Source organism: Gammaproteobacteria bacterium (genome assembly GCA_016199745.1).
Taxonomy (GTDB): Bacteria; Pseudomonadota; Gammaproteobacteria; order Acidiferrobacterales; family Sulfurifustaceae; genus JACQFZ01.
In genome coordinates this window covers 56,868-114,538 of sequence record JACQFZ010000070.1, presented here as the reverse complement: position 1 = coordinate 114,538, position 57,671 = coordinate 56,868, and the positions used below count along the sequence as shown (strand labels likewise).

Below are 57,671 nucleotides of genomic sequence, written 5' to 3'. Positions count from 1 at the left end.
ATCTCACGCAACCATCGATGCGAACGGTGGGCTATCGACAGATATGGAATTACTTGACGGGGTTGGTTGACTATAATGAAATGGTCGAGCAAGCGATCGCCGCAACCCGTCAATTAGCAAAGCGTCAGTTAACATGGTTGCGCTCTTACACAGACGTACAACGCGTAGATTGCAGTGGCGACTTGCCGACGCGAGCAGTTGTGGAGATCGCACAGCGTGTCTCGTCGAGACAAGGAAGTCAGATATAATTGGTTATGGACTCCGGAATGGTCCAGCCACAACTAAAAGCCGAAAGGCGACGATGATAAAAACAGGAGCACTTTGATGAGCCAGCAAAAAGGGCAAGCTTTGCAAGACCCTTTCCTTAATACTTTGCGCAAAGAACACGTTCCAGTATCGATCTTTCTGGTAAACGGGATCAAGTTGCAAGGGCAAATCGAGTCATTCGATCAATTCGTCGTGCTGCTAAAGAACTCTGTTAGTCAGATGATTTATAAGCACGCCATTTCCACGGTGGTCCCCAACCGCCCGGTTAAAGTCCATTTTGAAGGCGCTGAAGCCTCCGATCCCAAAGGCCCCGGAAACGAATAGTCCCCCGGCTTCGCAGCGCTCCTCGCGTCGACAACGCGAGCGAGCGTTGCTTGTCCACGTCCGCTTTCCGAATCGTAAAGATGAGGAGGAGGTCGAGGAGCTGCGTCGGTTGGCCGAGTCGGCCGGCGCGGACGTTTGCGGCGTCATTCTTGGCGCGCGTGAGCGGCCTGACGCTGCCAGTTACATCGGCAAGGGTAAGGCTGAAGAAGTGCGCGACGCCGCCGCCCGCGAATGTGCTGATGTGGTCGTCGTCAATCATGAGTTGTCGCCGGCGCAGGAACGCAACTTGGAAAAAGTGGTGGCCTGCCGCGTGGTCGATCGCACAGGGTTGATTCTCGACATCTTTGCGCAACGCGCGCGCTCGCACGAAGGTAAGCTGCAAGTAGAGTTGGCTCAGCTCGAACATCTGGCAAGTCGCTTGGTGCGAGGCTGGACGCACTTGGAGCGGCAGAAGGGCGGTATCGGTTTGCGTGGCCCGGGTGAAACGCAGCTTGAAGTCGATCGGCGTTTGATTCGCGATCGTATAAAAAAGCTCAACCAACGCCTGGAACAGGTAGCGACACAGCGCCGCAGCCGCCGTCGCGCACGGCACAAAGTGCCGATTCCGACGGTATCGATGGTCGGTTACACCAATGCCGGCAAATCCTCGTTGTTCAATCGACTGACCGGCGCCGGCGTATATGCCGCCGACCAACTGTTCGCGACGCTCGATCCGACCATGCGGCGGTTGGAGCTTCCTGGCAATACACCGGTGATCGTGGCAGATACCGTCGGCTTTATCAGTGCGTTACCGCATTCTCTCGTTGAAGCTTTCAAGTCGACGCTGGAAGAGGTCGCGCAAGCAGATTTGTTGTTGCATGTCATCGATAGTAACAATCCGGAAAGGCAGCAACACATCGAGCAGGTGGATGAAGTGCTGCGCGAAATCGGCGCCGAAGAGGTTCCGCAAATCCACGTCTACAACAAAATCGACTTGACTGGGTTGTCACCGCGGATAGACCGTGATGCTAGTGGTCGAGTCAACAAGGTATGGGTGTCGGCAACGACGGGCGATGGTGTTGCACTTTTAATCGATGCGGTAGCGGACCATTATCGTCGTCAGCGCCATGTGTTAACCCTTGAGTTGCCGGCAATAGCCGGTCGATTGCGCGCCGCTATCCATGAGCGGTTCGACGTGGCGCGCGAGACGCCGCTTGAGTCCGGCGGCTGGTCGATGGAGCTTGCGCTCGATCTCGCGCAGATGGCTTGGTTACAGCAACAAACCGATTTTCACAGCGAGTATTTAGTGGCCGATTCCCCGACAATTCTTGCTCCCACCGGCAGCCTCTCCTAGAATGCGGCCTTTGCCGTTAACGGCCAGCGATTAATTGTAGGAGCAACACCTCGTGGCGTGGAATGTTCCGGGTGGGTCCGGCGATAAAGATCCTTGGGGTCAGCGTAAGCGGACCAATGCCAGCAGCTCCGATCTTGATCGGATGGTCAGCAATATCCAGCAAAAACTTGCGGGTTTGTTTGGCGCCAACGGTAATGGCCGCGGTTTCGGCATTGGGTTGGTCGTGGCAATTGCTATCGGTTTGTGGCTAGCTAGCGGGTATTACGTCATACAAGAAGGTGAGCGCGGCGTCGAGTTGCGCTTCGGCCGGCAGGTCGCTGTTACCGAAAGAGGGTTGAGCTGGCACTGGCCGTTCCCGATTGAAAGTGTGGAAAAGGTCGACATCGGCAATGTCCAGCAGATGGCGATCGGTTACCGTACCAACGAACGCACCGGCACTAAATCCAAAGAAGCAAGAGAAGCGTTGATGTTGACCGGCGATGAAAACATCGTCGACGTCGAATTCAACGTCCAGTATCAAATCAAAGATCCCGCCGCTTATCTTTTTAATGTGCAAGAGCCCGAAGCAACGTTGCGGCAAGCAACCGAATCCGCGGTGCGGGAAGTCATCGGTCGCAGCAAACTAGACTTCGTATTGACCGAAGGGCGCCAGGAGATCGACACGAGCGCGCGTGAGTTACTGCAAAAAATCATCGATCGCTATCACCTCGGGGTAACGATCGTTGCCGTCAATATGTTGCCGGCACAGCCGCCGAACGAAGTGCGGGCGGCGTTCGATGACGTCAATAAAGCACGCGAAGATTTAGAACGGCAGAAGAACGAAGCCGAAGGTTATGCGAACGACGTTATTCCACGAGCGCGCGGCGCTGCGGCGCGCGTCGAGCAAGAAGCCGAGGCCTACAAGACCGCGTCGATTGCGCACGCCGAAGGCGATGCCCACCGGTTCAATCAGGTCGTCAAAGAATATTTGCGGGCGCCGGCGGTGACGCGTGAGCGTTTATATATCGAAACCATGGAGCAAGTGTTATCGAACACGACCAAGGTTTTCGTCGACCAAAAGAACGGCAACAACTTGTTGTACTTACCGCTCGACAAATTAATACCGCCGCACGAAACCGCCGCGGCGACCAATCCGACGCCGCCAATGTCCGACTTGGACAGCTTGGCGCCGCCACGCGAGCCGTTAGGCCGCGGCCGTACCGACACACGGCGTCGTAGTGGCGCCGGTAGCGGAGGTCAACCATGAGTCAGGGTAAAATTTTGGCGTTGGTCGCCTTGCTGTTGGTAATTACATTGACCGCCGCGTCGGCGATATATACGGTCGACGAACGGCAGCGGGTGATCGTCGTGCGTCTGGGCCAAGTGTTGCGCCATGACGATGTGCCCGGCTTGCACTTCAAAATGCCGTTTCTCGATAAGACGCGTTATTTCGATTCGCGCATCTTGACGCTCGATTTCGATCCGCAGCAGGTTTTGACGATCGAGAAGAAGTACGTGTTGGTCGACTCGTTCGTCAAATGGCGTATCGTCGATCCGCTCAAATTTTACGTAACGGCGGAAGGGTCGGAAGCCGGCGCGCGGTCGCGGTTGCGGCCGATTATGGAGAGCGGATTGATCGACGAGTTCGGTAAACGCACCTTGCAGGGGGCGGTTTCCGCCGATCGGTCCGGCATCATGGAAGATCTGCGGCAGAAGGCGGATAAAGCCGCGCGTGACCTTGGACTCGAAGTGGTCGATGTGCGCGTACAGCGGGTCGATCTTCCCGAGAAGGTGAGCGTCTCGGTTTACGAACGCATGCGCGCCGAGCGCGCCCGCATCGCCTTCGAATATCGAGCGAAGGGTGCGGAGGAGGCTGAGAAAATTCGCGCCGATGCCGAGCGCCAGCGCGAGGTACTGTTGGCCGATGCCTATCGAAACGCAGAAACGATGCGTGGCGAGGGCGAGGGCCGTGCTACCACGATATATGCCGATGCCTACGGACGGTCACCGGAATTCTTTTCGCTTTATCGCAGCCTGAATGCCTACAAGGAAAGTTTTAGAAAGAAGGACGATGTGTTGATCGTCGACCCCAGCTCAGACTTCTTCCGCTACATGAAGAAGCCAACGCGATAGTTCGACTCTAAGGCGATTCCGTTCGAATGTTGCACGATCTCGCAGTTGCATTGGCATTGGTGCTGGTGCTTGAAGGGCTGCTGCCGTTCGCCAGCCCGCCGATGTTGCGGCAGGCGCTCGACGCCATGAGCCAGCTGACGGATTCCCAGTTGCGCCTAATGGGTTTTGTGAGCATGCTGCTCGGTGTGCTATTGCTGTTCCTCGTCAACCCTTAACGCCATGGCCCCCAAAGACCGCTGGTTATTGCCCGAAGGTATCGAAGAGACGTTGCCGCTTGAGGCGCGTCGGCTCGAAGCCATGCGCCGTGTCATCCTCGATTTGTTCGACCGTTGGGGCTATGCGCTGGTGATGCCGCCGCTGATTGAATATCTCGAGTCGCTTCTGACTGGGGTTGGCGGCGACATGGATCTGCAAACTTTTAAGGTGACGGATCAGCTAACCGGCCGTCTGATGGGCATTCGTCCCGATATGACGCCGCAAGCGGCACGCATCGACGCGCACTACCTGAAACGTTCGCATGCGGTTCGTCTGTGCTACCTCGGCCCGGTGTTGCGCACGCGGCCGAACGAACTGGCCGGTTCGCGCGAGCCGTTGCAGCTCGGGGCCGAGCTGTTCGGCCACAGTGGGCCGGCGAGCGATGCCGAAGTGATTAGCCTGATGGCGGCGACATTGACGTTAGCGGGTATCGAGCGGCCGCATATCGATTTGGCCCACGTCGGCGTATTCGGCGGATTGGCGGCAGCGGCGGGTCTGGATGCAGAGCGAAAGGGCGAGTTGCTCGACGCCTTGGAGCGTAAGGCGCGCAGCGAAGTCGAGACATTGTTGGCGGGTTGGTCGGTCGCGACCGACGATCGTCGGCGGTTATTGGCGTTGCTCGAGCTGAACGGCGATGTCGACGTGCTGGCCCGCGCTCGTGCGCTCTATGCGCCGATCGCGCCGGTGCTCGCGGCGATCGAAAATCTAGAGGCAGTCGCACAGCAAGTGCACCGGTTGGCGCATGGGTTGGAATTGCACTTCGACCTGGCCGAGCTCGGTGGTTATCACTATTACACCGGCACGATGTTCGCCGCCTTCGTTCCCGGGCAAGGGCAAGCGATCGCTAAAGGCGGTCGCTACGACGGTATCGGTCGGGCATTCGGCCGCGACCGCGCCGCTACCGGCTTTAGCGCCGACTTGCGCAAGTTGCTGAAGATTGGCCGTGTACCGGATATATCGGTAACGGGCATACTAGCGCCGGCGACGGACGATGCTGCCTTGATTGCCGAGATTGCTCGGTTGCGGGCGGCTGGCGAGCGCGTTGTCCAACAATTGCCGGGCGATACCGGCACCGGCAGTGACCACGGATGTGAACGTCGATTGGCGCCGAAGAACGGCCAATGGCGCATTGAACCCATTAAATCTTGATCGTCCGCTCGGGCGATTTCCCCCAAAGGTAGCTATGGCTAAGAACGTTGTGATCGTCGGCACTCAGTGGGGTGACGAAGGCAAAGGCAAGATCGTCGATTTATTGACCGACCGGGTACACGCGGTCGCGCGTTTTCAGGGCGGACACAACGCCGGCCATACGCTCGTTATCGGCGGCAAGAAGACGGTATTGCATCTGATTCCATCGGGCATCCTGCGCGACAACGTCATGTGCTTGATCGGCAACGGCGTGGCATTGTCACCGGCGGCACTATTTACCGAAATCGAAGAGCTCGAAGGCAACGGCGTCGCCGTCACACCGCGGCTGCGCATTAGCGAATCGTGCCCCTTGATCCTGCCGTATCACGCCGCGCTCGACGTCGCCCGCGAACGCGCCCTCGGCGGTCGCGCCATCGGCACCACCGGCCGCGGCATCGGCCCGACGTACGAAGACAAAGTCGGGCGGCGCGCAGTGCGCGTGCTCGACTTGCTCGATCCGGCGGTGTTGCGAAGCAAGCTCGAGAGCGTGATGGATTTTCACAACTTTGTGCTCGAACACTACTTGAAAGCCGATCGGGTCGATGTCGAACGCACGTATGACGAAGCGTTGGCCTATGCCGAACGCATGCGCCCCTTGATCGCCGACGTTCCCGAGCTGCTCGACGGTTATGCGCGCACCGGCAAGTCGGTGTTGTTCGAAGGCGCGCAAGGCACGTTCCTTGATATTGACCACGGCACCTATCCGTTCGTCACGTCGTCGAACACTTGCGCCGCTAACGCCGCCCTCGGCACCGGCGTCGGCCCGAGCGGCGTCGGCTTCGTGCTCGGCATCACCAAGGCTTACACGACCCGCGTCGGTGCCGGCCCGTTCCCGACCGAGCTCAACGACGAATGCGGTGAATTTCTATCGCGCCGCGGCCACGAGTTCGGTGCCACCACCGGTCGGCGGCGTCGCTGCGGTTGGTTCGATGCGGTGGCGGTACGGCGGGCAGTGCAGCTGAACGGCGTCGACGGCCTGTGCATCACCAAGCTCGACGTGCTCGATGGTCTCGACACGGTCCGCATCTGCGTCGCCTATCAATACCGCGGTGAACGGCGCCACACGCCGCCGAGCGGGGCGGATGCGATGTCACAGTGCGTGCCGATCTACGAAGATCTACCGGGCTGGAAAGAATCGACGCTCGGCGTGACGCGCAAAGACCGGTTGCCGGCGAACGCGCAGCGCTATCTCGCGCGGGTGGAGGAATTGAGTAGAGCGCCGATCGATCTGATTTCGACCGGCGCCGATCGCGACGAGACCATCGTCTTGCGGCATCCGTTCGAGTAAGGTCGTCGCTAAGAGTCGCTCCACTTGGCGGTGTAAGAACTGTCATTGTTTTTGTCCCACTGCCGTACGCCCATGGAGTCCACTCGTAATTTGCCGTTGCTGGCCTGAACACCAGAAACCGTGGGCGTCGCGATGGCAGTGAAACCGCAGGAAAATGTCGTGCAGCCGGACGCGTTTGTCAGACCGTCGATAGTGCCGGCGGTTAATGACAGGGTGTAGTAACCGTTACCACTTGATGTAGAAGTCAGACCGAGGATCGAATCCGCGTTATCGGCGGCAGTACCGCAGCTGCGTGTGCCGTTCGGTGTTTTGGCGTAGTAGCTGCACTGCGAATAGTATTTTTCTTGCAAGCCGGCGACCTGCGCCAGAATTAATTGCGCGTCCGATCTACGCGACTTCTTCATTTGATTCTGGTAGCTCGGAAAGGCAATGGCGGCCAGGATGCCGATGATTACCACGGTGATCATCAACTCAATTAGCGTAAATCCGTGCTGCCCACCGTGTTGATTCTCCGTTGATCGAACGGTTCGATGCATGGCGTTTCGTTCCTCACTCGTTGCAATAATCCGTGTTGTTATCGCTACTCTTCGTACCAGAACGTCTTAAACCTCGGCAATTGACTATTGATGTTCGGGCGCGCCGCGCCGCCGCTAGTACCGACGAGGCTGGTTACGCCGCCCTCGCGGATGACGATTACGGTTTCCGATGGGATACCGCCGCCAAGATTGTAGGACCGTTCGCTGGTCGATATGGTGCCGTCGGCATTAAAGTCGACGGCTGCCGTCGCATTTAAATAGTTTAGGCCATAAATTTTGGCGAGTCCTTCGCTCGAGGAGCAGGTCAGGGTCGCATTAACGTCGTTTGCCGGCGTATAAGTCGTGGCGAATAGAACACCGTCGAAGATCACGGGTTTCGCCAAGCCTTTTTCGCCGACCCACGGCCAAGTGGCGGGTGCACCGTTAGGCGCCGATCCCGATTCTTTGAGATCGATATACCAACCTTTCCCGGCCTTGATAGAGGTCAGCGCGGCCGTATAGCCAGCGTTGGCCGCGTCCTGTAGAACGTTGCTTGTGGCGTCATATAGGTTGGAATCCTTCAGCGGCGAGCTCGGCAGGCTAGGGCTTGCGACCGCATATGAGTCGATTTTGTAGTCGCGGAAAGCGTAGATGCGGTTTTTCACGGGTGTCGATCCTGCGGTTAGCAGATCGACCGGATCCTCGCGGTCGCCACTGGTGATTGCCACTAAATCATATTTCGCCTCGGCGATGTCCTCATATTGGTTGTCGTTCACCTGGGTGACATCCGGCGGATAAAAGAATTTGCGCCGATCATAATCATTGATGCCAGTACAGTTCGAACGAGTCGGGCTGGGGGTGGAGGCCGACGGCGTGCAACCGACGTCGGCAAATACGAAGCCGGTGGTGTTGCCGTTGCTGTTCGATTTCAACGTCGAGCCGAGATCGATACGCCACAGTTGGCCGCCTGTGTCACCGACGTAGATGCGGTCGATTTCGCCATCGTGGTTCGAATCCATCAACGCTAGATCCGATGCGATACTGAATTTCATAGCGCTTAAGGTTTTCGTCGGCGTATTACCGGCAGAGTCGTTACCATCGCTGGCCCACCACAGCCGCGCGCCCGTTAGCGGATCGACAATATAGATGGCGTTGCCGATTTTGCTGGTTGCCGTGACCGCCGCCTGTACCGGCATCACGTCATCTTCCAACGGATCATAACCGCCGCCAAAAATCAAAACGGTTTCCGCCGAGTTGTCGTCGGTATCGCAATCCGCGCCGCTGCAACCGTAACGAATACGGGCGACGGCTGGCTTCGACCAGGTTTGCGCCAACTTAAGGTAGCTACTATCGACACCACCCCGTATCACCCACATAAGCTTCGGCGTGATACCGGTAACCGAACTCCGATCCGTCAGCGTGGCCGACGGGGTCACGTCAAACGCATAGATGTTTTTGCCACCGCGTCGCATGCCGATATACATATAAACTTTGTCGTCCGGTGGTTCGATTTTGCCATCGTTGTCAGCGTCGGTGATCAAGAATGTTGCGGTGCCGTCGACACCATAAAGATGGTCGCCGACAGCGTCTTGAGAGGTGGTGTATTCGATCGATGACAACAGCTCGCTCGGAATGAATGCCCATTCTTCCTGGCCGTTGTAATCGTTGACCATACGTACGGCGCCGTCATTGGATGAGTAAAAGAGTTTGATAATGGGATCCGCGCTGGTGCCGCCGTAGGTAATGGCGACGGGTCGGCTGTGCAAAGGATCGGAGTGTACCCAGCGCGTGTCGGTAATTAAGCTATCGGCATCGCTGTCATACGAATCGGTACCCAAGATCCAGTTGAGGAGGTTGGTAACGTTTGTGGTATCGGTCGCATTGGTTGACGCCGAGCTGCCACTCGTATCAGCGATGCCGAGAATGGTGGGATTATTAATGGCGGTATCGTAGATCGTATTGCCGGTGGTATTGCCGATCCGCACCAGCGTCGCCGGACTTGTCGACGACAGACCCGAATAACTCCCCAGATAGGTATAAACCTTGCGTGACGCTGGCGCCGGGATTTGACTGCCGGCACCGCCGAGCGCGACCGTGCCGCCATCGGCGCTGGTGGTCCAATAACTGGTTGATGTGTCCTTAATACGTTGCGTGACGGAATCGATGGCCGGCGTGCCATCCTTGTCGACCACTTCGCCGAACGTACATGTGGCATTCGTGGTGTCGGCGCAGAGCTTGAACTTCTTAACGTTGCCGTCCCAGAACTGCGTGTTCGACGGCTTAAACAGCGCGAAGTAAACCTCGTCGCGGTTGAACAATTTGTTGAACGCATTGACCGACAGTGCCGGTGCGGCGAACGAACTATTGGTCGTCTGGATTTCCACCAAGGCCGCTTGTAAGGCGCTCGTGAGGGTCGGGCTGTTGGTGGCCGTGTAATAACGGCCGTGGCCGTTATTGGCGGTGTCCTGCAGGAGTTGCGAACCGTCGATGTCTTTTTGCCCGTCGCTGGTCGATGAGTCCGAGCTCAAGGAAAAACCGACGGTATAAGTGATGACGCGTTGGCTGTTGGCGAGGTCGGTGTTACTGATCAAGTCGTTGTTATACATCCAGCGCGCGAGCTCATCCATTTTGCTCGAGTTGCCGTAGGTGTAGGCCGCGTTGAACGAACCGATACTGCTGAGGCTGCTAATTAGCGTATCGGCATCGGTGTCATCGGACCCTGACATCCACGGATTGCCGCCCGTAATCAGAATGATGTAGGCCTGCTGACAGGTATAGAGGAACGGCGTTTTGTACGTGCCGTCGGCATCTTTTGCGCCGGTATCGGCTGCCGGTGTCGGTGACGGTGTTGGATATCCGTACCTCGGCAACTCGCCGGCTAAATATAACTTTGCTTCATAAAACGTTTCCGCTAGCGGTCGGCCGATAGTCGTCAGTGTGGCATCGTCGCATGCGGTGGGCACAGGAGCATTGGCCGGATTACATACATCCGTCGTTTTCCAACCGTCCGCCGGAATGCTATTGGGATAGGGGCGCGGAGCGATGGCGTCGATCGCTGTTTTAATGCTGGTCGCAGTACTACCGATGGCCTTGGCGACATAACCGCCGTGCGGCGTGGTGCTGTTGCTGTTAAACAGCATCAGCCCAAAGTTAACGCCGGGGTTGGAATCGATAATGTCTTTGGCAACACCCTGGGCGACGCTGAGCTGTGTCGCCGACGTCGTGGTGGTGTTAGTCAGATAGTTGAGGTAGTTGCCGGTATATACGGTGATTGTGGTGAAGCCGCCGGTGTATCTTGGGCTGCTCGATACATAAATGTGGGTGTTCTTTTTAAGATATTTGTAGCTCGCGTTTGCCTCGGTGGCGGCGTTGCCGGTATTGTCGTCCTCGTTGCATTCCAATACCGCGGTACGCGTGTCGGTGCTGCTGATCGTCGACCAATCGGCGGTACCACCGGCGCTGATCGCGCCACCTATGGTCGCTGTTTTTCCGGTCAGCGGCGTGGTCACATTGTTATACCAAGGAAGACCGGCGGAATAGCATTTGTTGTTGGCCTTCTCGAAATATTGGTTGGCATAAGTCGTAGCCGACGATGGTGTTGTTTGCGCACCTTGTATCCAATAAATCCTATCGCTTACAAAGGTAGTGCCGGCACCTTCGTAGGTGTATGTCGTAGCCGCGCTGTAAACGGCAGGGGTGGAAATGTAGGTGCCGGCCGCTCTCGATGAATTGCCCAAGATGATCAGCACGTTTGGCGCATCGTTGCGCGACACCGACGGCGGCTCCAGATAAATATCGGTGTCTAACGAAAAGCCGGATGCCGCGTATCCAGCGAGCGCGGCAGTACCCAGAGCAATGAGCGTACGTTTGAGGATCATTTCGATACCCCTTATTCGGATTTATTAACGATCTGGCTGACGCCCTGATGTAAGGTAGTCTTGGCACTGGTCGTGCTAACCGCGCCGACGCTGCTCTGATCGAAATTGGCGGAGTCGAAATTGACGGCGCTATAGCCGCTGCCGCGGGTCGGCGCGGCAAACGACAAGAATTCGGTCGTAACGGCGGCGCTGGTCTGAGCGCCGCCGCTACCAAAAGTAAAGTTGTTATTTACGGCTTGGTAAAGGTCGAAGCTACCGGCGGTGTTAATGGCCTTATTTAAGCCCGATTCCGCCGCCTCGAAGGCGCGTTGCGTGTCTTGAATGCTGCGCGCCATTACCGCTTGAACCGAGCTGGTGCCCATCGCCGATATGCCTAAGACGGTCAGTACGAGCAGTAGGATCAGCGCCATCGCCAAGGCAACGCCGCGCTGGCGCTTATCAATAGAACAGTGATAACGGGTGATTGGAACAGTGATGCGAGTGGTGCGTGGCGTGGTCATTGGCGGTTCCGCAACGTTACGGTGTTTCGGAAAATGCGGCGTTCGTATTTATCGTTTTGCGCCGCACTGAAGTTAGTTTCATTAGCGCCATCGCCGTCGACGTCATAGCCCGTCGTCGTATCTAAGAAGGCACCGTGTGTGGTATTGCCGCTGTCGGTGTTGGCCAGGGTGCGAGCGAGCAAACCGACACGGACGCTAACGACGTTGTCCCAGTTGCCGACAGCGCTCGCCTTGCGATAAACATCGGGGACCTTGTCGCCGTTGGTCGTATCTTCGCCATACAGCAGCTCGAGATCTTCGATGCCGGCCGCCAATTCCTCGGTCTGGGCGCCGGCGGAGTTGACGGTTTGGCGGTATAACGACCAACCGGCGGTGGTGCTTGGGGCGATGTAATACATGGCGTAGTAATACTTGGAAATTTTGGCATCGCCCTCAAAGATCTTGCCCAAATCCTTAGTGGAGTTGCCCGGCGTTGAGCCGCCGGTGTTATGGACGATGGTGCCGCCATTCGGATCGCTAGGGCCGGTAATTTGAAAAATCGCACCGGCGCTGCAGTCGTGGATAAACACGATATCGCCTACCGCAAGGCCGCTACCGCCAGGGGTATGAAGTGCCGCTGAGGTGTTCGGCATAAACGGTGAATCGATGGTTGTCGATATGCCTGGGTCGAGATACCGAACCGTGAACGCATCTGTGCCAGTACGCATAGTGGTCGGCGGGGCGACCGCCGGGCTCGCTGTCGGATACCAGTTACTCTTGCTTTCGGATCCTTGGATCGGATCGCTAGTATCGTAGCTGCCGCCAGCGGCGGATTGGTTCAACGTATTGGTAATGGCCGTTATGTCGTCGGCGCAACCGTAATAACCGGCCATCCGTAGATCGCGCACCATTTTCTGCATGGCGAAGCGAGCATTTTCTTGCAACCGTGCGAGACTGTCCTGCACGACATAATTCTTTTTGCTGTCGACAAAAAGACTGGTGGCAGCGCCCAACACGATTAAGCCGATTACCATCGCTACCATTAGTTCGACGAGACTGAAGCCGGCTGTTGGAACCTTGGCGCGTTTCATAATTCGATCACCCACGACTGGCTCATCGACAGCTCGCGTTCCATCCAGCGAATGACGATGGTGTACTCGTTACCGCTTTTGCTGATCGTCGATTTATCGCTCGCCGCCGGCAGTATGCGCGCTTGTTCTTCGTACCATTTACCAAGGTCATAAAGCGCGAGGTTACTGGTGCTGCATGTCACGTCGACGTCAGCGCAATTACAAGCGCCGTCGTTGCCACTGCAACCGCTATAGCTGGTGATTTTCGTAGTAGCGGCGGTTGTCGTCGCTACGGTGTAAGACCCGCTGCTAGCGGCAGCCGGATTGGCACGCATACGATCAATAATTTCGTAAGCGAATATCGATGCCTGGGTTCGCAGGTAAGCGTCGGTATTCGATTGCATGCCTTGCACCTGCATCATCGCCAGGCCGAGCAAACCAATCGACAACACGAGTACCGACACCAGCACTTCGATCAAGCTGGTCCCGGTGTTGTAGTTGCGAAGGGTGGACATGGTCAGCAGGTTCCTGACGTCAGCGCGTGTTGCCCCGAGGTGCTGACGGTAACGACTTTCTTTTTGCTTACCGCCGAATTGCAGACGGTGTAGGTCGCCGACGCGGTTGCCTGGCCTTGGCGGTCGTAAACAATGGAGTTGCTGGAAGTGGTAATGGCGGTGCTTGATCCCAAGCTATCGTAACGGCGGATCAAGACATCGCCGGTGCTCCAGCTGTTGCTGTTGTCGAGATCGGCAAACACGATCCAGCCGTTGTCCCAGGTGCCGGTGGTTACGCAAGTTGTGCCGCCGCCCGATTTACAAACGACGGCGTTAAATCCGCGCTTTAGTGCTTCCGAGCGGGCAAGCGATAAGCTGCTGACAAAGTCGTTGGTCGTGCTGGCGAGCCGATTGGCATTGATGATGGAGCGCATGCTGGGTATGGCGACGGTGCCTAAAATAACGGCGATGGCGAGCGTCATCATCAGCTCTACCAATGTAAAGCCGCGTACCCGGCGAATAGTCGATACTCGCGAGTGACGGCGTAAGAAGGTTTTTTGCCCAAGCCCCATTCGTTCCTGCCTAGCTGACTGACGTCAATCTGTTGTGTTTGCCATACCAAGCTGCAAGTCCCGTTCCACCTCGATTACCCGAAGTGAACGGTTAAGCGGAATTAAGTAGCACCGTTTATTTTGTTTACAACGCGCCGGGGATTCGTGAGATATGTGGAAGGACGCCGTGTCGGCAAACCGACATCAGCGCGTCGAAAAGCCGACGGTTCGACGCGCTGATTGTCGTTGCGCGGAGGCCGAGCGCCGAATTTGGGCGACGCTAGTGTCCCGGTAAGCGGGGAGTACCGGACGAGATCGAGCCGAATCGATAGATCGAGAAACGACGATGCGTGTTACGGGAACGCACGAAAGACTCGCCGCGCCGAAAAGCGTGCAGACTTTTTCGTCTACGCTCGCTTCTATTTAGGGTCGCGCGCGGTGATAATCTGGTACCGAGGAGAGGACTTGAACCTCCACGGGGTTTCCCCCACTAGAACCTGAATCTAGTGCGTCTACCAATTCCGCCACCTCGGCAAGAAACGTCGCGAGAAAAGCGACGGTTTCGAGCGGAGGCGCACTGTACCGAGAGCCTAAATTCATGTCAACGCAAGACCGGTCGCCCAAGGGCGACCCCATGGCAGAACGCGAAGCCGCCAAATACGAATTTCCCGTGCCTAGCCGCGAGGCAATATTGGCGCTATTGAACGAGCGCGGCGAACCACTGTCGTTTGAAGAAATTGCCGCGGCACTGAACGTCGAGGGCGAGCGCGACGGCGAGGCATTCGAGCGGCGGTTGCGGGCGATGGAGCGCGACGGCCAGCTGTTCAAGAATCGCCGCCGGCTCTATGGGCTGCCGGACAAAATGGACCTGGTACGCGGGCGTGTCATCGGCCATGCCGACGGCTTCGGCTTTCTGGTGCCGGACGACGGCGGCGACGATCTGTTCCTGGCGCCGCGCGAGATGCGCAAGGCGCTGCACGGCGATCGCGTGTTGGCATGTGTGACCGGTCTCGACCAGCGCGGCCGGCGCACCGGCTCGATCGTCGAGATGCTCGAGCGCACGCACAAGACCATCGTCGGCCGCTACGTCGCCAAAGATCGTACCGGCTTCGTTGCGCCGTCTGACAAGCGCATCGCCCAAGACATCGTCATCCCGACCGGCTCGGAGGCAAACGCCAAAGACGGCCAGATCGTAGTCGCCGAAATCGTGCAGCAACCGACGTTGCGCAGCGGCCCGGTGGGACGCGTGGTCGAGGTGTTGGGCGATCACATGGCGCCGGGCATGGAGATCGAAGTCTCGATCCGTGCGCACAACATTCCACACGAGTGGCCGGACGCGGTGCTCGACGAGGCCGGGCATTTCGGTACTGAGGTGCCGGCCAATGCGATCGCCGACCGCGCCGATCTGCGCCACGTGCCGCTCGTAACCATCGACGGCGAAGACGCGCGCGATTTCGACGACGCGGTGTACTGCGAGCCCGACGGCAAAGGCTGGCGCTTGATTGTCGCGATCGCCGACGTCGCCCATTACGTGCGCCCCGACAGCGCCCTCGACCGCGAGGCTTATGCTCGCGGCAACTCGGTGTATTTCCCGCAGCGCGTCATCCCGATGTTGCCGGAGGTGTTGTCGAATGTATTGTGCTCGATCAACCCGAAGGTCGACCGGCTGTGCATGGCGTGCGAAATGCACATCGGCCCGCGCGGCGAGATTCGCAAGCACCGATTCATGGAAGCCGTCATGCGCTCGGCGGCGCGGCTGACCTACACCAAGGTCGCCGCCATCCTGGTGGACCGCGATCCGACATTGCGGCGCGAGTACGAGGCGCTGGTCGCGCCGCTGGAGCAGCTGTACGCGCTATATAAGGTGTTGCACGCCGCGCGCCAGCAGCGCGGGGCGGTGGACTTCGAAATCCCGGAGACCCGCATCGTCTTCGACGAGCAACGCAAGATCAGCAATATCGTACCGCTGCATCGCAACGACGCGCACAAGCTCATCGAAGAATGCATGCTGGCGGCGAACGTCAGCGCCGCCGAACTATTGAAGAAGCACAAGATACCGGCGCCGTATCGTATCCACGAAGGACCGACCGAAGAGAAGCTGACCGACCTGCGCGCCTTCCTGTTCGAGCTCGGTCTCAATTTGGGCGGCGGTGACGCGCCGAAGGCGCAGCACTACGCCAAGTTGCTGGCGTCGGTGCAGCAGCGGCCCGATGCGCGGCTCATTCAAACCGTGTTGCTGCGCAGCTTGAGCCAGGCGCACTACAGTCCGGACAACGTCGGCCACTTCGCGCTCGGTTTCGAGAACTACGCGCACTTTACTTCGCCGATCCGGCGCTATCCCGATCTCCTGGTGCACCGCGCGATCAAGGACATTCTCCGCCGCCAGTCGCATCCGGTGTCGATCGACCTTGCGCGCCAGCAGGGCGATCACTGCTCGATGACCGAACGCCGCGCCGATGACGCGACGCGCGAGGTCAACAAATGGCTCAAGACCGAATTCATGATGGACCGCATCGGCGAGGAGTTCGACGGTATCATCTCCGGCGTCACCGGCTTCGGCATCTTCGTCGAGCTCAACGAGGTCTATGTTGACGGATTGGTGCATGTGACGGCGTTGGGCAACGATTATTTCCATTTCGATGCCCCCAAACATCGGTTGGTGGGCGAACGTACGCATCAGACGTTTCGCTTGGGCGATCCGCTTCGCGTGCGCGTCGTCCGCGTCGATCTGGACGAGATGCGCATCGACTTCGAGCTCGTCGGCAAATCGGCCGCACCGACGAAAGAAAAAGAAAGCGGTGGTCGTGCTAATAATCGGCGGACCGCTAAACGCGCTGGCAAGAAGAGTCGTACATCGCGCCGCAAGCGCGCCTAACCTATGACAGAAGAAATTATTGGCGGTCTGCACGCCGTACTGACCGCGATCAAAGAGAATCCTGAACGCATCGCCGGTCTTTGGATCAGTTCCGATCGCGCCGATCAACGCATTGGTGAAGTATTGGCGGCGGCACAAACGGCGAATATCAAATTCCAACGCGTTCCGCGCGCCAAGCTTGATGACCTTGCCGGCGAGCTTCGGCATCAGGGTGTGGTAGCCCGGTTGCGGGTGGCGCCGGTCGGCAATGAAGCGGATTTGGCCGTGTTCCTGAAGGCGTTGCCGGATCAGCCGCTGTTGCTGGTGTTGGATGGGGTACAAGATCCGCACAATCTTGGCGCTTGTTTGCGGGTGGCGGATGCCGCCGGCGTGCATGCGATCATTTTGCCGCGCGACAAGTCGGCGCCGTTGAGCGCCGTTGCCCGGCGGGCCGCCTGTGGGGCTGCCGAAACGGTTACCTTATTCGAAGTGGTCAATCTGGCGCGGTCGCTACGCCTTATTAAGGATGCCGGGGTCTGGTTGGTAGGAGCCAGCCACGACGCGCCAGAGACGCTCTACGGCACCGATCTGAAGGGACCAATGGCGTTTGTTCTGGGTGGGGAAGGCCAGGGGTTACGGCGCCTGACGCGTGAGCACTGCGACATACTGGTCCGGATCCCGATGGCCGGTACGGTACCGAGCCTTAACGTATCAGTCGCTACCGGTATCTGCCTGTTCGAGGCCATGCGGCAACGGGGTGGTGGTAGCTGAAGAGAGTATGCGGGTTTAATCACGCCTTTTGCCCGCGGCCTCACCACATATTGTGTTGAGATCAGCGCTGGATGTGATTAGAATGCCCGCCCTTATCCGCCCCGTTTCGTCTTTGGGAGCGGCCGTTTCACTCCTTGCCTTACCGCCTATGCCATGCGCTGGTGTCGGAAGGCTACATCCGTGAGGAGTAGTACATGCGTCATTACGAAGTCGTGTTTCTGGTTCATCCGGACCAGAGCGAGCAAGTGCCTGCCATGATCGAGCGTTATCGTACGCTCATCGAAAACGGCAAAGGTGCGATCCACCGTCTCGAAGACTGGGGCCGCCGTCAGCTCTCGTATCCCATCGCCAAGGTTCACAAGGCCCATTACGTCCTGTTCAACATCGAATGCTCGCTGGAAACCCTGCGCGAGCTCGAATCCGCTTTCAAATTCAACGACGCCGTGCTGCGCTCGTTGATCATCAAGCGCGATGCGGCCGTTACCGCGCCGTCGCCGCTGGTGAAGGAGAAGGAAAAGGAAGAGGGCGCCAAGACCAGCGCGCCGTCCGAAATCGCACCGTCAGACGACGTAGGCAGCGAAGAGCGCCCGTCGGATACCGTTTAAGGAGCCGCCATGTCGCGCTTTTTCCGTCGTAAGAAATATTGCCGGTTCACCGCCGAGAAAATCACCGAGGTCGATTACAAAGACCTCGCCATGCTGAAGTCGTTCGTGACCGAGACCGGCCGCATCATTCCGAGCCGCAACACCGGCACCAAAGCGCGCTATCAGCGTCAATTGAGCACCGCCATGAAGTATGCACGTTACCTGGCGCTCATTCCGTACTGCGATAGCCACTAGGCGCTAGGGGAAATCCAATGGAAGTTATTTTGCTCGAAAAAATCCGTAACCTCGGGGTCCTTGGCGACCAGGTGAAAGTGAAGTCCGGCTTCGCCCGCAATTTCCTGATTCCGTACGGCAAAGCGGTCGTCGCCACCAACGAGAACAAGGCGCAGTTCGAAGCGCGCCGCGCCGAGCTCGAAGCGGCGCAGGCCGATGTGTTCGGCAAGGCGAAGGCGCGGGCGCAGCAGCTCGATGGCTTCACCGTGCAGATTGTGCGCAAGGTTGCCGACGACAGCAGCATGTACGGTTCGGTGACGAACCGTGACATCGCCGACGCCGTGACCGCCGCCGGCTTTGAGTTGGCGCGCGCCGAAGTGTTGTTACCGCAAGGCCCGCTAAAGACGATCGGTGATCATGAAATCGCCATCGCTCTGCACGCCGAAGCCGGCGCCAAGATCATCGTTTCGGTGGTCGGCGAATCGTAAGATAGAGGTCCTCCTCCATCGGCCGGCCGTAAGGTCGGTCGATGGGGCGAATCATTTTTTTAGCGGGAGGAGCCGATGCCGGTTGACGCTCTCAAAGTACCGCCCCAGTCTATTGATGCCGAGCAGTCTGTGCTCGGTGCTTTGCTCCTTGATAATCAACGTTGGGATTCGATCGCTGATCGCATCAGCGGTGACGATTTTTATCGACGCGAGCATCGCCTCATCTTCAGCGCCATTTCCGCGCTGTCGGAAGAAAGCAGCCCGGCCGATGTCATCACAGTTTCCGAGCGGATGGAACAAACCGGTGAGCTCGAGAGCGCCGGTGGCCTTGCCTATCTCGGTTCGCTCGCCAACAACACGCCGAGTGCGGCCAACATCGTCGCTTATGCCGACATCGTCCGTGAGCGGTCGATTTTGCGGCAGCTGCTCAACGCCGCGCGTGACATCAGCGACACCGCCTACAGTCCCGACGGCCGCACCGCCAGTGAAGTGCTCGATCTCGCCGAGAAGCGCATTTTCGATATCAACGAGCAGAGCGCCAAACGGCGTGGCGGTTTCGAGCGCATCTCGTCGATTCTGACCAAAACCGTCGACCGCATCGACGAGCTATATCGCCGGCAAGGTTCGATCACCGGTGTCTCCACCGGCTTCACCGATCTCGACGATAAAACCTCCGGCCTGCAACCGTCCGACCTCATTATCATCGCCGGTCGCCCGTCGATGGGTAAAACCACGCTTGCCATCAACATGGCCGAGAATGCCGCCGTCGGTCACGGTGTGCCGGTGGCGATCTTCAGTATGGAAATGCCGGGCACGCAGCTCGCTATGCGTATGATGGCGTCGCTCGGCCGCATCAACTCGCACCGACTGCGCACCGGTAAGCTCGAAGACGAAGATTGGCCGCGGCTGACGTCGGCGGTGACATTGCTGAGTGACGCCAAAATTTTTATCGACGATACGCCGGCGCTGACGCCGATGGAGCTGCGCGCCCGTGCGCGCCGCATCAAGCGCGAACATGGCTTGGGGATGATCATCGTCGACTACTTGCAGCTCATGCAGGGCGGTGAGGGCGTCGCCGAAAATCGTGCGACCGAAATCTCGGCGATCACGCGCTCGCTCAAAAGTCTGGCAAAGGAACTCGAGGTGCCGCTGATCGCGATGTCGCAGCTGAATCGTAGCTTGGAGCAGCGTACCGACAAGCGACCGGTGATGTCGGACTTGCGCGAATCCGGTGCGATCGAGCAGGACGCCGACGTCATCCTATTTATTTATCGTGACGAGGTTTACAACGACGAGAGCCCGCAAAAGGGCACCGCCGAAATTATCATCGGCAAGCAACGTAACGGCCCGATCGGCAAGATCACGCTGACCTTCCTCGGCGAATATACCAAGTTCGAAAACTACGCCAGCGGCAGATTCCAGGATTACGAATGACCCGACCGGCGCGCGCGCTGCTCGACGCGCAGGCGCTTCTCCACAATCTGGCGCAAGTCCGCAGCCGTGCGCCAAGCTCCAAAGTCATGGCGATCGTCAAGGCGAATGCATACGGTCACGGATTGGTATGGGCCGCGCAAACGCTGCGCGACGCCGATGCATTGGGTGTCGCCTCGATCGACGAAGCGTTACAGCTTCGCCAAGCCGGTATACGCCAGCCGATCACCTTGCTCGAAGGATTTTTCCAGATCGATGAGTTGCCGCTGATCGCGCAACACGATCTCGCGCCGGTTATTCATCATCCGACTCAGCTGCAAGCGCTGGAAGCGGCAAACGGTATCGCCCCGTTGACCGTGTGGCTCAAGATCAATACCGGCATGAACCGCATCGGTTTCGACGTTGTCGCCGCGGCCGATGCGTTAGCGCGGTTGCAACGTTGCCGCCAGGTGCGTGAAGTGCGGGTGATGTCGCACTTCGCCAATGCCGACGACACGCTCGATGTTACGACGCAGGAACAGCTCAAGCGGTTCTTGGCGTTCGTAAACGGCACGGACCTCGCCGGCAGCATCGCCAACTCCGCCGGTATCGCCGGTTGGCCGGCCAGCCATCTCGATTGGGTGCGCCCGGGCATCATGCTCTACGGCGGCTCGCCGCTCGCACAAAAATCAGCACAAGATCTAAACCTACAGCCGGTAATGACACTGACAACGGCGCTGATCGCGGTCAGTTCTCGTAACGCCGGCGACGGTATCGGTTACGGTGGTGGTTATCGTTGTCCCGAAAACATGCCGGTTGGTGTTGCCGCTATCGGTTACGGCGACGGCTATCCACGGCGGGCCGCCAACGGCACGACAGTGCTAGTGAACGGCAAGCGCGCATCCCTGATTGGCCGAGTATCGATGGACATGATCACCATCGATCTCCGCACACAGCCAGACGCGCGCGTCGGCGATCCCGTCGTGCTCTGGGGTGTCGGTCTCGCCGCCGACGAAGTCGCTGCGAGTGCCGGTACGATCAGTTACGAGTTGTTCTGCCAAGTCACACCACGCATACCGCGCGTGCCGCTGTAACGTCGATGTGCCAAGGACGATAAAATAAAGAGCAATGGCAAAGGCGAAGACGGTTTTTACCTGCAATGAATGCGGGGCGACCGCGCCGCAATGGGCTGGGCAATGCACGGCTTGCGGTGCCTGGAACCGCATGACAGAGACCTTACTCGAGCCGTCGCCGACGCGTGGGCGACGTGGCGTCGCTGGTCCTGTCATCGGTACGCAATCGCTCGACTCGATCGTTCCCGAGCGTATTACCCGTCTCGCTACCGGCCTTAGCGAGCTCGACCGCGTGCTCGGCGGCGGACTGGTGCCGGGTTCGGTGGTGTTGATCGGCGGCGATCCGGGTATCGGTAAGTCGACGTTGTTGACCCAAGCGCTCGCCGAAATCGGCCGCCGCGCGCGCGTGCTCTATGTCAGCGGCGAAGAATCGGCCGATCAAATCGCGTTACGCGCACAGCGATTGAACGTCATCGGATCGGGCGCCGAAACCACGACCGGTCATGTACGGCTGCTCACCGAGAATCGCGTCGAAGATGTCATCGCCGTTGCCCGCGCCGAGCAACCGCAAGTCATCGTGCTCGATTCCATTCAAACGGTTTATACCGACGCGCTGCAGTCGGCGCCGGGCAGTGTCGCCCAGGTGCGCGAATCGGCGGCGCAGCTCGTGCGCTACGCCAAGAGTACCGGCACGGCGTTGTTCCTCGTCGGCCACGTGACTAAAGAAGGCACCTTGGCCGGTCCACGCGTGCTCGAGCACATGGTCGACGCGGTGTTGTACTTCGAAGGCGATAGCAGCAGCCAGTTTCGTATCGTCCGCGCCATTAAGAATCGCTTCGGCGCGGTCAACGAAATCGGTGTGTTCGTCATGACCGACGGCGGATTGCGTGAAGTCGGTAATCCGTCGGCAATGTTTTTGAGCCGGCAGAACGACGCGGTCCCTGGCAGCGTCGTGCTGGCGACGCAAGAGGGCACGCGGCCGCTATTGGTTGAAGTGCAGGCGTTAGTCGACGCCAGTCATCTGGCGAATCCGCGCCGCGTGTGCGTCGGCCTCGATGGCAATCGGTTGGCAATGTTGCTGGCGGTACTGCACCGCCATGGCGGTATCGCTATGTACGATCAAGACGTATTCGTCAATGTCGTCGGCGGTGTGCGCGTCCAGGAAACTGCCGCCGATCTTGCCATCATCGCCGCTGCTTGTTCGAGCCTGCGCAACCGTCCGCTCGGTAATGACCTGGTCGTGTTCGGTGAGATCGGCTTGGCCGGCGAGGTCCGGCCGGTGGCGCGCGGACAGGAACGCATCCGCGAAGCGGCCAAGCTCGGCTTTCAGCGCGTCATGATTCCGGCAGCCAACCTGCCGAAGAAAAACGAGACCGATGTAACGTTGATTCCCGTGCGCCGGCTCGACGAAGCGCTCGAGCTATTGGCGTAAAAAGCACCTTCTGCCTGTGGTTAGCACCTTATGCGCTGACGGGCGCCAGCATTGAACTTGCCATAGTCGGCGCTCGGATCGATACGCCAGAAACAGGTACCGCTGATGGCTGCCGGTGCTGACGCATAATGGTCGAACTGCATCGTATAGGGCGCGACCTGAAGACAGGGCACGCAGACTGCCGATGTAGGGGTTCGGGGAGTAAACGAACATTCCACCAACATAGTGTAAAAAACCGCAGAAAATTAATCATTGCTTGGTCCGCTGCGGGTTTATTTAGTCACTACGAGACTGCTCAGAAATCGGCAAAAAGCTGCCTATGTCGGTTCGTTGTACGGCTGCTCCCCGGACCCCAATTTCATCAAGTATAGAGAGGACTTGTTGCGGCTCACGCGCAAACGCGAAGTTACGATTTAGTGTTGCAAGCAACGCGTCGCCATCGACCGACATGGACAACCCATGTCGGTCGCATAGCACGTAAGCGCTCAATCTAGCGGGTTGACGCCCTTCCAGTAGGGCAGTGACAAACCTGCACCGCCGTATTGGAGCGATCCGGCACATTCGTTCATATGGATTGGCTTGATTTCCGTCGCAAGTCTCGGTGCAATAGAGTGCCGCGCGGTAATGCGTGACATGTTGCGGTTATACCTTGCCGAGACCAACAACCACCACAGGGAGCTTATAACGTGTTTGACGAAGAAAAACTGCGTCGTGTCGACCACCAGCAAACCGAAGATCGTTATCTACAAATTCGTGAACTGGTGTACGAGACAATTAAGAAGAAGTTTTCCGTTACTGCAGCCGGCATTACGTTTCACGACTGTATGACCGCAGACAGGTGGAAAACCATGACCGGGTCAAATTTGCGGGAAAAGCGAGCTCCTTGGTATTGGGCGGAGCAGTTTACACTCTATCAAAATCAACCGAACCGGTTCGAGATTGCATTATCCCAGAGTGGTCAACTAGGCGCCTTGTGTTATGGCCGCACGTCACGAGCGGGTAGGCACACTAGGCTAGACTTAATAGAGTCATCGCCGATCAAACCGTCGGTGCTCGGTATGCGCGCTGTGCCGATAATAGTACAGGCAGGCGTAACGTTTGCAGAATTGGTTGGCGCATCGGAGATCTGGATCTTAGATCCAGACGCAGACTTGGTGGATTTGTACAGCCAGGAACAGTTCAGTAGTCCACAGGTGTACCATCCTGGCCGCCTTGGTCAGAGGAGGATTTTGTGAAACGCAAAATCGATCCATTTACGCCCGAAGGCATGAAAGAGATCCAAGAGATCTTGGACAAGCGCAACGCTGAATTGGACGACGCAGTGGCGCGTGCCAAAATCAACGTCAACGACGAGCCGACGGGAGCATTAACGCGCCCTAGCAAATTCAACTTACGTCGTGACCGGAAAAGAATGTTGGAGGGGAAAGATGACTAGCAGCAAGATTGATATCGAGAAAGACGATATTGAAACCATGCGCAAGAAGCTCGAACAGAATAGTGCTCGGATCGAGCGCAACGCGGCAAGAGTGGAGCAGGCTATCATTGCGCATCGTGGATTCCGTGAGTTTAGGGTTGAACTCGAAACGGCGCCTGATACTGATCCGCAAAGTAAGTAGTTAAGAAAGGTAGCCGGTCGTTTTAATCGCCGGCTACCGTTTCTCCTCACATCATCAGTCCTCATCTTCTCTACCGGACTAGGAAAAGTCGCACGTTACGCTAACGAGCCTAACGCCTCGTTTCACATGTCGCGAGTAGTCTGCTGCTTATGGTACGGATTGCCATTAGCGGAGTTGGAATTTTCCAATCCGTAGGCTTTGAGTAACGCCACGTAGTCCTTGCACAGGTAAGGGTTCGGGGAGTAAACGAACATTCCACCAACATAGTGCAAAAAAAACTGCAGAAAATTAATCATTGCTTGGTCCGCTGCGGATTTATTTAGTCACTACGAGACTGCTCAGAAATCGGCAAAAAGCTGCCTATGTCGGTTCGTTGTACGGCTGCTCCCCGGACCCCATATACTTCTTATATAGCGTCATGGAGAGAGGTTTATGAAGGTCGCCCGCCAGCCCGCCACCGATTCCAGTTCCCATCAATTACCCGTCGACCGTTCGACGTTCGACCAACTAATGGTGCCGGTGTATGCGCCAAGCCAAGTATTGCCGGTGCGTGGCCAAGGACTGCGGTTATACGATCAAGGCGGCGAGTGTTACCTCGATTTCACCAGCGGCATCGGCGTTACCAGCCTCGGCCACGGCCACGAAGCAGTCGTTAAAGCGCTCGTCGACCAAGCCCATGCGTTGTGGCATATCAGTAACGGCTTCACCAACGAGCCGGTACTGCGTCTAGCGTCAGCGCTGACCGAGGCGACCTTCGCCGAGCAAGCCTTCTTTTGTAACTCCGGTGCGGAAGCGAACGAGGCGGCGTTGAAGTTGGCGCGGAAACAAGCCGGCACCGATAAGCGCCGCATTATTTCCTGCCAGCAATCGTTCCATGGGCGGACCTTCTTTACCGTTTCCGTCGGCGGTCAGCCGAAGTACCAGGATGGCTTCGGCCCGTTGCCGGCAAAGATCGATCACATTCCGTTTAACGATCCCGTGGCGGCGGCGGACGCCATTCGTGACGACGTATGCGCGGTCATTGTCGAACCGGTATTAGGTGAGGGTGGCATCGTTCCGGCGTCGGCGCAGTTCCTGCGGGTCCTGCGCGAACGCTGCAACGCCACCGGTGCGCTGCTCATTTTCGATGAAGTGCAGTGTGGATTGGGTCGGATCGGCTCGCTGTACGCTTACCAACAATACGGCATCACACCCGATATCCTCACGACCGCGAAAGCACTCGGCAACGGCTTTCCGATCGGCGCCATGTTGACGACGAAGAACATCGCCAAGCATTTCAGCGTCGCGACCCACGGCACCACCTTCGGCGGCAATCCGTTGGCGGCAGCAGTGGCGCTTGCCGTAGTCACCGCTATTAACGACGCGGCATTTCTGGCGCGCGTGCAAGTTGCCCACCAGCGTTTGTGGAGCGGGCTCGAAAAACTCGTCGCTCGATTCCCGCAGGCGTTCGATCACATTCGCGGCAAAGGCCTGATGCTCGGCGTTGCTTTGAGCCGGGCGGCTAAAGGCAAAGCCAAGGAGTTTCAGAAATTGACGGAGAAGCACAAGCTATTAGTCCTCAGCGCCGGTCTCGATGTCGTCCGCCTGTTGCCGGCGCTGGTGGTCAGCGATGCCGAGATCGACGAGGCACTGGAAAAACTTACGCGCGCCGCCGAGGCATTCGTCGTTACGCTTCCTCGCTAGCGCGCCTTTTAAGGAACGAGCGGCATGTGGGTAGTTCGACCGGCGCAGGCCAGTGATGCCGAGCAGCTCGTCGCCTTGGCGAAACAGGCGACGTTGGTGCACACCTTGCCGCGTACAGCGGCGGACGTCGGTCGCTATATCGAGCGTTCGCTGCTTTCGTTCGCTAGCGCGGTTATCGCGCCGAGCAACGAGTTCTATGTTTTGGTGCTGCAAGATGCCGACGGCGGGCTCGGCGGCGTCGCGGCGGTCAGTGCAACCGCCGGCGCCGATGGAACGTTTTTCGCCTTCCGTAACGACGTGATCAACCAGGTGGCGCGCGACTTGCGTATCGCCCACGACGTGCAAGTGTTGACGTTGTGCTCGGACCTGACCAGCTATTCGCAGCTCTTGAGCTTTTTTGCCCGGCCGGCGAGCGTCGATCGCAGCGGCGCCGATTTGTTGTCGCGGGCCCGCCTGATGTTGGCGACATTGGCGCCGCAACGATTCGCCGACGGTTTTTTTGTTTCGCTTGCTGGTTGGAACGACGCTGACCGGCAATCGCCGTTCTGGGAAGCGATCGGTCGAAAATTTTTCGGCATGGACTACCTACAAGCGGAGCAGGCGGTGCAAGGCGCGCGCAACCGAACATTGATTGTCGAGCTCATGCCGTATTACCCGATCTATGCCGCTTTGTTGCCGGACAGCGCCAAGAATTGTCTGGGCAAACCGCATCCCGCCAGCGAGTTGCCGTTCGAGATCCTTAATAAGGAAGGGTTGCAACCGGGCAAGTACATCGACATTTTCGATGGCGGTCCGATACTGCAAGCGCATCGATCGCAGATCAAATCGTTGACGACGGCGACTACGCTCGTCGCCAAGCCGGCGGCCCAAACTCGCGACCAACGGCGCCAATTTTTAGTGTCGTGCAACCGGTTCTCCGACTTTCGTTGCGTGCTCACCGATGCCGAGGTACAGCCGTCAGATAACTGTATTTATCTACCGCCGGCGACATTCCACGCGCTCGAGATCGAAGCGGGAATGCGCGTCATGGTTGCCGAGGGTTGACGATGTTCGTCATGCGCGCCATTGAAGCGGCGGATTTGCCCGGACTGGTAACGCTCGTCCGTCAAGTCGGCTCCGGTATGACGACGTTGAAACCGGACGAGCCAGCCCTGCAAAAACGTCTGCAGATTGCGTGCGCTTCATTCGAAGGGCGATTGGCCGCCGCCCAAGCGGATTACGTATTCATCATGGAAGACACGGGGTCGGCGCAAGTCGTCGGTATCAGCGCGATCAAAGCGGCGGTCGGCCTCACCGAACCCTTCTACAATTTTCGGGTCGGACGATTAGTGCATTCGAGCACCGATCTCGGTGTTTATGCGTGTAAGGAGATGTTGTACCTATCGTGCGATTTAACCGGTTGTGCCGAGCTCTGCAGCCTTTATCTGGGTCCGTCTTTCCGCACCGGTACCAATGGCAAGCTGTTGTCGAAGGCGCGCTTTCTGTTCATGGCGCAGTTCGTCGACTTGTTTCCCGATGTAGTGATCGCCGAGATGCGCGGGTTCCAGCGGCACGACGGCACGTCGCCGTTTTGGGACAGCCTGGGTCGCCATTTCTTCAAAATGGAATTCGCGCGCGCGGACGATTTAATGAGCTTAGGTAAAAAATCATTTATCGCTGAGCTTATGCCGAAGTATCCGGTTTACGTCGACTACCTGACCGATGAGGCGAAGGCAGTGCTCGGCGAAGTGCATGTCGATACCGTACCGGCCAAGCGGTTGTTGGAAGAGGAGGGCATGCACTACGAAGGTTATATCGACATCTTCGATGCCGGTCCGGTACTGCAAGGGCGCTCGCAGCAACTGCGGGCAATTCGCGAAAGTCAGCTTGCTATTGCGCAGGCCGGCGACGACGAGCACGTCGACGACAGCCGTTTCCTCGTCAGCAATACCCGGCGCGACGGCTTTCGTGCCATCGTCGCTTCCGGTCAATTGAAGTCCGGGAATTTTCACTTGAGCGACGCCGAGCTCGAGGCCTTGCGGATTCAGGCGGGTGACACCATTCGATTGATGACACTGACCGCAGGAACGCGATCTTAATGGCAAGTCACTTTATTAATGGTCAGCGAATCGACGGAACCGGCGAACCATTACAGTCGGTTTGTCCAGCGACTGGGCAGGTCGTTTGGCAAGGCCGCACCGCTAGCGCCGCCGATGTCGCCGCCGCCTGCGAGTCAGCGAAGGCACGATTCCCCAGCTGGGCATTGTTGCCGCCTGTTGATCGTGCGGCGGTGATCGTTCGCTTTAAGGAGGAGTTAAGCAAAGCGAAAGACGATATCGCTCGCGCGATCGGTCAAGAGATCGGTAAACCGTTGTGGGAAGCGCGCACCGAAGTCGCGTCGATGATCAATAAAGTAGACATCTCATTACGCGCCTACGATCAACGCACCGGTACCAACGTGACCGCGACTGCGGAAGCGGACAGCGCGCTGCGTCACAAGCCGCATGGAGTGCTCGCGGTGCTCGGGCCGTACAACTTTCCCGGTCATTTACCGAATGGTCACATCGTGCCGGCGCTGCTCGCGGGCAATACCGTCGTTTTCAAGCCGAGCGAGTTCGCGCCGCGCGTGGGATTGTTAACGGTGGATGTATGGGCGCGTGCCGGTTTGCCGGCGGGTGTACTGAACGTGGTGAACGGCGGACGTGATACGGGAATGGCGTTGACCGGACACGATACGATCGACGGTGTGCTTTTTACCGGCAGCTATCAAACCGGCGTTGCGTTGCATCAGCAATTTGCCGGCCGTCCAGAAAAGATGCTGGCGCTGGAAATGGGCGGCAATAATCCGCTGGTGGCATGGCAAGTGCGCCATATCGATGCCGCCGTGCATCACATCGTCATGTCGGCATTCGTCAGCGCCGGCCAACGTTGTACGTGTGCTAGGCGCCTGATCGTTGCCGACGACGCCGACGGCGAATGTTTGTTGGCGCGATTAGTCGATGTGACAGCGCGGCTGCGCATTGGCAAGTGGGATGCCGATCCGCAACCGTTCATGGGGCCGGTGGTATCGGCCAAAACGGCAGCCGGAATTTATTCCTTTTATGAGACGCTGGTTCGTGCCGGCGCGAAGCCGTTGTTGGCTATGCAATACGCCGATCGCTCCAGCGGATTTCTCTCGCCGGGCATTGTCGATGTCAGCGCCATTAGCGAATGCCGTGACGAAGAAATATTCGGTCCGTTGTTGCAAATCATTCGGGTACCGACATTCGCCGATGCGATCGCCAGCGCCAATCAAACGACGTATGGACTTGCCGCCGGTTTGTTGTGTGAAGACCGTGCGTTGTACGAGCAGTTCTTCGCTCATGTGCGTGCCGGCATCGTCAATTGGAATCGACCAACGACGGGTGCTTCCAGCAGTGCGCCTTTCGGCGGAGTCGGTCGATCCGGCAATCATCGTCCGAGCGCGTTCTATGCCGCCGACTACTGCGCCTATCCAGTGGTCTCATTGGAAACTGCTGAATTGGCTCTACCCTCCGACCTCAGTCCTGGATTAAGTTTGTAAAACAATAAAAGTTTTCTGATTAAAGAGGGAAACCAGGTAGCGCGCCCGCTGTTACCCCTGAGTTCCTTCTTGAAACGCACAAGGTCTACACTATAAATCACTTGTATACTTGCAGACGGTTCTTCACTTAACACTTATACAACGATCGTCTTCTTGCTCGCACGACATTGCCGCTATACTTGTTTCATCCTTCATTTTCATAATCAAAGCGATAATTAATTCTTCATGGGTCAGCAAATACGCGAATTAGCAGGTATGAGCGAACGCCATTTACGGGTGGCGTTAAGTAAAGTCGGCGAACGCGTTGCCATCCGCATCGAGGCGACGGTGTTGCCGGCGTTGTCCCATTTGTTGCCGGGGTTGCACAACATGGGATTGTTCGTCGAACGGCAAGTCGGTAGCGACAGCCCGGTACATTTGGCCGGCGCGTCGGTATCGGAATTGGTGCTCGACGCCGATTCGAGCAAGCGGCTGCAAGCGATCAAAGATCAAACCGGGTTGAATGATCTATTGAGCCGGTTGTTCACCGGCGAAGCGGAAGACGGTCGACTCAATGGTTTGGCGATTGTCGCTGGTTTGTCGGTGCGGCAAATTATGTTGGTCCGAACCTACGCCAGTTACCTGCGCCAAGCCGGTCTGCGTTTCAGCTTGAGTTATATGGCCGAAAGTCTGCGCCGCTATCCGGACGCGATTCGGACATGGACCGAGATCTTCGACGCTAAATTCAATCCGCGGCGCGCTGCCGCCACTCGCGCTGCCGACGTCGCCGCCAAGCGCGAACAATTCCAGAACTACGTTGCTGCCATTGTTCATCCGGACAGTGAAGAGGTATTACGCAAACTCGACGAGGTGCTCGACGCCACCGTTCGCACCAGTTACTACATCAACTGGCAGGCGTATCAGTTGCCCGATTACATCGCCATCAAAATCTGTGGCGAGAAGATTAACTTCTTGCCACGACCACGGCCGTATCGCGAAATTTTCGTATTGTCGCCGCGGTTTCATGCGGTGCATCTGCGCGGCGGTCCGGTTGCTCGCGGTGGCCTGCGCTGGTCCGATCGCATGGAAGATTTCCGCACCGAGGTGCTTGATCTAGTAAAGGCGCAGATGGTGAAGAACGCCATCATTGTGCCGACCGGCGCGAAGGGCGGTTTCGTCTGCCGTTCGATCACGCCCGAATCGGCGACGCGCGACGAAGTGGCGGCCGAAGGTGTCGCGGTCTACGAGCATTTCATCAACGCCTTGCTCGACATTACCGACAATCTTAAAGCCGGCACGGTAATTCCGCCGACCGACGTGGTGCGCCACGACGAGGACGATCCATATTTGGTAGTCGCCGCCGATAAAGGCACGGCCACATTCTCCGATCGCGCTAACGCGATTGCCGTTGCCCGCGGATTCTGGTTGGGCGATGCCTTCGCTTCCGGCGGTTCTAACGGTTACGACCACAAGAAGCTCGGTATCACATCGAAGGGCACATGGGAGACGGCCAAGATCCGTTTCTCCGAGCTTGGCGTCAACTGGCAGCAGGAGCCGTTTACCGCTGTCGGTATCGGTGACATGGGCGGCGACGTATTCGGTAACGGTTCCTTATTGATGCCGAACATGCGGCTATTGGCCGCGTTCGATCATCGCCACATCTTTGTTGATCCGACCCCGGATGTTGCTGCCGCTTATGCCGAGCGTAAGCGTTTGTTCAATCTGCCGCGTTCTTCCTGGGATGACTATCAGCGCGAATTGATTTCTAAGGGCGGTGGCATCTGGTCGCGGCAAGCACGATCGATCACGTTGTCCGCGGCGGCGCGTGCTGCGCTCGGTACCGAACACAGCAAAGTGACACCCGATGAGCTGGCGCGCATCATTCTGCAAGCGCCGGTCACAGTGCTTTATAACGGCGGTATTGGCACTTTCATTAAATCGTCGGACCAATCACACGAGGATGCACGCGACCGGACCAACGACTCAATCCGGGTCAATGCGGCCGACCTGCGATGTCGGTTGGCAGTCGAAGGCGGTAATCTCGGCATGACGCAGAAAGCGCGCATCGAATTCGCCAGCCGCGGCGGCTTGGTGTATACCGACGCCATCGATAATTCTGCCGGTGTCGATTGTTCCGATCACGAAGTTAATCTAAAGATTTTGCTCGATCAATGCTTCGACGGCGATCTCAGCAACGAACAGCGTAATCAATTGCTGGCATCGATGGCGGGCGATGTCGAGCGCTTAGTGCTGAAAAATAATTCCGGTCAGGCGCGTCGTTTGGCACGCGAGACCCGTGCCAGTGGTCGCGATGCCGGACGTATCAAGTCACTGTTGGTGCAACTCGAACAACATTCCACACTCGATCGTAAACTCGAAAACCTGCCGAACAACGACACCGTTGACCGACGCGCGGCACTTGGTACTGCCTGTCTGGTATTGCCCGAGTTGTCGGTCGTATTGGCTTACGCCAAGTCGTCGCTCAAGGCATCATTGGTTGGCACCGATCATCTGGATCGGTTGTGGAGCCAGGCATTTTTTACCGGCTATTTCCCGAAAGCTGTTCAGTCCGACAAGATCTTGTCGCATCCGTTGCGCCATCAAATTACTTCCACACTCATTGCCAACGAATGCGTGAACCGAGCCGGGCTCGATTTTGCGCATGGCATCGCTTCATCGTATGGCGTTCCGCTCGATCGTGTGTTGAACGTATTTGCTTACGTGTACACCGCGTTCGGACTCAATCAAGTATGCGAGCGTTGGGACGACGTGATATGTCAATCCGATGTCGCGCATCGTGACGACTTCGATAGGACGTTGGAGGAGATGATCGAGACCTCGGTTATTTTCTTCCTGAATCGCCCGCGTTATCTCACGGCAAACGGCTGGAAAGTGGTATCGCAAGCGGTCGAGTCGTCGGTCCGAGCGATCGGCAGCGCCAATGCGTCGGCGTCGTCGCCGGCAGCGGCGGTTCAGTACATCCTCGGTTTGAACGAAGCGGTCACGCAAATCACCTCGGCGCTCAAGCTGATTACCAAGCAGGAGTCCGATCCGCAAGCGACGCTAACGACACTGCGACTCGTCAGCGAAGAGACCGGTCTACAGCAATTGATTGCGTTGCTGGAAGTTGCCAAGGCCGGTAGTCGGGGCAGTAACGCTTTCGAATTCGCGATCTCGGCGTTGCGTCGGCAAGTGGTTTATTTTGCCGAGCACGTGTTGCGACAGTCGGCGGCGGCGAATCCGGTTAAGGTGACGCAGATATTGACCGAATTACTGCAGCGAATGGGCTTTGGCGATATGCGTGCCGAAATCGCCCGGCTGCAGGCCAACTCGAACTTGACGTCAGCGCGCGAAGAATTGGCGTATCATGCCTGGCAATTGGCCGAGCGCCTGGAAGAGGCGCGCGAAAGCTATTCGAGGTAAGGTAACGATTGCATCCTATCGACTTTGACACCGCCCAAGCGGATTTTCGTGCTGCGGGATTTCGCGTCGACCCTCTCGGTGAAGAGATTTGGCGGTTTTATTCCCCCAAGCCAGCGCCGGTGCAATTGCTCATATCGGTCGGGATTCACGGCGATGAAACCGGCCCGATCGAGATGTTGGCTCAGCTGTTGGCCGAGTGGCAGCGCGAGCCGCAGGCGCAACAAGTCGATCTTTTGCTGTGTGTCGGTAATTTAGCGGCGATCAAAAAATCCCATCGCTACGTCGATCGCGATCTCAATCGGCTGTTTGTCGAGGGTTTGCGGCCGGATCACAGCGCCTATGAAACGGCGCGTGCCGCGCAATTAATGGCAGCTGCCGGCGATTTTTTGGCGAGCGGCAAAGCAACGGCAGCGCGCCAGTGGCACCTCGACCTGCATTCGACTATTCGGCCGTCGCTGTTCCCGCGCTTCGCTGTCGTGCCGCGGCAAACCGATGCGCAGCGCTGCGACGAGTTGGCGGCATGGTTGAGTGCGGCGGATGTCGATGCAGTGGTCTTCAACGACCTGCCGGCGTCGACTTTCTCGTCTTACACCGCCAAGCTCGGCGCTACCTCATGCACGCTCGAGCTCGGTCGCATCGGCCGATTCGGCAGTCACGATACCTCGGTCCTAGAAAACTTCCGCAACGCCCTCGACCGGCTCGTGCGCACCGGATCACTTGTTGATAACTCACGGGCAAGCGCGATCGCTACTTTCAAGGTAACGACCGAAATCGTTAAACGCACTTCGCAGTTTAAGTTGTCATTCGCCACCGATGTTCCCAACTTCACGCCGTTTCCGCGCGATCATGTGGTAGCGACCGACGTCGATGTGACCTATCGAGTCGGCGCGCCATTGGAGCGGATTATTTTCCCCAATCCGAAGGTCGACCCAGGAGAGCGTGCGGGGTTATTGATCGCGCCGGTCGAGTAGGGCAGAACGATTTACTTCAGATAGAACTGGAGACGCGCGCCGGTAATTTCGATGACGTCGCCGTTACGCAGTTTTACGCCGGCGGCGGGCACGGCCTGACCGTTTAGTTTGGGTTTGTCCGATTCGCCGCTTGCTTGCAGCACATAGCCGTCGACCGTGCGGGTTACGGTGCCGGAGTGTTTTCCGGTTTTTCCGAGATTGGTGACTGCCTTCGCCAGGTCGATACGTTTGCCGCTGTTAGTACCTTCTAGTACGAACAGCTGGCCGTGCTTCACGCGAACTGTCAGATTATCGGCGTCCGGCACCGCCGGATCAGGCATGTCCGATGACGTTTTATTCGTTGCTCCTTCGCCTTTTTTCGATTGTGCGTCCAAGTAAACCAGTGCGTACTCGCCGATGATGACAACGTCGCCATGAGCAAGATGATGGCGACTGACGCGCTTGTTGTCGATGAAGGTGCCGTTGGTGCTGCTGAGGTCTTGCAGGAACGATTCGCCGTCGACGGTCGATATTCTCGCGTGTTCGCTGCTCACCGCCAGATGGTCGAGATGAATGTCGCAGCCGGCGCGCCGGCCGATTTTGGCGTCGCCGTCCTTTAGATCGAAGTTACCGACGACGGCATCGTGATGCTTGATGACGATCTTGCTCATGGCGTTTCGCTCCTTGCTTCCAAGAAAGTGTAGTACTCCGGTTTATGCACGCCACTAGAACGACTTACCGTTAAAGATTCAGCTGGCGATACTGTTTGGCCGCGCTAAGCAACCATTCTTTGAATGCCTGTACCAGCGCCGAGCTCTGTTTGCGCTCGGGATAAGCCAGGTAGTAGCCCTGTTCGCTGCGAAGCGACAAATGACACGGAATACACAGCGAGCTTTCCGCCAGTTCGCTTAGCACCAAGAATCGCGGCACCAGGGCGATGCCAAGCCCGGCGCGCGCCGCTTCCACCAACATTGAGAACAATTCGTAGCGTGCGCCTTTCATGCCGTTGAAATGCGAAATGCCGGCCTGCGCGAACCACTGACGCCAGGCGTCCGGCCGTGCCGATTGATGCAGCAAGTTATATTTTTCCATATCGCTTGGCAGCAACTCGGAACGGCCTGCCAATATGTTCGGGCTGCAGACCGGCACCATCTCTTCACCGAACAAATGCTCGACTACCGTTCCCGGCCAGATCGGGCTGCCGAAATGAATGGCGCCATCGAATGGCGTATCGGTAAATAAAAACGGCTCGGCGCGTGTGGTCAAATTGAGGGTGATGTCGGGCCAGAGGGCGTAGAACTGCGGCAACCGCGGGATCAGCCAGCGCGAGGCGAAGGTCGGTATGACGGCAAGCTCGAGTACGCCGCCGACGCCATGATGTGACATCGCCGCCAACGTGTGCCGTTCGATATTGTTCAGGTCTTCGCGGATCTCTTTAGCGTAGAGTTGCCCGATCTCGGTCAGGCTGACGCGTTTCTTAATTCGGTTGAACAGCAGGACGCCGAGATATTCTTCGAGTAGAACAATTTGCCGACCGACTGCACTTTGCGTCAGTGCCAGCTCATCGGCGGCACGTGTAAAGCTTTGATGCCGCGCCGCCGCCTCGAATGCGACCAGCGCTTCAATGCTAGGTATTTTTCGCCGCATGTGGGGTTTCGCAAAGAAGCAAGGCGTCAGTCCGGTATTGCCCTGACGCCATAGCCGCTGCGATGGTGAAGGCGTTTACTTCAGATAAAACTGCACGCGAATGCCGGCGACTTCGATGATGTCGCCGTTGCGCAGTTTGTTACCGCTGGACGAGATGGCCCGGCCGTTGACCTTCGGGATGTCGCCTTCTTTTGACGCTTCCAGCATGTAGCCGTCGCTGGTGCGGGTGATGACCCCGGCCTGCTTGCCGGTCTTGCCGAGATTGGTTACCGCTTTGGTGAGCTCGATGCGTTTACCGCTGTTAGCGCCGTCAAGCACGAATAGCGTGCCGCGCCGCTCGATCGTTGGCGCTGCGGGTTTCACCTCCGGCAGTGGTCGATCGGGCGCCGGGGCCGGCGTCGGTGTCGCTGTTGAGGCACGCGCGGGCGTCGGCGCTACCGGTGCAGACGGATTGATCACTACCGTTTTCGCCAAGGTGTCGCCTTCGTGCGTATCTTGGAACGCCGGTTCATTCAAATAAACCAGCGAATGCTGACCGATGCTGATCGTGTCACCGTTGCGTAGATGATGCTTGGCGACGCGCTTGTTGTTGATGAAGGTACCGTTGGTGCTGTTCAAGTCCTGAATGAAGGAATCACCGCCGATGGTAAAGATATTCGCATGTTCACCACTGATCGCTAAGTGATCAAGGACAATCTCGCATCCCGACCGACGACCGATCTTCATATCGCCTTGGCGCAGCTCGATATGGTCGATCACGGCCTCGTTATATTTGATGATGAGTTTGCTCATGCGGTTTTGTTTTGTCCCTAGCGGTTAATCTTAAATTTCATCCAGCTCGTTCGAACGTGGCGTATCGCTGTCGATGCGCACCAGGATGACGGAAATATTATCAGGGCCGCCGTGCGTGTTGGCGCCATCGACTAGGTCGCGCACGGCCTGGTCTAAATCGTTGTTATGACGACGCAAGCTGTCACCAATTTGAATATCGGTTAGTACATCGTTGAGCCCGTCTGAACATAGCAGGTAAATGTCGCCGTTTTGCACCGTTGTTTCGGTGACATCGGGCTCGATGCCAGCGTCGACACCGAGGGCGCGTGTTACCAAGTTCTTGGCCAGCGATTGCCGCGCCTCATCTGCGGTGAAGATACCGCGAGTCACTAGCTCCTGAACGACGGAGTGATCGCGTGTGATTTGTTCGAGGGTGTCACTACGGAAGCGATAAAGCCGGGAATCGCCGACATGACCGACGCACATGCGGTTGTCGTAGAACGTAGCGACGACGATGGTAGAACCCATGCCACGGTAGTCTGGACGGGCTTGGGCGGCCTCGTAGATGGCGGTATTGGCTTTGCGGATGGCTTCCATCACGGTTTCCGGCTCATCTGCCGTTTGCGTCGGCTGGAACTCAGGCGCCGGCTGCCACTCGCGACTTTCAAAATGGCGGGTGACGATATCGACCGCCATGCCGCTTGCCACTTCGCCGGCCTGATGGCCGCCCATGCCGTCGGCGAGCACGGCCAGACCTAGCTCCGGGTGGGTGGCAATCCGGTCTTCGTTTTCGCTCCGTACCCGCCCAGGATCAGTGAGGCCGGCCATGATGACGTGTATTAAGCCAGTCATTGATCAGTCAGCGGTCCGTACTGGCATGGGATTAAGCTGAATAGTGGCCTGTCGGCGCATATGTCACATCCATCATCCTGTCCGAAGTATAGCGTTGCACCTAGCAAGGACAGGGCGGGTCGAAACCCAGATTTTCCGTAGAACTAACTCTAAAACAGAATATTAACCCTATGAATCTTCGGAAAAAAGTAATTCCAATAAATGAACATAGACCGAAGCCAGCCGCGCCGGGTCTTCCACCCGAACATGTTCGTTCAACTTATGAATACTGGCATTCAGCGGGCCTAATTCGATCACCTCAGCACCGGTCGGTGAAATAAACCGCCCATCCGAGGTGCCGCCATCGGTCGATAGCTTGGCATCGATGTCGAGCGCTCGCTTGACGGCTGCTTGCGCCGCCCCCGTCAGTTTCCCGCGCGCGGTGAGGTATGGCGGCCCCGACAGCTTCCACTGAATCGAGTATTTAACCCCATGTCGCTGCAGAATCGCTTCAACGCGCTCACGCAGCGCCGTATCGGTAATTGCCGTCGCGAAGCGGAAATTGAGATCGAGCTCGATCTGCCCCGGAATGACGTTTACCGCACCTGTGCCCGAATGAATATTGGAGACCTGGAAACCGGTCGGCATGAAATCGGCATTTCCATGATCCCAAACTGTGGTCGTCAATTCGGCTAATGCCGGCGCGAAGGCGTGAATCGGATTGCATGCCAAATGCGGGTAGGCGACGTGGCCTTGGATGCCGTGGATCGTGAGCCGGGCGTTGAGCGAGCCACGGCGGCCGTTCTTGATGACGTCGCCCAAAACATCGGCCGAGGTTGGCTCGCCGATAATGCAATATTGAATGCCGATGCCGCGTACCTTCAGCCAGTCCAGCACTTTGACGGTGCCGTTGACCGCTGGACCTTCTTCATCGGAAGTCAGCAACAGACCAATACGACCTGAGTGGACCGGATGCCGTGAACTAAAGTCTTCGATCGCGGTAATAAAGGCAGCGATCGAACTCTTCATATCGGCGGCGCCGCGGCCGTAGAGCAGACCGTCACGAATGACCGGCACGAACGGATCGCTATTCCAAGACTCGCGCGGACCCGAAGGCACGACGTCGGTGTGGCCGGCGAACACGACCAGCGGACCGTCAGTGCCGCGCTCGGCCCACAGATTATCGACCTCGCTAAAACGCAGGCGCTCGGTTTTGAAGCCGAGCGCCTGCAGCCGCGGAATGAGCAGGTCGAGACAACCGGCATCGTCGGGCGTCACCGACGGCCGCGCGATCAGCTCCATCGCTAACGCTAATGTACGATCTACCATGAAAGATATTTCGTAAGCGGCTGATTAGATGTCGCGAAGTAATTCATTGATACCGACCTTCGCCCGTGTTTTCTCATCGACCTGTTTGACGATAACGGCGCAGTACAGGCTGTACTTGCCGTCGGCCGAGGGCAGGTTGCCGGATACGACTACCGAGCCGGCCGGAATGCGACCGTAGCTGACTTCGCCGGTTTCGCGGTTGTAGATCTTCGTGCTCTTGCCAATGTAGACACCCATCGAGATTACTGCGCCTTGTTCGACGATTACGCCTTCGACCACTTCCGAGCGCGCACCGATGAAGCAATTGTCTTCGATGATAGTCGGTGCTGCCTGCACCGGTTCGAGCACACCGCCGATACCGACGCCGCCCGACAAGTGCACGTTCTTACCGATCTGCGCGCACGAACCGACGGTAGCCCAGGTGTCGACCATCGTGCCTTCGTCGACATAGGCACCAATGTTGACGTAGCTCGGCATCAGCACCACATTCGGTGCGATATAGGCACCCCTGCGAGCAGTCGCCGGTGGCACGACGCGGATACCGCTTTTGCGGAAGTCCTTCGGTTTGTAGCTGGCAAACTTGGTCGGAACCTTATCCCAATAGTTACTGGCGCCGCCACGCATCGCCGCGTTATCGTTCAAGCGGAACGACAACAACACTGCTTTTTTCAACCATTCGTTGACGACCCATTGGCCATCGCGTTTCTCGGCGACCCGCACCTTGCCGGCATCGAGCAGATCGATAGCTTTTTGTACGGCCTTTTTGACCGTGGCCGAGGACTTCTTCGGCGTTAGCTTGGCGCGTTGTTCGAAAGCGTCGGAAATAATTTTTTCAATGTTCTTCATAGGTTCGCCCTGGTTCTTTAAATAGATTCTACATAGTTTCGGATGCGTTTGGCCGCATCCGTACACTCATCGAGCGACGCCACCAACGCCATCCGCACGCGGGCGCTGCCCGGGTCGCCGCTGGCGGACGGTCGCGAAAGATAGCTGCCGGGAAGCACGACCACACCTTGCTTGGCATACAGCTCGCGGGTGAAACGTTGGTCGTCTACCGGTGTTTTCGGCCACAGGAAAAAGCCGGCATCGGGTCGCCGTACCGATACTATCGGACCCAGCACGGCCAACATGGCGTCGAATTTAGCGCGATACAGCGCGCGGTTCTGGCGCACATGCGCCTCGTCAGCCCAGGCCACGGCGCTGGCCGCTTGGGTCGGCGGCGGTAATGCGCAGCCGTGGTACGTCCGGTATTGAAAAAACTGTTCGATGATCTGCGGGTCACCGGCGACAAAGCCCGAACGCAGACCGGGCAGGTTCGAGCGCTTCGACAGCGAGTTAAAGACGAGACAGTTTTTGTAGTCAGTAATGCCAAGCTCGTGCGCCACTTGTAATAAACCGGTCGGCGGTTCGGCCTCGTCGAAAAAGATTTCCGAATAACATTCGTCCGAGGCGATCACGAAATTGTAACGCTGCGAGTAGTCGATGAGCCGCGCAAAATCGATCGCTGAAACAACCGCGCCGGTAGGATTTCCGGGCGAGCACACGTACACGAGCTGCGTCCGCTGCCAAACCGCTTCCGGTACGCTGGCGAAGTCCATGCGGTATCCGTTTTCCTCGACGGTATTGAGCAAATACGGCTCAGCGCCGGCCAGTAGCGCCGCGCCTTCGTATATTTGGTAGAACGGGTTCGGCATGACGACGACGGGTGATGTGGCGTGCGCGTCGACGACGGTTTGAGCGATCGCGAACAGCGCTTCGCGCGTGCCGCCGACCGGCAACACGTGACGTTCGGTGTCGAGCGGTGAGCGTTGCAATTGAAAGCGATGATTGGCCCAATCGACGATCGCGCGGCGCAATTCGGTGGCGCCTTTAGTCGCCGGGTAGTTGGCGAGCCCGCCCAAGTTCTGCGTCAGCGCTTCCAAAACAAAGGCGGGTGCGGCATGCTGCGGCTCGCCGATGGATAACCGGATCACCGGTTTATCTTTCGGCGGCACAATACCTTGCAAGAGTGCGGCGAGTTTTTGGAAAGGATACGGTTGTAACCGTGCGAGCCGCGAATTCATGAGCGATGTTGTGGTCTGGGTGTCGTTGAAAGCAGCGAAAGTATAAGGCACGCACGAATGCCCTCCAACCAATCGCGACCCTTTTATCCATCATTGTGTGTGCTATTCGGTGCCATGCTCTGGGGCGTCGTTTGGTATCCCATGCGCCTGCTCGAGCAGGGTGGTCTGCATGGCGTCTGGTTGTCCTTGATTCTTTACGGCAGTGTGCTGATCGCCGGTCTGCCGTTTTATCGGCGGCGGACTCTGCAGGGGTTAGCACGGTCGCCGGGTTTGGCATTACTGCTCCTGAGCACCGCCGGCTGGACCAATGTCGCCTTCGTGCTGGCTGTGCTCGACGGCAATGTCCTGCGAGTGTTGCTGCTGTTTTATCTATCGCCGTTGTGGGCGACGTTGCTCGGCTGGTTGTTATTGCGCGAGCGGATTTCGCGGGTGGCGGTATTCAGCCTAGTCGTCGCTATGAGCGGTGCCTTGCTGATGTTGTGGGATCGGCAGCTCGGCTTCCCTTGGCCGCAGGATCGGATCGACTGGCTGGCGCTCACCGCCGGTTTTGCCTTTGCGCTGTCGAACGTGGCAACGCGTAAGGCGCAGAACATTTCGCTCGCCGGCAAAGTGTTTTGCGTCTGGTCCGGTGTGGTTATCACGGCGCTGGCCATGATCGGGTTGTTTGCCGTGCCGCTACCGGTGATGTCGCTCAACGTATTCGGTGGCGCCGTCGCCCTCGGCCTATGCGGCATTCTGCTGATGACAGTGCTGGTGCAATACGGTGTTACGCATTTGCCGGTCTATCGAGCGGCGATATTGACGTTGGTCGAGCTCATCGCCGGCGCGGTGTCGCAGCAGTTATTGACGAATGAAGTGGTAATGCCGCGCGAGTGGATCGGCGGCGCGCTGATCGTCGTTGGTGCTTATTTATCGGCGCGCGCCGCCAAAGATTGATTCGTTAGAGCAAGCAGTAGTTGACCGGCTGCAGCGGCGGCGGCGTATTACGCTCACCGAGTTGTTGGCGTAGGTCGATTTCAATCGTGCGGCACATCGCCGACAACGGCAAATCGTTCGGTAGTTGGCCGAACGGCTCTTCGATTTCGTCGCCGAGCGCATCCAGCCCAAAGAACGTATACGACACGATCGCGACCACCAGCGGTGTCATTAGCCCGATCGTGTCGACCAGTCCGAACGGCAACAGAAAGCAATAAAGATACGCTGTGCGATGCAGCAGCAAGGTGTAAGCGAACGGTAACGGCGTATTGCGAATACGCTCGCAACCGGCGAGCACGCCCGCCATCGATGTGATCGTTTCATCGATATTCTGCGCGAGCATGTCGCTCAAGAGGCGATGGCGCAGGCAATAACGCAGATCGCGCGCGAGCAGGTCGACGATCGCATTCGGAATGTTGCTGCGGGTGGCGATGAATTCGAGATCTTCCGGCTCAAGAAATTTTTTCAGGCTGCTATGCGGTACGGTACCGCGCAAGTGATGCCGCAGCGCATGCGAAAACGCGATGGTCTTGTAGATCATGCGATGCTTGAGCCGACTGACGCTCTTGCTGTCCTGATCCTCGGTCTTGTCATTGTTCGTACCGATCAGTGTCGTACATTGGCGCGCGAACGTGCGTGTATTAATGATCAGCTGACCCCACAGTTTCCGGCCTTCCCAATAACGGTCGTAGCACGCGCTGTTTCTGAAGCCGAGGAAGATCGACAACGCCAGGCCGATCAAGGTAAACGGAATTACCGTTAATATCGGCAGCGGGACCACAGTATGCAGATAGGTAACTAACCCACCGAACGATGCCGCCGCAATGATTTGCGGGGCGATATGGACCACGATCGAGCCGCGGGTAATAAAGAATAGATTCAGCGCCGATGGCCGATTTCTGACGATCATTAACGTTCCTAAGAGCTCAGGGGTACTAGGAAAAGTGTAGTGCGAGGCGCCGCCGGCTGCTGATCTGTGTGACCAGCAGCCGGCGCAAAAACGACGTTTACGGCGGGTTTATCAGTTCGGGATGTGCAATTGATTGCCGATGAAGCGAATTTCGGCGTCGGCTGCCGGCGTGTCGGCGATCGGCGGGACGTTCGCCGGCGAAATCGGCGGTACGCTATTGCCGACGTTGCCACGCGGAACGGTGCGCACGACTTGGCTAGGCGGCAACGGTTTGTCCTGCGTCAGATGGTCGTACAGCAAATTCATTGCTTGGTTGAAGTAGTGATGTAACGGCACGAAACGCGAGTTAAAACCGGGCACGCCGTTCAGCGTGTCCAAATGCTGTGCATTAGTGATCTCGTAATAGCGCGTTTTGCTATTGGCACCGTCGCGCAATTTGTTGAGAGCGTAGTACGGACGCGCGGCATGATTCGGTGCGATGACGGCGTCGGCGCGGCCGGTGACGATAATTACCGGCCGTCCGCGCAGACGTGCACTCGCACGCACTTGGGCAATGCCGGCCTTGATGCGCTGATACCTGACTTGCAACGAACCGGTCAACGGCAAGCCTGTGACAATATCTCTCCCAAGCGCCAGGTTACGCAGGCAAATGGCGCCGTCGATATTCAAATCCTGACGCTGCGTCGTCGACGACGTCGATATCCGGTCTTCTTTCGGTCCGTCGACCGACAAATTGTTGATCAAATTGATACCGCCGGTGGGAGGAATGCCGTTGGCATCGCCGTAGAGCGCGGCTTCGTTGATCGCCGGCAATGGAATCGGATTGGCCGACGGATCGGCGGCGGCGAAGCTGTAGCCGCATAAGTTGTCAGTGAGGTCGAAGCGTCCGTAGGCATTGGCGTAGGTAACAGCGATGCCTTGCGGCACGCTCAGGAAATAATGCGCCGGTTGCGCCAAGTTCTGTTCGGGCAAGATGCCATAGTCGTTGATGATCTTTTGCGCCTCGACCGCCTGTTGTTCGAGCGTATCGCTGCTGAGTAAATTTTTCTCGCGTAGCGATGCGCAGCGATTGCCGGCCAACGGCGACGGCACGCCATTGAGTGGCGCACCGCCGTTGGCCGGTGCCAGTGCCGCGCATGGCTGATACAAGTTCACGAGGGTGATGTAGTCGAGCAAGCTCTTACTATGGTTTGTCAGCGGCGCTCGACCTTCCTGAACAATGCTGAAAGCGCCGGTGCTCGGGCTGGGTTGTACATTGGGTTCGGAAACGGCAACGCCATCGATCAGACCTTCGGTATCCTGTTCGAGTGCGCGCAACGCGGCGCCACCGCCGTTGGAAACGCTCGAGGCGATCACCAGCGTGTTCTTCGGCGTGAACACGCCGATGTTTTTTTGGTTCAACACATAAAACGCGAACTTGATAGCCTGTAGGGTGTGCAAGCCCCATGACATCTCCGGATTGCGTTGCGAATGCGCATGTTTGAACGCGAAGCGGTGCGGATTGCCGGTTAAATAAGCGCTGCGCTGAACGTCGCTGATAGGCGCCGTAAAATTCGAACGCTTGCCGGCGACCGTCGCATTAGCGCGTTCGCCCCGGATCAGATTGACCGAATTTTCCTGCAAGTCGTGCGCGCCGTTGCCGGTCCCTTTATCGGTGTAAGCAACGACGCAACCGCGCTTCAGTCCCCATTCGCCGGCGGTAGCGATAGCGCCGTAGATGCCGCGCGAGCCGGAGGAGGTGGCGCTGACGATGCATGGATTCGCCGGATCGAAATTGGCCGGAATCTGTACCATCATCGTTACGTTATCGGTGCCGGGTAAATTGTCGACATAGGCGAGATATTCGTCGCCGGCGATTTTTCCTTCGGCCAATGTCGGATTTCCGTGGCGGTCGATATTCGGACCGTACAACACGCCGTAACCGCCGTCGCTGGAGATATCGACCAACGCACGATAGTTGTTGTAGATCGCGCGCCGCCGTAACTCGGCAGCGGTGGGTTTTAGCGGATCGGCGAACGCCGGCGGCGTGTTCGTCTGCAAGCCGGTTTTACCGAGGCCGGCGGTCAGCAAATCATCGGTATCGCCGTCGTACGCTGTATGCAGGATCGGTGCTTTGACGAATGCGGGTTTCTTCTGCGCTTGTGCGTTGTTGCCGAACGTAAACGCGATTAGTGCCGACAAACTACAGGCAATTTTCCTTGCGATCATGAGAACGCCTTCCGTGGATACGAAACGCAATTATCCGGACTGGTCCAGGCAAGGAAAGCATTCTTTTTTTAAAGCCCGCATTGACCTCGATGCTTAATCAGCGGCGTTATCGTAATCGCGTTCACCAAAAATCGCCGTGCCGATGCGCACCATTGTCGAGCCCTCACGGATCGCTTCGAGGTAGTCGCCGCTCATGCCCATCGATAGCTGATCGAACTGCGGCAACGAAAAGCGAGTAGCGCTTTCGTTAAGAAGCTCACGCAATTGCGCGAATGGCGCGCGCGTCCGATCGGTCACAACACCGTGTGCGCCGATCGTCATGAGGCCGCGTAAAGCAACGCCGGGGAGGGGCGTCTGTAATAACGTGTCGAGCAGCGGTGTCAATTGGGTCGGGGCGACGCCGTGTTTATTGGGATCGCCGGTCACGTTCACTTCGATGAGTGTGTTGACCACAACCTTTTTTTCTTCGGCCAGGCGCGATAGACGCTGCCCTAACTTGACGCTATCGAGCGAATGAAACCACGAAAAATTATCGGGAATAAATTTCGCTTTGTTCGACTGCAAGTAGCCGATGAAATGCCATTCCAATTCAACGTTGCGAATGCGCGAAATCTTGGTCAACGCCTCTTGCACGGTGTTCTCGCCGAACACCCGTTGACCGAGCTGTAACGCCGCTTCAACAATTTCCGCTGGATGCGTCTTCGAGACGGCGATGAGTTTGATTTCCCCCGGTTGGCGGCCGGCGGCGCGGGCGGCGGCGGCGATGGTTTCGCGAATGCGGGTGAGGTTGGCGGCAAGCTCGTTCATCGCGTCATGGTACCGCGACTCACGAACGATCGGACAGGTTACAGCGGCGGGTTACGAATGAGCCGACGGCGGAAATGCGGATGGGCGCAAGTACTGCGCCGGGTTCACCGCCCGCCCATTTTTCAACACTTCAAGATGAATGTGCGGACCGGTCGAACGGCCGGACGAGCCGACGCGGGCGATCGGCATGCCGCGTTGCACTTTGTCGCCGACCTTTACCAACACCGTCATGGCGTGCGCGTAGCGCGTAATCAAACCGTCGCCGTGGGTGATTTCAACCACATTACCGTAACCCGATCGTTCGCCGGCATAGACGACGACGCCGTCGGCCATCGCTCGTACCGACGAGCCGAGCTTCGATGCGATATCGACGCCTTCGTGATAGGCGATCTGACCGGTGAAGGGGTCGGCACGCTGGCCGAAGGCAGACGAGACGAAACCGCCTTCGGCCGGCCAGCCAGCAGGCGTTACGGCGTCGCTCAAGCGACGATCGAGCAATAATGTTTCGAGCGCACGCAGTCTGGCTTCGGAGGTCCTGATATCGGCCGCTAGTCGATCCAAGCTGATCGACACTTCCGACTTACCCGCGATCGTTGTAGTCTCCGGGCCGCCTTGACCGACTTCCGATTCAAAGTTGAATTCGCGATTGTCCAATCCGGCCATGCGTGTGAGGCGACCGCCGAGTGCGTTCAGTCGCAGCACTTGCGCCTGCAGTTGGCCCATACGGCGGGCGAGCGCATTGAGATGAGTGCTGGCTTCGCGCTTAGCGGCGTCGAGCGCGCGGGATTGCTTCGAAAGTTCTTTCGAGTAGGCGACAATTTGGTCTTCGGGATCGGCGTTACGTGTGATCAAATCATGGATATGAAATATCACCGTGCCCAACAACGCCGGCAGCAACAGACCGCCGACAAAGGCGATCGCAAGGAACTGGCGATGCGAGAACGAGGCGATCGTTCCCTTTCGGATCCCCTCTGAGATAACGATAATGTTCATAGGCTTTTTTGAGTCTAGACCATATGAGCGGGACTAAACCCTCCAGTGGGCTTAAACGCCTACGGGCGTACCTTCCTAGCGGATTGGCGAATACTCTCAGCCGACACGCGGACGTAGCGTCGAAATTACGACACTTGTGGCAGACCCATGTCCCCGAGCCTCTGGCCTCGCATGCGCATCCAGTGCGTTACGAGGCCGGTGTGTTGTACGTGCATGTCGATACGCCCGCGTGGGCCAGTCGCTTGCGTCAACAGCAGACTAGCGTGGCCACTAGCCTGCGGCGCGATGCTATGGCGCGTGAGCTGGTGGAAATTCGCGTGCGGGTTGTGCCGCTGGAACAAGCGATTCCACGGACTGCCAGAACCCCGGCACGAACGAGTCGGCTGACGACTGCTGCCGCTAGCCAAATCGATCGTACCGCCGATGGCATCAACGATCCGGAGTTGCGCGCCGCGCTCAAACGCCTGGCCGATCGGGCGGCGCGATCACCGTCGTCTAAGCGTGGTCGCTAATGAGAGCGTGTCGATGCCTCGGGACTCTGGTGGGTCGTAGTCGCCGCTACATCGCCGTCGGTGTGTTGTTGTTACTGACCGCCGCTTGCGCGCACGGCGCCAACCGCAATGTCATGCCGGCGCCGGCGTCGTCGCCCGCTACGCTTCGCGTTGCCGCCGTCGGCGACCTTATGCTGGGTGGCACCGCAACAGTGGAGCTTGCGCAATTCGGTTACGACTATCCGTTCGTGTACGTCGGTGATTTATTGCGCAGTGCCGATATCGCTTTCGGCAATCTCGAAGGTCCATTAACGGCGCGTGGTAGTGCGCACAGCAAGCAATTCGTTTTCCGTTCGCCGCCCGATCTGGTCGCGCCGGCGCTGGCGCGCGCCGGTTTCGATGTCGTTTCGCTCGCCAACAACCATTCGCTCGATTACGGTGCCGATGGATTACGCGATACCATCGACGCGCTGCAACGCGTCAACATTCACACCGCCGGTGCCGGTCACGATCTCGATGCCGCGCGCAAACCGGCGTTCATAGATGTCGCCGGTACGCGCGTTGCCGTGCTCGCGTATTCGTTGACGTTTCCCGAAGAGTTTTGGGCGACCGGCACGCAACCGGGAACTGCCTTTGGTCACGAACAACAGGTGCGTGCCGACGTTGCTGCCGCGCACAAGCGCGCCGACGTCGTGTTGGTGTCGTTTCATTGGGGACAGGAGGGTAGTAATGAGCTGCGCCCCTATCAGCGCACGCTCGGTCACGCCGCGATCGACGCCGGTGCGGCTGCCGTCATCGGTCATCATCCGCATCTCTTGCAAGGCGTTGAGCGTTACCGTAACGGTGTAATCTTGTATAGCCTCGGCAATTTCGTGTTCGGCTCGTACAGTTCGACGGCGACCCGCAGCGTGATCGCCGTATTGTCGCTGAGTCACGGTCGAGTGCACGAGCTCACGCTGTACCCGGTTGATGTCAATAATCTTGAAGTCGTGTTCCAGCCGCGGTTTTTGAAAGACCGAGCAGCAGACGAAGTGGTGGAGCAGTTGCAGCTATTGTCGCAACCGCTGAACGCGGCCGTGGAAAATCGCTCGGGTGTCGGCGTGCTAACGCTGACCGACGCGCCATAAATATATTAAGTCGTCGCCATAATGTGGTTTAATTGCGCGCCATGATCCGCCCCTACGAATTTCTTATCGGTCTGCGCTATACGCGTGCGCGCCGCCGCCATCGTCTGATCTCCTTTATCTCGGCGATCTCCGTCGTCGGTATCACGCTCGGTATCGCCGCGCTGATCACGATCTTGTCGGTGATGAATGGCTTCGGCAACGAAGTTCGCAACCGCATTCTCAACTTCATCTCGCACGCCACCATCAGCGAAACCAGCGGCCGCCTAAGCGACTGGCCGGCGTTGGTCGAGCGCGTGAAGGGCCAGCCGCATGTGCTCGCCAGCGCGCCTTATATATTGGGGCAGGGGCTGGCCGCACGCGGCAATAACATCAATGGCGTGCTGGTGCGCGGCATTCTGCCGGATGAGGAACGGCGAGTATCGGAAATCGCCGACCACATGGTCGAAGGTTCGATCGACGCGCTGAAGCCGGATGAATACGGCATCGTCATCGGCAATGCACTGGCGTGGAAACTGGATTTATCGCTCGGTTCGCAAGTGTCGCTGGTAGTACCGCAGGCGCAAGCGACCCCGGCCGGGTTATTGCCGCGCTTTAAGCGCTTTACCGTCGTCGGTATTTTCCGGCTCGATATGTACGAATACGATATCGGCCATGTGTTGATCCACTTGGACGACGCCGCCAAGCTGTATCAATACGACGATCAGGTCAGTGGCCTGCGGCTGAAGCTCGATAATCTCGATTTAGCGCCGCGGGTAGCCGACGACCTTACCGGTTATTTGGGTGGCGAGTATCGCGCACGCAGCTGGACCGACGAGCACATCAGCTGGTTTCGCGCGTTACAGTTGGAAAAAACGGTGATGTTTATCATTCTGCTGTTGATCGTCACTGTCGCCATGTTCAACGTCGTATCGACGCTGGTCGTTGTTGTCAACGAAAAGAAATCCGATATCGCGATATTGCGTACGCTCGGCGCCAGCCCTGGTAGCGTGCTGCGCATCTTCATGGTGCAAGGCAGCTTGATCGGTATCGGCGGAACCCTCATCGGCACAATCGTTGGACTGTTGATCGCGTTCAACGTACCCGACATCGTCAAGTTGCTGGAATGGATCCTCAATACCAAATTCTTGGCGGCCGACTTGTACTTTATTAGTGAAGTTCCGACCGAGGTGCGCTGGGTCGATGTCGCCTGGATTTCTGGGTCATCGTTAGTGTTGGCGTTGCTGTCCACGCTGTATCCGGCATGGCGTGCGTCGAAGGTGGAGCCGGCCGAAGCGCTGCGTTACGAATGAGCACAATACCAACTCCCAAAAAAGACTACGTATTACGCGCCACCGGCGTCGTCAAGATTTATGACGAGGGTGCGTTCAACGTTTCCGTATTGCGCGGCGTTTACCTGCGCGTCGAGCGCGGCGAGCAAATCGCCGTCGTCGGCGCTTCCGGCTCAGGCAAGAGCACGCTGCTGCATGTGCTCGGCGGTCTCGACCGCGCCACTGCCGGTCAAGTTGAAGTCGACGGTCAGGATATCGGCACGCTAGCGGAAGCCGCGCGTGGTGCGTTCCGCAATCAGAAGCTCGGCTTCGTTTATCAATTTCATCACCTCCTGCCCGAGTTCAGCGCGTTGGAAAATGTCGCTATGCCGCTGTTCATTCGGCGGACACCGAGGGCCGAGGCAACTACCCGGGCGAGCGCCATGTTGGCGCGCGTCGGCTTGGACGATCGTCTACATCATCGCCCAGCCGAGCTCTCTGGCGGTGAACGCCAGCGCGTCGCCATCGCTCGTGCCATGGTGACGGAGCCGCTATGCGTATTGGCGGATGAACCGACCGGCAATCTCGATCGTGAGACGGCACAGACGGTTTATGATTTGATGCTGGAGCTCAACCGTGAGTTGAAAACGAGCTTCATCATCGCGACCCATGACCTAACACTGGCGAATCAGATGGACCGGGTGCTCAAGCTCGATGATGGAGTATTGCGGGCGAACTAAGTAAGCACGTCAATCCAATCGCGAATTACTGCGCTGACTCCGCCGTCGGTCCCAATCGCGACCTACCTGCCAGCGCCACAGCCAGTGGATGCCGTAATAACCTAGCACTGCCAAGCTGCTCGATACGACGACAGAGCCGAGCACGAACGGTTGCCACACGCGCAAAAATTCGCCGGACAACCACTCCCAAGTGGGACTAATGGCGATATCTTGGTGTGGCGTATTGAGCAAGTATGCGCCGAGGGTGTAGCAAAAATAAAACACCGGTGCGAGCGTTAGCGGATTCGTAATCCACACGAGTGCAACAGCAATCGCCAAATTGGCACGGAAAAGAATCGCAAATGCGGCAGCGGGCACGCTCTGCAACGGCATCGGTATGAACGCCCAAAACAAACCGATGGCGAATGCCGAGGCGACCGAGTGACGATTCAAGTGCCATAAATTCGGATCGTGCAACAAGCGACCGAAAAACTGCAGGTGCTTGTGATTGCGGACCCGATCAATGTCAGGCAGGTAGCGGCGAATCAGTCGTCGGGCCATGACGCGCTAGTGTATAGTCCCCGCAACTAAAAGGAATATGTCCGCGTCGTGCGCGCAGCGGCGATTGCTTTCTTGGGTGGGATCCTCGTCGTACAGCAGCTGGCGGCATTGCCATCGCTCTATTGGAGCTTGGCACTGATCCCGGCGATTGCGCTCGCGCTTTGGCATCCACGTTGGTTGATCCTCGTCTTCTTCATCGGTGGCGTCGTTTGGGTAAGTTGGCGCGCCGATCTCGTCCTGCAACAGCAATTACCGCCCGCGCTCGAAGGACGCGATATCACGCTCGAAGGTGTCATTGCCGAATTGCCGAGTGCGACCGCTTATGGCACGCACTTCGCGTTCGATGTCGTGCATGCTGTCAGTGATAATGCCGCCGTTGTCGTCCCCGATCGGGTGCTGTTGAGCGCGGATCGCGATCTGCAGCCGCGCGCCGGCGATCGTTGGCGGTTGACGGTGCGATTGAAACGCCCACACGGACTGCAGAATCCCGGTGGCTTCGACTACGAAGCGTATCTCTTTCGCAATCACCTGCGCGCCACCGGTTATGTACGCAACCAGCCGGCGCCAACGCGCTTAGGTGAAGCGACAGGCCGTTATCGCATCGATCGTTGGCGCCAGCAACTCGGCGATCGCATGCAAGCGTTGATGCCAAACCGCGCCAACGCCGGGCTGATCGTCGCGCTCGCCAATGGCGACGGCGGCGGTGTGAACGATGCGCAGTGGCAGACGTTGGGTCGCACCGGTACGTTGCACTTGGTGGCGATCTCCGGCATGCATATCAGTTTTGTCGCCGGCTTGATGTTTATGTTGGTGCGATTTCTGTGGTCGTTAGCCGGTACGCCGGTGCTGCGTTTGCCGGCGCCGCTAGCCGGTGCGATTGCCGGTTTAGTTGCCGCCTGTGCTTACGCGGCGCTCGCGGGTTTTGTCATTCCGACGCAACGCGCGCTGGTCATGCTGGCGGTAGCGATGGCGGCGGTGTTGCTGCGCCGGCGGGTACCGCTGACGCAGCTATTGGCGGCGGCGCTGCTGCTGGTGCTGTTGTTCGATCCGCTGGCGGTGATGGCGCCGGGGTTTTGGCTGTCGTACGTTGCCGTCGCCGTCATCATCTACGTGATGATCGACGACGGTCCGGTTCGCTCGTTATGGCGCAAGTGGGGCTTTCTGCAATGGGCGATCGCCGTTGGTATGGTGCCGCTGACGCTATGGCTGTTCCAACAAATTTCGCTGATTGCACCGGTTGCTAATCTGGTGGCGGTCCCGGTATTCGACTTGTTGCTGGTTCCGCTCACGTTGTTCGGTACATTGTTACTCGGCTTCGGTGCCGATACGTTGGCAGCGTTGTTGTTCCAAGGCGGCGATACGTTGCTGGAATGGCTTTGGCCGGTATTGAATTGGCTGGCGAACATCGAGCACAGTCAATGGACCCAGCATCGTCCCAGCGGTTGGACGCTGGCCTGTGCCGTTGTCGGAGTATTGCTGCTGTTAGCGCCGCGGGGTTGGCCGGGACGTGCCGTCGGCGCGGTGTGGCTGCTGCCATTGTTTTTGATTCGTCCGGCCACGCCGGCCGCCGGTGAGGTGTGGTTCACGTTGCTCGACGTTGGCCAGGGACTGTCGGCGTTGGTGCGTACCGAGTCGCACGTATTGCTCTACGACACCGGTCCCCGCTGGAGTCCGCGGTCCGACGCGGGGCGTTCGGTCATCGTGCCGTATTTGCGCGCCAATGGGATCGATCACATCGATACCTTGTTGATGAGCCACGGCGATAACGATCATGCCGGCGGCCTGTCGTCGGTACTAAAGACATTGCCGGTCGCGCAGGTGTTGACTGGTGCACCGACGGTCGCCGGCGAGCCGTGCCGCGCTGGTCAGCAGTGGCGTTGGGACGAGGTTGAGTTCAACGTCCTCAACCCCATTGATGGACAGACCGGAAAAGAGAACAACATGTCGTGTGTGCTGCGAGTACATGGACCGCACGGTACGATTTTATTGCCGGGCGATATCGAGCAAGTGGCCGAACAATTGTTGGTCGAGCGTGACGGGCAGCGTCTTGCCGCCGATATCCTGGTAGCGCCGCACCACGGTAGCCGCACCTCGTCGAGCCCGGACTTTCTGGCGGCGGTGCATCCACGATACGTGGCGTTTGCAGTCGGCTATCGCAACCGCCTTCATCATCCGCATCCATTAGTGATCGAGCGGTATATTGCGCTCGGCAGCGAGTTGCACGATTCGCCGAGCAGCGGCGCGCTCGAATTCCGTTTGCGTGCCAGTGGTATTGAAGTGGTGGCCTATCGTGAGCGCAATCGGCGCTACTGGCAGACGCCGCCTTAAGACCGGTTTTTCAACAGCGTGCTATCTGTTAAATTAGCCGCACTTTTTCACTGCCGATAAAATATCCAATGTTCGAACTCATTAAAGCCGGCGGCTGGGTCATGTGGCCCCTCATCCTTTGTTCAGTCGCAGCGCTCGCAATTATCGGCGAGCGTTTTTGGTCGCTGCAACGCAAGTACGTCTGCCCGCCGGGGTTGGTGCCGCAAGTTCAGCAATGGCTCACGCGTAACGAGCTCGACGACAATCGCATCAATCTGGTCCGCGGTAGCTCGCCGTTGGGACGCATCATCGCCGCCGGTCTAACCAATCGTCGGCACAATCGCGAAATCGTCAAAGAGGCGCTCGAAGACAGTGGCCGTCATGTTTCGCCCGAGCTCGAACGCTATTTGCGCACGCTCGGCACGATCGCTTCAATCGCACCGTTCCTCGGCTTGCTCGGCACCGTGCTCGGCATGATCCAAATGTTCACCGGCATCAGCAGCCAAGGCCTCGGTGATCCGTCGATCGTCGCCAATGGCATCTCGCAAGCGCTGGTCGCGACCGCGACCGGTTTATCGGTAGCGATCCCGAGCGTCATGTTCTATCGCTACTTCCGCGGTAAGGTGAACGATTTGCTGATCGACATGGAGCAGGAAGCGCTGAAGCTAGTCGAAGTGCTGCACGGTCAGCGCGAGAAGGACTAAGCCATGAATTTTCGCCCCGCACCGGACGAAGAACCGGAGATCAATCTGATTCCGCTGATCGACGTCTTGCTCATGACGTTGATCTTTTTGATCGTCACTACCAGCTTTGCCAAAGAATCGCGGCTGCAGGTGCGGTTGCCGGAGGCGGCGCCGCAGACGACGCCGGACAAACCGTCGTTGCGCGTTACCATCGATGCGAAAGGGCAGTACTACATCAACAATCAAGAGTTGCTGAACAGCAGCGCCGAAACCTTGCGCAACGCGATCGCCCGTGCTGCCGGTAACGGTGCCGGTGGCATTAACAAGGATCAGCTCATCGTGATCCATGCCGACGCCAAGAGTCCGCACGAATCGGTGGTGCGGGTGATGGATGCGGCGCGACGCCTGGGCCTAACGCAACTTACCTTTGCGACTCAGCAACCGGCCGAATCGGCGAAATGAGTTCAGACGCATCGTCGTACAAGGTTAGAGACGATATTAAGCTCTACCGCCGGCTTCTCGCCTACGCCTGGCCTTATAAATGGGTTTTCCTGATCGCCATCATCGGCATGGCGATCCTGGCGTCGAGCTCGGCCGGATTGTCGGAGACCATGCGAAAGCTGGTCAACGAAGGATTCGTCAAGCGCAATCTGCGCACGATGACGTACATCCCGTTGTCGATTATCGGGATCATTTTCGCGCGCGCGTTCGGTAATGTCATGGGACAGTACGGCATCGCCTGGATCGCGCGCCGTGTCACCTTCGATTTGCGGCAGGCGATGTTTTCCCACCTAGTGCATTTGCCCAGCGCCTTTTATGACGCGTATCCCTCGGGCGGATTGATTTCCAAACTGATCTTCGACGTCGAGCAAATCGCCGGCGCCGTTACTGAAGCCGTGACAACGCTCGTACGCGATGGCCTGATCGTCGTTGTCATGACGGTGTACATGTTGTTTCTAAGCTGGAAGCTGACGTTGCTGTTCGTCGTCATCACGCCGATATCGACGATATTGATGCGAGTGATGAGCCGGCGTTTCCGCAAAGCCAGCGGCCAGATTCAGGGTGGCATGGCCGAAATCTCGCAAGTCGCGCAAGAAGCGGTCGGCGGTCAGCGTATCGTCAAGGCATTCGGCGCAGAAACGACCGAGACCAACGTTTTTCGCCGCTCGAACGAACACGTGCGCCGGCATCACCTGCGCAAGAACGCGGTATCGGTGATCGGTGTCGGATTATTGCAATTGGTGGCGGCGTTGGCGTTGGCATCGGTCATTTATTTCGCGTTGCTTACGGGTGACATCAATGCCGGCGATTTCGTCGCCTACATTACCGCGGTAACGTTGATGATGGGGCCGTCGAAGAATCTGGCGAAGATCAACGAAATTATCCAAACCGGTCTGGCAGCTGCACAAAGCGTATTTACCTTGCTCGATGAACCGCTGGAAGCGGATACCGGTACCGTCAGCCGCGACCCAATCAGCGGTCACGTCGAATATCGCCACGTCACGTTTCGCTATCCGACGGCAAAAGACGAAGCGCTGGCGGACGTCTCTTTTACCATCGAGCCTGGGCAAACGTTGGCGTTGGTCGGCGCCTCCGGTAGTGGCAAGACGACGATCGGGAGCCTGCTGCCGCGTTTTTACCGCGTCAACGATGGCGAGATATTCATCGACGGCGTAAATATCAACGACTTCGTGCTCGCCAATCTGCGCTCGCACATCGCCGTCGTCGGTCAAGAGACGACGTTGTTCGACGACACGATTCGTAACAACATTGCTTATGGACAGGAGCAGGCCATCGACGAAGCGCGTTTGCAGGAAGCCGCGCGTGCTGCGCATGTCGTCGAGTTCGCCAGTTTGTTGCCCGAAGGGTTTGAAACGCGGGTCGGGGAGCGCGGTACGCGTCTGTCCGGCGGCCAGCGCCAGCGCGTCGCCATTGCCCGCGCCATATATAAGAATGCCCCAATCCTCATTCTCGACGAGGCAACGTCGGCGCTCGATGCCGAGTCCGAACGTTACGTCCAGGAGGCGATGCAGACGTTGCGTGCCAATCGGACGACCCTCGTCATTGCTCACCGTCTTTCGACCATTGAGCATGCCGATCGCATTATTGTGATGGCGCGCGGTCAGGTGGTCGAGACCGGTACGCACAAAGAGTTACTCGCGCGCGGCGGTGCTTATGCCGCGCTATACCGCCAACAGTTCGCCGAAAATTAATCCGGCCTCAACGGAAAATGCGCTGGCTCGAACGCCAATGGCAGCACCCCACGTTCGCCAGCGGTTTATTGCTGCCGCTCGCTTGGCTCTATCGTGGCGTTGTCGCGTTACGGCGTTATGCCTATCGCCGTGGTTGGTGTCGTTCGGTGCGAATGGCGATGCCGGTCGTCGTCGTCGGCAACATCAGTGTTGGCGGCACCGGCAAAACGCCGTTGGTCGTATGGTTGTCGCGTCGGCTCGAGACGCTCGGTTGGAAACCCGGCATCGTTACTCGCGGCTATGGCGGCAATGCGCGCGACTGGCCGCAACGCGTTACGCCTGACTCCGATCCAAAACTCATCGGTGACGAACCGCTACTGTTAGCGCTACGTACCGCACGTCCGGTCGTCGCCGATCCGGATCGCGTGCGCGCCGCTCAGCAATTACTCAGCAGCGGTTGCGACATCATCATCAGTGACGATGGCCTGCAACACTATCGCTTGGCGCGCGACCTCGAAATTGCCGTCATCGACGGCGAACGCCGCTTTGGCAATGGCCGGTTGTTACCGGCCGGGCCGTTGCGCGAACCGCCGGTGCGACTCAACAGCGTCGATGCCCGCATCATTCATGGTGCGACTGAACCCGGCGAATGGGGTATGACGTTAACGCCGACCGTATACCATCGCGTTAACGACCCGACGATCACTGCCGCCTTAGCAACATTCCACGGGAAAGAGGTGCACGCCGTCGCCGGCATCGGTCATCCACCGCGGTTCTTCGCCTTATTGCGCACGCTCGGCGTCAATCCGATGGAACATGCGTTTCCGGATCACCATCGATTTAGTGCGAGCGATCTTGCATTCCCGCCGGCGCATATCGTCATCATGACCGAAAAAGATGCGGTAAAATGCCAGGACTTCGCTGGCGATTCCGTCTGGTACTTATCTGTCGATGCGCGCGTCGATCCGCGCTTCGACCAATGGTTGCAACAACGACTGCGGGAGATGTATGGATAAAAAACTCGTCGATATTTTGGTATGTCCGACCTGTAAAGGCCCGCTGGTTTACGACAAGGCCAAGGCCGAGCTCGTGTGCCGCGCTGAACGCCTGGCGTTCCCGATTCGCGACGATATTCCGGTCATGCTGGAAGACGAAGCACGCCGGGTGCCGGAAGCGGAACTGCCGAAATAAACGCAATGCACATCATCATTCCTGCGCGCTATGCCTCCAGTCGTTTGCCCGGTAAACCGCTGGCCGATGTTGCCGGCAAGATGCTGTTGGAACGCGTGTACGAACGTGCGTGCGCGACCGGTGCGAAAACGGTGGTCATCACTACCGACGACGAACGTGTTCAGCGCGCCGCTGAAGGTTTCGGCGCTAAGGTTTGCATGACCGCCGCGACCCACGCCTCCGGCACCGATCGCATCGGCGAAGTCATCGACCGTCTTGGTATCGGCGCGGATGAAGTGGTGATCAATTTACAAGGTGACGAGCCGTTGATGCCGCCGCGTTTGATTCGCGAGGTTGGCGACACGCTGTTGCGTAAACCGAAGGCGATGGTCGCCACTGCCTGTCATCCGATTACCGACAGGGAAGCGTTTACTAATCCGAATGTCGTTAAAGTGGTCTGCGATATTGAAGGTTATGCCACCTATTTCAGCCGCGCGCCGATTCCGTGGCCGCGTACGCCAATGAGCGGCGGCACCGACCAACCGATTCAGGCGTTGCGCCATATCGGCTTGTACGCTTACCGCGCCGGTTTTGTCGCGCGCTATTGCGCCTGGGGACCGTGTCCGCCGGAAGAAACGGAACAGCTCGAGCAGTTGCGGGTGTTATGGCACGGCGAGCGTATCGCCGTCTGTATAACCGATGATGCCCCCGGTACCGGCGTAGATACGCCGGAAGACCTCGAGCGGGTGCGTCACTATTTTGCTAGCCGGTCGTGACAACATGGTACGCGTACTGTTCGTTTGCCTGGGTAATATCTGCCGGTCACCGATGGCTGAAGGGGTATTTCG

General features: G+C 58.0%; 56 protein-coding genes and 1 tRNA gene (2 of these 57 cut by a window edge). 38 read left to right on the top strand and 19 right to left on the bottom strand.

The features are described 5' to 3' along the window. The 8 genes from miaA to HY308_18445 all read left to right on the top strand — a co-directional run. Positions 1-248, top strand: partial view of a tRNA (adenosine(37)-N6)-dimethylallyltransferase MiaA gene (miaA, locus tag HY308_18480; GenBank protein ID MBI3900255.1) — the final stretch only. 706 nt of this gene lie to the left of the window's left edge; the window shows 248 of its 954 coding nt (coding positions 707-954); the start codon falls outside the window, past its left edge; its stop codon occupies positions 246-248. A 76-nt stretch (positions 249-324) separates the two neighbouring features. Next, positions 325-591 (top strand): RNA chaperone Hfq, encoded by a 267-nt coding sequence (gene hfq / locus HY308_18475; protein ID MBI3900254.1) that lies wholly within the window; start codon positions 325-327, stop codon positions 589-591. Then, on the top strand, positions 566-1,924 hold the full coding sequence (gene hflX, locus HY308_18470; GenBank protein ID MBI3900253.1) for a GTPase HflX: 1,359 nt from the start codon (positions 566-568) through the stop codon (positions 1,922-1,924). Before hfq ends, hflX begins: the two co-directional genes overlap by 26 nt. 52 nt (positions 1,925-1,976) lie before the next feature. Further along, positions 1,977-3,170 (top strand): FtsH protease activity modulator HflK, encoded by a 1,194-nt coding sequence (gene hflK, locus HY308_18465; GenBank protein ID MBI3900252.1) that lies wholly within the window; start codon positions 1,977-1,979, stop codon positions 3,168-3,170. Next, positions 3,167-4,036, top strand: a complete 870-nt coding sequence (gene hflC, locus HY308_18460; GenBank protein ID MBI3900251.1) for a protease modulator HflC — start codon at positions 3,167-3,169, stop codon at positions 4,034-4,036. The genes hflK and hflC overlap by 4 nt, the downstream gene beginning before the upstream one ends. 26 nt (positions 4,037-4,062) lie before the next feature. After that, positions 4,063-4,251, top strand: coding sequence for a DUF2065 domain-containing protein (locus HY308_18455; protein MBI3900250.1), 189 nt, complete (start codon positions 4,063-4,065; stop codon positions 4,249-4,251). Between the two features lie 4 nt (positions 4,252-4,255). Continuing rightward, on the top strand, positions 4,256-5,440 hold the full coding sequence (locus tag HY308_18450) for an ATP phosphoribosyltransferase regulatory subunit (GenBank protein ID MBI3900249.1): 1,185 nt from the start codon (positions 4,256-4,258) through the stop codon (positions 5,438-5,440). 34 nt (positions 5,441-5,474) lie between these two features. Then, positions 5,475-6,767, top strand: a complete 1,293-nt coding sequence (locus tag HY308_18445) for an adenylosuccinate synthase (GenBank protein ID MBI3900248.1) — start codon at positions 5,475-5,477, stop codon at positions 6,765-6,767. 8 nt (positions 6,768-6,775) lie between these two features. Here HY308_18445 and HY308_18440 read toward each other — a convergent pair whose 3' ends face one another. The 7 genes from HY308_18440 to HY308_18410 all read right to left on the bottom strand — a co-directional run bounded on the left by HY308_18440 (position 6,776) and on the right by HY308_18410 (position 14,288). After that, positions 6,776-7,303: a prepilin-type N-terminal cleavage/methylation domain-containing protein gene (locus HY308_18440; GenBank protein ID MBI3900247.1), complete on the bottom strand. Its 528-nt coding sequence runs from the start codon at positions 7,301-7,303 to the stop codon at positions 6,776-6,778. A 44-nt stretch (positions 7,304-7,347) separates the two neighbouring features. Beyond that, positions 7,348-11,160, bottom strand: a complete 3,813-nt coding sequence (locus tag HY308_18435; protein ID MBI3900246.1) for a hypothetical protein — start codon at positions 11,158-11,160, stop codon at positions 7,348-7,350. An 11-nt stretch (positions 11,161-11,171) separates the two neighbouring features. Then, entirely contained in the window at positions 11,172-11,660 is a 489-nt protein-coding gene (locus HY308_18430) for a hypothetical protein (GenBank protein ID MBI3900245.1), read from the bottom strand. Further along, complete coding sequence (locus HY308_18425) at positions 11,657-12,745, bottom strand: PilW family protein (GenBank protein ID MBI3900244.1); 1,089 nt, start codon at positions 12,743-12,745, stop codon at positions 11,657-11,659. The genes HY308_18430 and HY308_18425 overlap by 4 nt, the downstream gene beginning before the upstream one ends. Beyond that, a complete protein-coding gene (gene pilV, locus HY308_18420) occupies positions 12,727-13,224 on the bottom strand; it encodes a type IV pilus modification protein PilV (protein ID MBI3900243.1) in 498 nt (165 codons plus the stop codon). The genes HY308_18425 and pilV overlap by 19 nt, the downstream gene beginning before the upstream one ends. A gap of 2 nt (positions 13,225-13,226) precedes the next feature. Then, positions 13,227-13,775, bottom strand: coding sequence for a GspH/FimT family pseudopilin (locus HY308_18415; GenBank protein MBI3900242.1), 549 nt, complete (start codon positions 13,773-13,775; stop codon positions 13,227-13,229). Between the two features lie 426 nt (positions 13,776-14,201). Beyond that, positions 14,202-14,288, bottom strand: a tRNA-Leu gene (locus HY308_18410). Between the two features lie 64 nt (positions 14,289-14,352). Here HY308_18410 and rnr point away from each other — a divergent pair. The 17 genes from rnr (at position 14,353) to HY308_18325 (ending at position 33,813) form a co-directional block, all read left to right on the top strand. Beyond that, positions 14,353-16,629 (top strand): ribonuclease R, encoded by a 2,277-nt coding sequence (rnr, locus tag HY308_18405; protein ID MBI3900241.1) that lies wholly within the window; start codon positions 14,353-14,355, stop codon positions 16,627-16,629. Positions 16,630-16,632: 3 nt separating this feature from the next. Continuing rightward, on the top strand, positions 16,633-17,379 hold the full coding sequence (gene rlmB, locus HY308_18400) for a 23S rRNA (guanosine(2251)-2'-O)-methyltransferase RlmB (protein MBI3900240.1): 747 nt from the start codon (positions 16,633-16,635) through the stop codon (positions 17,377-17,379). A 194-nt stretch (positions 17,380-17,573) separates the two neighbouring features. After that, positions 17,574-17,984: a 30S ribosomal protein S6 gene (rpsF, locus tag HY308_18395; protein MBI3900239.1), complete on the top strand. Its 411-nt coding sequence runs from the start codon at positions 17,574-17,576 to the stop codon at positions 17,982-17,984. A 9-nt stretch (positions 17,985-17,993) separates the two neighbouring features. Further along, positions 17,994-18,218, top strand: coding sequence for a 30S ribosomal protein S18 (locus HY308_18390; GenBank protein MBI3900238.1), 225 nt, complete (start codon positions 17,994-17,996; stop codon positions 18,216-18,218). Positions 18,219-18,235: 17 nt separating this feature from the next. Next, positions 18,236-18,685, top strand: coding sequence for a 50S ribosomal protein L9 (gene rplI, locus HY308_18385; GenBank protein MBI3900237.1), 450 nt, complete (start codon positions 18,236-18,238; stop codon positions 18,683-18,685). Positions 18,686-18,760: 75 nt separating this feature from the next. After that, positions 18,761-20,119, top strand: a complete 1,359-nt coding sequence (gene dnaB, locus HY308_18380) for a replicative DNA helicase (protein MBI3900236.1) — start codon at positions 18,761-18,763, stop codon at positions 20,117-20,119. After that, positions 20,116-21,189, top strand: a complete 1,074-nt coding sequence (gene alr, locus HY308_18375) for an alanine racemase (protein MBI3900235.1) — start codon at positions 20,116-20,118, stop codon at positions 21,187-21,189. Before dnaB ends, alr begins: the two co-directional genes overlap by 4 nt. A 34-nt stretch (positions 21,190-21,223) precedes the next feature. Further along, a complete protein-coding gene (gene radA / locus HY308_18370; protein ID MBI3900234.1) occupies positions 21,224-22,600 on the top strand; it encodes a DNA repair protein RadA in 1,377 nt (458 codons plus the stop codon). A gap of 686 nt (positions 22,601-23,286) precedes the next feature. Continuing rightward, positions 23,287-23,835, top strand: a complete 549-nt coding sequence (locus HY308_18365) for a hypothetical protein (GenBank protein MBI3900233.1) — start codon at positions 23,287-23,289, stop codon at positions 23,833-23,835. Further along, entirely contained in the window at positions 23,832-24,035 is a 204-nt protein-coding gene (locus HY308_18360) for a hypothetical protein (GenBank protein MBI3900232.1), read from the top strand. The genes HY308_18365 and HY308_18360 overlap by 4 nt, the downstream gene beginning before the upstream one ends. Beyond that, complete coding sequence (locus tag HY308_18355; GenBank protein MBI3900231.1) at positions 24,028-24,216, top strand: hypothetical protein; 189 nt, start codon at positions 24,028-24,030, stop codon at positions 24,214-24,216. Before HY308_18360 ends, HY308_18355 begins: the two co-directional genes overlap by 8 nt. A gap of 432 nt (positions 24,217-24,648) precedes the next feature. After that, positions 24,649-25,899: an acetylornithine/succinyldiaminopimelate transaminase gene (locus HY308_18350; protein MBI3900230.1), complete on the top strand. Its 1,251-nt coding sequence runs from the start codon at positions 24,649-24,651 to the stop codon at positions 25,897-25,899. A 24-nt stretch (positions 25,900-25,923) separates the two neighbouring features. Next, positions 25,924-26,943, top strand: coding sequence for an arginine N-succinyltransferase (locus HY308_18345; GenBank protein ID MBI3900229.1), 1,020 nt, complete (start codon positions 25,924-25,926; stop codon positions 26,941-26,943). A 2-nt stretch (positions 26,944-26,945) separates the two neighbouring features. Beyond that, on the top strand, positions 26,946-27,977 hold the full coding sequence (astA, locus tag HY308_18340) for an arginine N-succinyltransferase (protein ID MBI3900228.1): 1,032 nt from the start codon (positions 26,946-26,948) through the stop codon (positions 27,975-27,977). Next, a complete protein-coding gene (gene astD, locus HY308_18335) occupies positions 27,977-29,440 on the top strand; it encodes a succinylglutamate-semialdehyde dehydrogenase (GenBank protein MBI3900227.1) in 1,464 nt (487 codons plus the stop codon). Before astA ends, astD begins: the two co-directional genes overlap by 1 nt. A 255-nt stretch (positions 29,441-29,695) precedes the next feature. Then, on the top strand, positions 29,696-32,842 hold the full coding sequence (locus HY308_18330) for an NAD-glutamate dehydrogenase (protein ID MBI3900226.1): 3,147 nt from the start codon (positions 29,696-29,698) through the stop codon (positions 32,840-32,842). 8 nt (positions 32,843-32,850) lie between these two features. Beyond that, positions 32,851-33,813 carry a succinylglutamate desuccinylase gene (locus HY308_18325; protein ID MBI3900225.1) on the top strand — a complete coding sequence of 321 codons (963 nt, stop codon included), beginning with the start codon at positions 32,851-32,853 and terminating at the stop codon, positions 33,811-33,813. 11 nt (positions 33,814-33,824) lie between these two features. On the opposite strand, the gene HY308_18320 is transcribed toward HY308_18325, so the two are convergent. From HY308_18320 to dapC, 7 genes are all read right to left on the bottom strand, one after another. After that, the gene (locus HY308_18320) at positions 33,825-34,463 is read right to left on the bottom strand and encodes an FHA domain-containing protein (GenBank protein ID MBI3900224.1); all 639 of its coding nucleotides are present in this window, start codon (positions 34,461-34,463) and stop codon (positions 33,825-33,827) included. A gap of 70 nt (positions 34,464-34,533) precedes the next feature. After that, positions 34,534-35,439 (bottom strand): LysR family transcriptional regulator, encoded by a 906-nt coding sequence (locus tag HY308_18315; protein MBI3900223.1) that lies wholly within the window; start codon positions 35,437-35,439, stop codon positions 34,534-34,536. A gap of 75 nt (positions 35,440-35,514) precedes the next feature. Beyond that, positions 35,515-36,231, bottom strand: coding sequence for an FHA domain-containing protein (locus HY308_18310; protein ID MBI3900222.1), 717 nt, complete (start codon positions 36,229-36,231; stop codon positions 35,515-35,517). Positions 36,232-36,261: 30 nt separating this feature from the next. After that, positions 36,262-37,062 (bottom strand): Stp1/IreP family PP2C-type Ser/Thr phosphatase, encoded by an 801-nt coding sequence (locus HY308_18305; GenBank protein ID MBI3900221.1) that lies wholly within the window; start codon positions 37,060-37,062, stop codon positions 36,262-36,264. A 168-nt stretch (positions 37,063-37,230) separates the two neighbouring features. Then, entirely contained in the window at positions 37,231-38,370 is a 1,140-nt protein-coding gene (dapE, locus tag HY308_18300) for a succinyl-diaminopimelate desuccinylase (GenBank protein MBI3900220.1), read from the bottom strand. A gap of 24 nt (positions 38,371-38,394) precedes the next feature. Beyond that, positions 38,395-39,216 carry a 2,3,4,5-tetrahydropyridine-2,6-dicarboxylate N-succinyltransferase gene (gene dapD, locus HY308_18295; GenBank protein ID MBI3900219.1) on the bottom strand — a complete coding sequence of 274 codons (822 nt, stop codon included), beginning with the start codon at positions 39,214-39,216 and terminating at the stop codon, positions 38,395-38,397. A 17-nt stretch (positions 39,217-39,233) separates the two neighbouring features. Next, complete coding sequence (dapC, locus tag HY308_18290; protein ID MBI3900218.1) at positions 39,234-40,433, bottom strand: succinyldiaminopimelate transaminase; 1,200 nt, start codon at positions 40,431-40,433, stop codon at positions 39,234-39,236. A gap of 57 nt (positions 40,434-40,490) precedes the next feature. On the opposite strand from dapC, the gene HY308_18285 reads away from it, so the two are divergent. Beyond that, entirely contained in the window at positions 40,491-41,369 is an 879-nt protein-coding gene (locus tag HY308_18285) for a DMT family transporter (GenBank protein MBI3900217.1), read from the top strand. Between the two features lie 4 nt (positions 41,370-41,373). Here HY308_18285 and HY308_18280 read toward each other — a convergent pair whose 3' ends face one another. From HY308_18280 to HY308_18265, 4 genes are all read right to left on the bottom strand, one after another. After that, positions 41,374-42,318, bottom strand: a complete 945-nt coding sequence (locus HY308_18280; protein MBI3900216.1) for a bestrophin family protein — start codon at positions 42,316-42,318, stop codon at positions 41,374-41,376. Between the two features lie 111 nt (positions 42,319-42,429). Further along, positions 42,430-44,526, bottom strand: a complete 2,097-nt coding sequence (locus tag HY308_18275) for a D-(-)-3-hydroxybutyrate oligomer hydrolase (GenBank protein ID MBI3900215.1) — start codon at positions 44,524-44,526, stop codon at positions 42,430-42,432. Between the two features lie 93 nt (positions 44,527-44,619). Then, complete coding sequence (locus HY308_18270) at positions 44,620-45,333, bottom strand: YggS family pyridoxal phosphate-dependent enzyme (protein ID MBI3900214.1); 714 nt, start codon at positions 45,331-45,333, stop codon at positions 44,620-44,622. Positions 45,334-45,384: 51 nt separating this feature from the next. Next, entirely contained in the window at positions 45,385-46,326 is a 942-nt protein-coding gene (locus tag HY308_18265) for a peptidoglycan DD-metalloendopeptidase family protein (protein ID MBI3900213.1), read from the bottom strand. Between the two features lie 23 nt (positions 46,327-46,349). On the opposite strand from HY308_18265, the gene HY308_18260 reads away from it, so the two are divergent. The 4 genes from HY308_18260 to lolD are packed head-to-tail and all read left to right on the top strand — an operon-like array spanning position 46,350 to position 49,931. Continuing rightward, positions 46,350-46,838, top strand: coding sequence for a DUF721 domain-containing protein (locus HY308_18260; GenBank protein ID MBI3900212.1), 489 nt, complete (start codon positions 46,350-46,352; stop codon positions 46,836-46,838). Between the two features lie 29 nt (positions 46,839-46,867). After that, positions 46,868-47,944 carry a CapA family protein gene (locus HY308_18255; protein MBI3900211.1) on the top strand — a complete coding sequence of 359 codons (1,077 nt, stop codon included), beginning with the start codon at positions 46,868-46,870 and terminating at the stop codon, positions 47,942-47,944. A gap of 41 nt (positions 47,945-47,985) precedes the next feature. Then, positions 47,986-49,233 carry a lipoprotein-releasing ABC transporter permease subunit gene (locus HY308_18250; protein MBI3900210.1) on the top strand — a complete coding sequence of 416 codons (1,248 nt, stop codon included), beginning with the start codon at positions 47,986-47,988 and terminating at the stop codon, positions 49,231-49,233. Further along, entirely contained in the window at positions 49,230-49,931 is a 702-nt protein-coding gene (gene lolD, locus HY308_18245) for a lipoprotein-releasing ABC transporter ATP-binding protein LolD (GenBank protein MBI3900209.1), read from the top strand. The genes HY308_18250 and lolD overlap by 4 nt, the downstream gene beginning before the upstream one ends. 9 nt (positions 49,932-49,940) lie before the next feature. On the opposite strand, the gene HY308_18240 is transcribed toward lolD, so the two are convergent. Beyond that, complete coding sequence (locus HY308_18240) at positions 49,941-50,471, bottom strand: DUF2062 domain-containing protein (protein MBI3900208.1); 531 nt, start codon at positions 50,469-50,471, stop codon at positions 49,941-49,943. Positions 50,472-50,519: 48 nt separating this feature from the next. Here HY308_18240 and HY308_18235 point away from each other — a divergent pair, with 48 nt between their 5' ends. The 8 genes from HY308_18235 to HY308_18200 all read left to right on the top strand — a co-directional run. Continuing rightward, the gene (locus HY308_18235; GenBank protein ID MBI3900207.1) at positions 50,520-52,799 is read left to right on the top strand and encodes a DNA internalization-related competence protein ComEC/Rec2; all 2,280 of its coding nucleotides are present in this window, start codon (positions 50,520-50,522) and stop codon (positions 52,797-52,799) included. A 68-nt stretch (positions 52,800-52,867) separates the two neighbouring features. Then, positions 52,868-53,482: a MotA/TolQ/ExbB proton channel family protein gene (locus tag HY308_18230; protein MBI3900206.1), complete on the top strand. Its 615-nt coding sequence runs from the start codon at positions 52,868-52,870 to the stop codon at positions 53,480-53,482. A 3-nt stretch (positions 53,483-53,485) separates the two neighbouring features. Next, entirely contained in the window at positions 53,486-53,923 is a 438-nt protein-coding gene (locus tag HY308_18225; protein ID MBI3900205.1) for a biopolymer transporter ExbD, read from the top strand. Beyond that, positions 53,920-55,674 (top strand): lipid A export permease/ATP-binding protein MsbA, encoded by a 1,755-nt coding sequence (gene msbA / locus HY308_18220; GenBank protein ID MBI3900204.1) that lies wholly within the window; start codon positions 53,920-53,922, stop codon positions 55,672-55,674. The genes HY308_18225 and msbA overlap by 4 nt, the downstream gene beginning before the upstream one ends. 17 nt (positions 55,675-55,691) lie before the next feature. After that, positions 55,692-56,669: a tetraacyldisaccharide 4'-kinase gene (locus tag HY308_18215; protein MBI3900203.1), complete on the top strand. Its 978-nt coding sequence runs from the start codon at positions 55,692-55,694 to the stop codon at positions 56,667-56,669. Next, positions 56,662-56,844, top strand: coding sequence for a Trm112 family protein (locus HY308_18210; protein ID MBI3900202.1), 183 nt, complete (start codon positions 56,662-56,664; stop codon positions 56,842-56,844). The genes HY308_18215 and HY308_18210 overlap by 8 nt, the downstream gene beginning before the upstream one ends. A 5-nt stretch (positions 56,845-56,849) precedes the next feature. Next, the gene (gene kdsB / locus HY308_18205) at positions 56,850-57,599 is read left to right on the top strand and encodes a 3-deoxy-manno-octulosonate cytidylyltransferase (protein ID MBI3900201.1); all 750 of its coding nucleotides are present in this window, start codon (positions 56,850-56,852) and stop codon (positions 57,597-57,599) included. Positions 57,600-57,603: 4 nt separating this feature from the next. Then, positions 57,604-57,671, top strand: partial view of a low molecular weight phosphotyrosine protein phosphatase gene (locus HY308_18200; GenBank protein ID MBI3900200.1) — the 5' end (the start) only. The gene runs 406 nt beyond the window's last position; the window shows 68 of its 474 coding nt (coding positions 1-68); the start codon lies at positions 57,604-57,606; the stop codon falls past the right edge of the window.

What these genes read in the sequence shown, in the direction of transcription:
- HY308_18315 (MBI3900223.1), bottom strand. Translation starts at nt 35,439, where the DNA reads ATGCGGCGAAAAATACCTAGCATTGAAGCGCTGGTCGCATTCGAGGCG.
- lolD (MBI3900209.1), top strand. Translation starts at nt 49,230, where the DNA reads ATGAGCACAATACCAACTCCCAAAAAAGACTACGTATTACGCGCCACC.
- HY308_18215 (MBI3900203.1), top strand. Translation starts at nt 55,692, where the DNA reads ATGCGCTGGCTCGAACGCCAATGGCAGCACCCCACGTTCGCCAGCGGT.
- HY308_18285 (MBI3900217.1), top strand. Translation starts at nt 40,491, where the DNA reads ATGCCCTCCAACCAATCGCGACCCTTTTATCCATCATTGTGTGTGCTA.
- rplI (MBI3900237.1), top strand. Translation starts at nt 18,236, where the DNA reads ATGGAAGTTATTTTGCTCGAAAAAATCCGTAACCTCGGGGTCCTTGGC.
- HY308_18450 (MBI3900249.1), top strand. Translation starts at nt 4,256, where the DNA reads ATGGCCCCCAAAGACCGCTGGTTATTGCCCGAAGGTATCGAAGAGACG.
- dapC (MBI3900218.1), bottom strand. Translation starts at nt 40,433, where the DNA reads ATGAATTCGCGGCTCGCACGGTTACAACCGTATCCTTTCCAAAAACTC.
- HY308_18320 (MBI3900224.1), bottom strand. Translation starts at nt 34,463, where the DNA reads ATGAGCAAGATCGTCATCAAGCATCACGATGCCGTCGTCGGTAACTTC.
- alr (MBI3900235.1), top strand. Translation starts at nt 20,116, where the DNA reads ATGACCCGACCGGCGCGCGCGCTGCTCGACGCGCAGGCGCTTCTCCAC.
- HY308_18415 (MBI3900242.1), bottom strand. Translation starts at nt 13,775, where the DNA reads ATGGGGCTTGGGCAAAAAACCTTCTTACGCCGTCACTCGCGAGTATCG.
- HY308_18330 (MBI3900226.1), top strand. Translation starts at nt 29,696, where the DNA reads ATGAGCGAACGCCATTTACGGGTGGCGTTAAGTAAAGTCGGCGAACGC.
- HY308_18445 (MBI3900248.1), top strand. Translation starts at nt 5,475, where the DNA reads ATGGCTAAGAACGTTGTGATCGTCGGCACTCAGTGGGGTGACGAAGGC.
- HY308_18270 (MBI3900214.1), bottom strand. Translation starts at nt 45,333, where the DNA reads ATGAACGAGCTTGCCGCCAACCTCACCCGCATTCGCGAAACCATCGCC.
- HY308_18440 (MBI3900247.1), bottom strand. Translation starts at nt 7,303, where the DNA reads ATGCATCGAACCGTTCGATCAACGGAGAATCAACACGGTGGGCAGCAC.
- astD (MBI3900227.1), top strand. Translation starts at nt 27,977, where the DNA reads ATGGCAAGTCACTTTATTAATGGTCAGCGAATCGACGGAACCGGCGAA.
- radA (MBI3900234.1), top strand. Translation starts at nt 21,224, where the DNA reads ATGGCAAAGGCGAAGACGGTTTTTACCTGCAATGAATGCGGGGCGACC.
- HY308_18435 (MBI3900246.1), bottom strand. Translation starts at nt 11,160, where the DNA reads ATGATCCTCAAACGTACGCTCATTGCTCTGGGTACTGCCGCGCTCGCT.
- hflC (MBI3900251.1), top strand. Translation starts at nt 3,167, where the DNA reads ATGAGTCAGGGTAAAATTTTGGCGTTGGTCGCCTTGCTGTTGGTAATT.
- pilV (MBI3900243.1), bottom strand. Translation starts at nt 13,224, where the DNA reads ATGTCCACCCTTCGCAACTACAACACCGGGACCAGCTTGATCGAAGTG.
- dapD (MBI3900219.1), bottom strand. Translation starts at nt 39,216, where the DNA reads ATGAAGAACATTGAAAAAATTATTTCCGACGCTTTCGAACAACGCGCC.
- HY308_18455 (MBI3900250.1), top strand. Translation starts at nt 4,063, where the DNA reads ATGTTGCACGATCTCGCAGTTGCATTGGCATTGGTGCTGGTGCTTGAA.
- HY308_18275 (MBI3900215.1), bottom strand. Translation starts at nt 44,526, where the DNA reads ATGATCGCAAGGAAAATTGCCTGTAGTTTGTCGGCACTAATCGCGTTT.
- HY308_18390 (MBI3900238.1), top strand. Translation starts at nt 17,994, where the DNA reads ATGTCGCGCTTTTTCCGTCGTAAGAAATATTGCCGGTTCACCGCCGAG.
- HY308_18345 (MBI3900229.1), top strand. Translation starts at nt 25,924, where the DNA reads ATGTGGGTAGTTCGACCGGCGCAGGCCAGTGATGCCGAGCAGCTCGTC.
- kdsB (MBI3900201.1), top strand. Translation starts at nt 56,850, where the DNA reads ATGCACATCATCATTCCTGCGCGCTATGCCTCCAGTCGTTTGCCCGGT.
- HY308_18310 (MBI3900222.1), bottom strand. Translation starts at nt 36,231, where the DNA reads ATGAGCAAACTCATCATCAAATATAACGAGGCCGTGATCGACCATATC.
- HY308_18305 (MBI3900221.1), bottom strand. Translation starts at nt 37,062, where the DNA reads ATGACTGGCTTAATACACGTCATCATGGCCGGCCTCACTGATCCTGGG.
- rnr (MBI3900241.1), top strand. Translation starts at nt 14,353, where the DNA reads ATGTCAACGCAAGACCGGTCGCCCAAGGGCGACCCCATGGCAGAACGC.
- rpsF (MBI3900239.1), top strand. Translation starts at nt 17,574, where the DNA reads ATGCGTCATTACGAAGTCGTGTTTCTGGTTCATCCGGACCAGAGCGAG.
- HY308_18355 (MBI3900231.1), top strand. Translation starts at nt 24,028, where the DNA reads ATGACTAGCAGCAAGATTGATATCGAGAAAGACGATATTGAAACCATG.
- HY308_18350 (MBI3900230.1), top strand. Translation starts at nt 24,649, where the DNA reads ATGAAGGTCGCCCGCCAGCCCGCCACCGATTCCAGTTCCCATCAATTA.
- HY308_18250 (MBI3900210.1), top strand. Translation starts at nt 47,986, where the DNA reads ATGATCCGCCCCTACGAATTTCTTATCGGTCTGCGCTATACGCGTGCG.
- msbA (MBI3900204.1), top strand. Translation starts at nt 53,920, where the DNA reads ATGAGTTCAGACGCATCGTCGTACAAGGTTAGAGACGATATTAAGCTC.
- HY308_18230 (MBI3900206.1), top strand. Translation starts at nt 52,868, where the DNA reads ATGTTCGAACTCATTAAAGCCGGCGGCTGGGTCATGTGGCCCCTCATC.
- astA (MBI3900228.1), top strand. Translation starts at nt 26,946, where the DNA reads ATGTTCGTCATGCGCGCCATTGAAGCGGCGGATTTGCCCGGACTGGTA.
- HY308_18210 (MBI3900202.1), top strand. Translation starts at nt 56,662, where the DNA reads ATGGATAAAAAACTCGTCGATATTTTGGTATGTCCGACCTGTAAAGGC.
- HY308_18280 (MBI3900216.1), bottom strand. Translation starts at nt 42,318, where the DNA reads ATGATCGTCAGAAATCGGCCATCGGCGCTGAATCTATTCTTTATTACC.
- HY308_18225 (MBI3900205.1), top strand. Translation starts at nt 53,486, where the DNA reads ATGAATTTTCGCCCCGCACCGGACGAAGAACCGGAGATCAATCTGATT.
- dapE (MBI3900220.1), bottom strand. Translation starts at nt 38,370, where the DNA reads ATGGTAGATCGTACATTAGCGTTAGCGATGGAGCTGATCGCGCGGCCG.
- HY308_18430 (MBI3900245.1), bottom strand. Translation starts at nt 11,660, where the DNA reads ATGACCACGCCACGCACCACTCGCATCACTGTTCCAATCACCCGTTAT.
- dnaB (MBI3900236.1), top strand. Translation starts at nt 18,761, where the DNA reads ATGCCGGTTGACGCTCTCAAAGTACCGCCCCAGTCTATTGATGCCGAG.
- HY308_18265 (MBI3900213.1), bottom strand. Translation starts at nt 46,326, where the DNA reads ATGAACATTATCGTTATCTCAGAGGGGATCCGAAAGGGAACGATCGCC.
- hfq (MBI3900254.1), top strand. Translation starts at nt 325, where the DNA reads ATGAGCCAGCAAAAAGGGCAAGCTTTGCAAGACCCTTTCCTTAATACT.
- HY308_18260 (MBI3900212.1), top strand. Translation starts at nt 46,350, where the DNA reads ATGAGCGGGACTAAACCCTCCAGTGGGCTTAAACGCCTACGGGCGTAC.
- HY308_18240 (MBI3900208.1), bottom strand. Translation starts at nt 50,471, where the DNA reads ATGGCCCGACGACTGATTCGCCGCTACCTGCCTGACATTGATCGGGTC.
- rlmB (MBI3900240.1), top strand. Translation starts at nt 16,633, where the DNA reads ATGACAGAAGAAATTATTGGCGGTCTGCACGCCGTACTGACCGCGATC.